The 56153-nt window shown below is 70.3% G+C and carries 53 protein-coding genes (1 of these 53 running past the window's edge); 20 read left to right on the top strand and 33 right to left on the bottom strand.

Annotated elements, in window-relative coordinates; translation table 11 throughout:
* From OG828_RS39725 to OG828_RS39710, 4 genes are all read right to left on the bottom strand, one after another.
* Positions 1-699: the 5' portion of a MetQ/NlpA family ABC transporter substrate-binding protein gene (locus OG828_RS39725; RefSeq protein WP_328368017.1), read on the bottom strand. It extends 132 nt beyond the left edge of the window; 699 of the gene's 831 nt are visible here — the first part of the coding sequence; its start codon is at positions 697-699; the stop codon falls past the left edge of the window.
* A gap of 54 nt (positions 700-753) precedes the next feature.
* Complete coding sequence (locus OG828_RS39720) at positions 754-1488, bottom strand: methionine ABC transporter permease (protein ID WP_210575016.1); 735 nt, start codon at positions 1486-1488, stop codon at positions 754-756.
* Positions 1488-2522 carry a methionine ABC transporter ATP-binding protein gene (locus OG828_RS39715; RefSeq protein ID WP_328503894.1) on the bottom strand — a complete coding sequence of 345 codons (1035 nt, stop codon included), beginning with the start codon at positions 2520-2522 and terminating at the stop codon, positions 1488-1490. Before OG828_RS39715 ends, OG828_RS39720 begins: the two co-directional genes overlap by 1 nt.
* Before the next feature lie 316 nt (positions 2523-2838).
* Positions 2839-3486, bottom strand: coding sequence for an HAD family hydrolase (locus tag OG828_RS39710; protein ID WP_328368009.1), 648 nt, complete (start codon positions 3484-3486; stop codon positions 2839-2841).
* Positions 3487-3555: 69 nt separating this feature from the next.
* Between OG828_RS39710 and OG828_RS39705 the strand changes: the two genes are divergently transcribed.
* On the top strand, positions 3556-3915 hold the full coding sequence (locus OG828_RS39705) for a hypothetical protein (RefSeq protein WP_328503893.1): 360 nt from the start codon (positions 3556-3558) through the stop codon (positions 3913-3915).
* Positions 3896-4336: a hypothetical protein gene (locus OG828_RS39700; protein WP_443062470.1), complete on the top strand. Its 441-nt coding sequence runs from the start codon at positions 3896-3898 to the stop codon at positions 4334-4336. The genes OG828_RS39705 and OG828_RS39700 overlap by 20 nt, the downstream gene beginning before the upstream one ends.
* Positions 4337-4440: 104 nt before the next feature.
* On the opposite strand, the gene OG828_RS39695 is transcribed toward OG828_RS39700, so the two are convergent.
* From OG828_RS39695 to OG828_RS39685, 3 genes are all read right to left on the bottom strand, one after another.
* Positions 4441-4938 (bottom strand): GNAT family N-acetyltransferase, encoded by a 498-nt coding sequence (locus OG828_RS39695; RefSeq protein ID WP_210575005.1) that lies wholly within the window; start codon positions 4936-4938, stop codon positions 4441-4443.
* Between the two features lie 44 nt (positions 4939-4982).
* Positions 4983-5489 (bottom strand): sigma-70 family RNA polymerase sigma factor, encoded by a 507-nt coding sequence (locus OG828_RS39690; RefSeq protein WP_328367999.1) that lies wholly within the window; start codon positions 5487-5489, stop codon positions 4983-4985.
* Positions 5490-5563: 74 nt separating this feature from the next.
* A complete protein-coding gene (locus tag OG828_RS39685) occupies positions 5564-6727 on the bottom strand; it encodes a glycerophosphodiester phosphodiesterase (RefSeq protein WP_328441520.1) in 1164 nt (387 codons plus the stop codon).
* Positions 6728-7115: 388 nt separating this feature from the next.
* On the opposite strand from OG828_RS39685, the gene OG828_RS39680 reads away from it, so the two are divergent.
* Positions 7116-7787, top strand: coding sequence for a lysophospholipid acyltransferase family protein (locus OG828_RS39680; RefSeq protein ID WP_210575058.1), 672 nt, complete (start codon positions 7116-7118; stop codon positions 7785-7787).
* A gap of 45 nt (positions 7788-7832) precedes the next feature.
* On the opposite strand, the gene OG828_RS39675 is transcribed toward OG828_RS39680, so the two are convergent.
* From OG828_RS39675 to OG828_RS39620, 12 genes are all read right to left on the bottom strand, one after another.
* Positions 7833-9056, bottom strand: a complete 1224-nt coding sequence (locus tag OG828_RS39675; RefSeq protein WP_328503891.1) for a sensor histidine kinase — start codon at positions 9054-9056, stop codon at positions 7833-7835.
* Entirely contained in the window at positions 9053-9721 is a 669-nt protein-coding gene (locus OG828_RS39670; RefSeq protein WP_328503890.1) for a response regulator transcription factor, read from the bottom strand. The genes OG828_RS39675 and OG828_RS39670 overlap by 4 nt, the downstream gene beginning before the upstream one ends.
* A gap of 10 nt (positions 9722-9731) precedes the next feature.
* The gene (locus tag OG828_RS39665) at positions 9732-10622 is read right to left on the bottom strand and encodes a S1C family serine protease (protein WP_328503889.1); all 891 of its coding nucleotides are present in this window, start codon (positions 10620-10622) and stop codon (positions 9732-9734) included.
* Positions 10623-10761: 139 nt separating this feature from the next.
* A complete protein-coding gene (locus OG828_RS39660) occupies positions 10762-11712 on the bottom strand; it encodes a VWA domain-containing protein (protein WP_210574995.1) in 951 nt (316 codons plus the stop codon).
* 10 nt (positions 11713-11722) lie between these two features.
* Entirely contained in the window at positions 11723-12640 is a 918-nt protein-coding gene (locus tag OG828_RS39655) for a DUF58 domain-containing protein (RefSeq protein WP_328367985.1), read from the bottom strand.
* Positions 12637-13623 carry an AAA family ATPase gene (locus OG828_RS39650; RefSeq protein WP_328441515.1) on the bottom strand — a complete coding sequence of 329 codons (987 nt, stop codon included), beginning with the start codon at positions 13621-13623 and terminating at the stop codon, positions 12637-12639. Before OG828_RS39650 ends, OG828_RS39655 begins: the two co-directional genes overlap by 4 nt.
* Positions 13620-13808: a hypothetical protein gene (locus OG828_RS39645; protein ID WP_328441514.1), complete on the bottom strand. Its 189-nt coding sequence runs from the start codon at positions 13806-13808 to the stop codon at positions 13620-13622. Before OG828_RS39645 ends, OG828_RS39650 begins: the two co-directional genes overlap by 4 nt.
* A 158-nt stretch (positions 13809-13966) precedes the next feature.
* On the bottom strand, positions 13967-15490 hold the full coding sequence (locus tag OG828_RS39640) for an MFS transporter (RefSeq protein ID WP_328503888.1): 1524 nt from the start codon (positions 15488-15490) through the stop codon (positions 13967-13969).
* Positions 15487-16038 (bottom strand): TetR/AcrR family transcriptional regulator, encoded by a 552-nt coding sequence (locus OG828_RS39635; RefSeq protein WP_328503887.1) that lies wholly within the window; start codon positions 16036-16038, stop codon positions 15487-15489. The genes OG828_RS39640 and OG828_RS39635 overlap by 4 nt, the downstream gene beginning before the upstream one ends.
* Before the next feature lie 81 nt (positions 16039-16119).
* Positions 16120-17091 carry an aldo/keto reductase gene (locus OG828_RS39630; RefSeq protein WP_328441511.1) on the bottom strand — a complete coding sequence of 324 codons (972 nt, stop codon included), beginning with the start codon at positions 17089-17091 and terminating at the stop codon, positions 16120-16122.
* A gap of 168 nt (positions 17092-17259) precedes the next feature.
* The gene (gene argH, locus OG828_RS39625; protein WP_328503886.1) at positions 17260-18693 is read right to left on the bottom strand and encodes an argininosuccinate lyase; all 1434 of its coding nucleotides are present in this window, start codon (positions 18691-18693) and stop codon (positions 17260-17262) included.
* A gap of 98 nt (positions 18694-18791) precedes the next feature.
* Positions 18792-19985, bottom strand: coding sequence for an argininosuccinate synthase (locus OG828_RS39620; protein ID WP_328367968.1), 1194 nt, complete (start codon positions 19983-19985; stop codon positions 18792-18794).
* 212 nt (positions 19986-20197) lie between these two features.
* On the opposite strand from OG828_RS39620, the gene OG828_RS39615 reads away from it, so the two are divergent.
* From OG828_RS39615 to OG828_RS39565, 11 genes are all read left to right on the top strand, one after another.
* Positions 20198-21103, top strand: coding sequence for a hypothetical protein (locus OG828_RS39615; RefSeq protein ID WP_328503885.1), 906 nt, complete (start codon positions 20198-20200; stop codon positions 21101-21103).
* Positions 21104-21256: 153 nt separating this feature from the next.
* Positions 21257-21844 carry a pyridoxamine 5'-phosphate oxidase family protein gene (locus OG828_RS39610; protein ID WP_328367963.1) on the top strand — a complete coding sequence of 196 codons (588 nt, stop codon included), beginning with the start codon at positions 21257-21259 and terminating at the stop codon, positions 21842-21844.
* A 3-nt stretch (positions 21845-21847) separates the two neighbouring features.
* The gene (locus OG828_RS39605; RefSeq protein ID WP_328503884.1) at positions 21848-22546 is read left to right on the top strand and encodes a L,D-transpeptidase family protein; all 699 of its coding nucleotides are present in this window, start codon (positions 21848-21850) and stop codon (positions 22544-22546) included.
* Positions 22547-22646: 100 nt separating this feature from the next.
* A complete protein-coding gene (locus OG828_RS39600) occupies positions 22647-27602 on the top strand; it encodes an HD domain-containing protein (protein WP_328503883.1) in 4956 nt (1651 codons plus the stop codon).
* Positions 27595-28002, top strand: coding sequence for a hypothetical protein (locus OG828_RS39595; RefSeq protein WP_328503882.1), 408 nt, complete (start codon positions 27595-27597; stop codon positions 28000-28002). The genes OG828_RS39600 and OG828_RS39595 overlap by 8 nt, the downstream gene beginning before the upstream one ends.
* Positions 27999-28619: a hypothetical protein gene (locus OG828_RS39590; protein WP_328503881.1), complete on the top strand. Its 621-nt coding sequence runs from the start codon at positions 27999-28001 to the stop codon at positions 28617-28619. Before OG828_RS39595 ends, OG828_RS39590 begins: the two co-directional genes overlap by 4 nt.
* A gap of 132 nt (positions 28620-28751) precedes the next feature.
* Positions 28752-30134 (top strand): ferredoxin reductase family protein, encoded by a 1383-nt coding sequence (locus OG828_RS39585; protein ID WP_328367949.1) that lies wholly within the window; start codon positions 28752-28754, stop codon positions 30132-30134.
* A gap of 73 nt (positions 30135-30207) precedes the next feature.
* The gene (locus OG828_RS39580) at positions 30208-31404 is read left to right on the top strand and encodes an FMN-binding protein (RefSeq protein ID WP_328503880.1); all 1197 of its coding nucleotides are present in this window, start codon (positions 30208-30210) and stop codon (positions 31402-31404) included.
* A 67-nt stretch (positions 31405-31471) separates the two neighbouring features.
* Positions 31472-32209, top strand: a complete 738-nt coding sequence (locus OG828_RS39575; RefSeq protein ID WP_443062529.1) for an FAD:protein FMN transferase — start codon at positions 31472-31474, stop codon at positions 32207-32209.
* A 253-nt stretch (positions 32210-32462) separates the two neighbouring features.
* Entirely contained in the window at positions 32463-32870 is a 408-nt protein-coding gene (locus OG828_RS39570) for a YciI family protein (protein WP_328367924.1), read from the top strand.
* Positions 32871-32878: 8 nt separating this feature from the next.
* A complete protein-coding gene (locus OG828_RS39565; RefSeq protein ID WP_328503878.1) occupies positions 32879-34018 on the top strand; it encodes an RNA polymerase sigma factor in 1140 nt (379 codons plus the stop codon).
* Between the two features lie 73 nt (positions 34019-34091).
* Here OG828_RS39565 and OG828_RS39560 read toward each other — a convergent pair whose 3' ends face one another.
* From OG828_RS39560 to argC, 5 genes are read right to left on the bottom strand one after another with little or no spacing between them, the layout of a single operon-like run.
* The gene (locus OG828_RS39560; RefSeq protein ID WP_328367919.1) at positions 34092-34631 is read right to left on the bottom strand and encodes an arginine repressor; all 540 of its coding nucleotides are present in this window, start codon (positions 34629-34631) and stop codon (positions 34092-34094) included.
* A gap of 7 nt (positions 34632-34638) precedes the next feature.
* Positions 34639-35841, bottom strand: coding sequence for an acetylornithine transaminase (locus OG828_RS39555; RefSeq protein ID WP_328503877.1), 1203 nt, complete (start codon positions 35839-35841; stop codon positions 34639-34641).
* The gene (gene argB, locus OG828_RS39550) at positions 35838-36746 is read right to left on the bottom strand and encodes an acetylglutamate kinase (RefSeq protein ID WP_210574959.1); all 909 of its coding nucleotides are present in this window, start codon (positions 36744-36746) and stop codon (positions 35838-35840) included. Before argB ends, OG828_RS39555 begins: the two co-directional genes overlap by 4 nt.
* The gene (gene argJ / locus OG828_RS39545; protein WP_328503876.1) at positions 36743-37894 is read right to left on the bottom strand and encodes a bifunctional glutamate N-acetyltransferase/amino-acid acetyltransferase ArgJ; all 1152 of its coding nucleotides are present in this window, start codon (positions 37892-37894) and stop codon (positions 36743-36745) included. Before argJ ends, argB begins: the two co-directional genes overlap by 4 nt.
* Entirely contained in the window at positions 37891-38919 is a 1029-nt protein-coding gene (gene argC / locus OG828_RS39540; RefSeq protein ID WP_328503875.1) for an N-acetyl-gamma-glutamyl-phosphate reductase, read from the bottom strand. Before argC ends, argJ begins: the two co-directional genes overlap by 4 nt.
* Before the next feature lie 147 nt (positions 38920-39066).
* Here argC and OG828_RS39535 point away from each other — a divergent pair, with 147 nt between their 5' ends.
* On the top strand, positions 39067-39576 hold the full coding sequence (locus OG828_RS39535) for an SRPBCC family protein (protein WP_328503874.1): 510 nt from the start codon (positions 39067-39069) through the stop codon (positions 39574-39576).
* An 89-nt stretch (positions 39577-39665) separates the two neighbouring features.
* On the opposite strand, the gene OG828_RS39530 is transcribed toward OG828_RS39535, so the two are convergent.
* Positions 39666-42143, bottom strand: coding sequence for an alpha-L-arabinofuranosidase C-terminal domain-containing protein (locus OG828_RS39530; RefSeq protein WP_328503873.1), 2478 nt, complete (start codon positions 42141-42143; stop codon positions 39666-39668).
* Positions 42144-42271: 128 nt separating this feature from the next.
* Between OG828_RS39530 and OG828_RS39525 the strand changes: the two genes are divergently transcribed.
* The gene (locus tag OG828_RS39525; RefSeq protein WP_328367897.1) at positions 42272-42715 is read left to right on the top strand and encodes a DUF6314 family protein; all 444 of its coding nucleotides are present in this window, start codon (positions 42272-42274) and stop codon (positions 42713-42715) included.
* Here the strand turns inward: OG828_RS39525 and OG828_RS39520 are convergent.
* A complete protein-coding gene (locus OG828_RS39520) occupies positions 42697-43290 on the bottom strand; it encodes a histidine phosphatase family protein (protein ID WP_328367894.1) in 594 nt (197 codons plus the stop codon). The genes OG828_RS39525 and OG828_RS39520 overlap by 19 nt on opposite strands.
* 132 nt (positions 43291-43422) lie before the next feature.
* Entirely contained in the window at positions 43423-44868 is a 1446-nt protein-coding gene (locus OG828_RS39515; protein WP_328503872.1) for an aminotransferase-like domain-containing protein, read from the bottom strand.
* On the opposite strand from OG828_RS39515, the gene OG828_RS39510 reads away from it, so the two are divergent.
* Both OG828_RS39510 and OG828_RS39505 read left to right on the top strand, forming a co-directional pair.
* Complete coding sequence (locus OG828_RS39510; protein WP_328503871.1) at positions 44867-45931, top strand: DMT family transporter; 1065 nt, start codon at positions 44867-44869, stop codon at positions 45929-45931. The two genes, OG828_RS39515 and OG828_RS39510, sit on opposite strands and share 2 nt — an antisense overlap.
* A 95-nt stretch (positions 45932-46026) precedes the next feature.
* Positions 46027-46221 (top strand): DUF1918 domain-containing protein, encoded by a 195-nt coding sequence (locus tag OG828_RS39505; protein WP_210574947.1) that lies wholly within the window; start codon positions 46027-46029, stop codon positions 46219-46221.
* A gap of 79 nt (positions 46222-46300) precedes the next feature.
* Here OG828_RS39505 and OG828_RS39500 read toward each other — a convergent pair whose 3' ends face one another.
* A complete protein-coding gene (locus tag OG828_RS39500) occupies positions 46301-47524 on the bottom strand; it encodes a glycoside hydrolase family 10 protein (RefSeq protein WP_328372535.1) in 1224 nt (407 codons plus the stop codon).
* 168 nt (positions 47525-47692) lie between these two features.
* Here OG828_RS39500 and OG828_RS39495 point away from each other — a divergent pair, with 168 nt between their 5' ends.
* Positions 47693-48553 (top strand): 3-hydroxybutyryl-CoA dehydrogenase, encoded by an 861-nt coding sequence (locus OG828_RS39495; protein ID WP_328367884.1) that lies wholly within the window; start codon positions 47693-47695, stop codon positions 48551-48553.
* A 192-nt stretch (positions 48554-48745) separates the two neighbouring features.
* Positions 48746-49003: a hypothetical protein gene (locus tag OG828_RS39490; protein ID WP_328367881.1), complete on the top strand. Its 258-nt coding sequence runs from the start codon at positions 48746-48748 to the stop codon at positions 49001-49003.
* A 14-nt stretch (positions 49004-49017) separates the two neighbouring features.
* Here the strand turns inward: OG828_RS39490 and OG828_RS39485 are convergent, their stop codons facing one another.
* The 5 genes from OG828_RS39485 to pheS form a co-directional block, all read right to left on the bottom strand.
* Positions 49018-49563: an NUDIX hydrolase gene (locus OG828_RS39485; protein ID WP_328367878.1), complete on the bottom strand. Its 546-nt coding sequence runs from the start codon at positions 49561-49563 to the stop codon at positions 49018-49020.
* A gap of 74 nt (positions 49564-49637) precedes the next feature.
* Positions 49638-50978, bottom strand: a complete 1341-nt coding sequence (locus tag OG828_RS39480) for a transcriptional regulator (RefSeq protein ID WP_328367875.1) — start codon at positions 50976-50978, stop codon at positions 49638-49640.
* 217 nt (positions 50979-51195) lie between these two features.
* Positions 51196-52266, bottom strand: a complete 1071-nt coding sequence (locus tag OG828_RS39475) for a PP2C family protein-serine/threonine phosphatase (protein ID WP_328503870.1) — start codon at positions 52264-52266, stop codon at positions 51196-51198.
* A 218-nt stretch (positions 52267-52484) separates the two neighbouring features.
* Positions 52485-55001 (bottom strand): phenylalanine--tRNA ligase subunit beta, encoded by a 2517-nt coding sequence (pheT, locus tag OG828_RS39470; RefSeq protein ID WP_328503869.1) that lies wholly within the window; start codon positions 54999-55001, stop codon positions 52485-52487.
* Complete coding sequence (gene pheS / locus OG828_RS39465) at positions 55001-56122, bottom strand: phenylalanine--tRNA ligase subunit alpha (protein ID WP_328367866.1); 1122 nt, start codon at positions 56120-56122, stop codon at positions 55001-55003. Before pheS ends, pheT begins: the two co-directional genes overlap by 1 nt.
* Between the last annotated feature and the right edge of the window lie 31 nt (positions 56123-56153).

Below are 56153 nucleotides of genomic sequence, written 5' to 3'. Positions count from 1 at the left end.
GCCGTACGGGTTGTCCTTGGGCGACTCGGCGACGAGGGCGTCCTCGGCCGGGCTGAGGTCGGCCTCCAGGGCGTAGTTGCCGTTGATCACGGCGGCGTCGACATCGCCTAGGGAGCGCGGCAGTTGGGCCGCTTCGAGCTCCTTGAACTGGAGGTTCTTGGGGTTCGAGGCGATGTCCTTGGGCGTCGCCTCGTAGCCGACGCCCGCCTTCAGCTTGATGACGCCGTTGGTCTCCAGCAGCTTCAGCGCGCGGGCCTCGTTGGTGGTGTCGTTCGGCAGGGCGATCGTGGCGCCCTTCGCCAGGTCCGTGAGCTTCTTGACGCCCTGGGAGTACACGCCGAGCGGCTCCAGGTGCACCGTGGCGTCGGGCACGGCCACGATGTCGGTGCCGTTCTCCTTGTTGAAGTCGTCCAGGTACGGCTGGTGCTGGAAGTAGTTGGCGTCGACCTCGCCCTGCTGGACGGCCGTGTCCGGAGTCACGTAGTCGGTGAACTCCCTGACCTCGAGCTCGAGACCGGCCTTCTTCGCCAGGTTGTCCTTGACGTAAGTGAGGATCTCGCCCTGCGGGGTGGGCGTGGCGGCGACCGTCAGCGGCGCGTCGGCGCCGGCGGTGTCGTTGTCCGAGCCGCAAGCTGTGAGCCCGAGGGTGAGGGCTCCGGCGGCGAGGACGGCGGTGGTGATCTTGGCGGTGTTACGCACGAAAAGTGCCTTTCCGATGGTGGTGCAACCCCGTGATGGGTGGACGGGGAGAACTCAGACGGTCTTGCTGGTGGCTGTGGACGCCTTCAGCAACCGAAGCTTGGGCGCGGGGCCCGAGGTGCCCCCGCGGCGGTGCAGGGAGCGGGCCGCGTAGTCGCCGGCGAACTGGATGAGGGAGATGACCACGGCCAGGATCGCGACGGTGAGCCACATCAGCTCGGTCTCGAAGCGCTGGTAGCCGTAGCGGATGGCGATGTCGCCGAGGCCGCCCGCGCCGACCGTGCCGGCCATCGCGGAGTAGCCGATGAGGGCGACGATCGTGGTCGTGGTGGAGGCGATCAGCGAGGGCAGCGACTCGGGTACGAGGACCTTGCGGACGATCGTCCAGGTGTTGCCGCCCATCGACTGCACGGCCTCGACGAGCCCGCCGTCCACTTCGCGGACAGCTGTCTCAACGAGGCGCGCGAAGAACGGAATCGCGCCGATGGCGAGCGGCACGATGGCGGCCTCGCGGCCGATGGTCGTGCCGGTGATCGAGCGCGTGAAGCCCATCAGCGCCACCATGAGGATGATGAACGGCATCGAGCGGGCGACGTTCACGATCTGCCCGATCACCTTGTTGGCGACGACGTTCTGGAGCAGTCCGCCCCGGTCGGTGAGGACGAGCAGGACGCCGAGCGGAAGGCCGCCGACGATCGCGATGAGCGTGGACCAGCCGACCATGTAGAGGGTGTCCCAACAGGCCTGCTCCAGCAGGGGCTGCTTCGCCGAAAAATCAGCCCAGGTCATTACTTCGCACCTTCCGTGAGCAGTACGGGCTCCTGGCCCAACACGTCGATCTGCAGGCCCTGTTCACGCAGGAAGCCGATCGGCACGACGTTGTCCTCGTAGCGGCCGGGCAGTTCGATGCGCATCCGGCCGACCTGGAGGCCGCCGACGGTGTCGATGGCGGCGCCGAGGATCGAGATGTCGATGTTGTAGGTGCGCGAGAGCTGGGAGATGACCGGCTGGGTGGCGGCCTCGCCCTGGAAGGTGACGTCGACGACGGTGCGGTCGTCGGCGGAGGCCTCGCCGCCCACCGGGAAGAGGGCGGCGGCCAGTTGGGAGCCGGGGGTCGCGAGCAGCTCGCTGACCGTGCCGGACTCGACGATGCGGCCCTTCTCCATGAGCGCGGCCGAGTCGCAGATCGACTTCACGACGTCCATCTCGTGGGTGATGAGCAGGACGGTCAGGCCCAGCTGGCGGTTCAGGTCGCGCAGCAGCTGGAGGATCGAGCGGGTGGTCTCCGGGTCGAGGGCGCTGGTGGCCTCGTCGGAGAGCAGCACCTTGGGGTCGCCGGCCAGGGCGCGGGCGATACCGACGCGCTGTTTCTGCCCGCCGGAGAGCTGGGAGGGGTAGGCCTTCGCCTTGTCCGCCAGCCCGACCAGGTCCAGCAGCTCAAGTGCCTTACGAGAGCGCTCCTTGCCGGACGTGCCGAGGATTTCGAGCGGCAGCTCGACGTTGTCCTGGACCGTCCGGGAGGACAGCAGGTTGAAGTGCTGGAACACCATGCCGATACGGCTGCGCGCCTGCCGCAGCTCCTTGCCGGCACGCGGTCCGCGCCCGGCGAGCGCGGTGAGGTCCTGGCCGGCGACGGTGACCGTGCCGGCGGTGGGGCGCTCCAGGAGGTTGACGCAGCGGATCAGCGAGGACTTGCCGGCGCCGGACTGGCCGATGACGCCGTACACCTCGCCTTCGCGGACATGCAGGTCGACGCCGTCGAGGGCGGTCACCTCACGTCCGCGGCCGCGGTAGACCTTTGTCAGGCCGGATGTGGTGATCACTGGGGTTTCCGTCACTGTCGAGTACGCGGGCGTGGGTGTGCCCTGGTACGGGAGAGAAGATGTGCGCGGGCAAGGGGGTCACGTACGGCGAACGGCGTACGGACATGCCACGGCGGCTCGCTTCGGGGCGCGAGACTCAGGGTGGTTCAGGGGCCCTCTAGAAGGCGCACATTCGACACAGACAACGAGCACCGGGCGTCATGGTCGCCTCGGTCGCAAGGGTGCGGCAGCTCGTCGTGGTCATGCGATCAGTAAACCAGACCTACGGTCCTTACCGAGCACCGCTGTCCGCATGCTGAACAGCGGTGGACAGGTGTCAGCGGCGGACGGAGATCTCCATTCCCCCGTCGGTGACCAGCGCGGACAGGGCCGACAGGTCGGCGACCACCAGATCGGCGTCCAGCTCGTGGGCCTGGTGGGTTGTGGCCAACGCCACGGTGGTCATCCCGGCGGCGCGGCCCGACTGGAGCCCGGCCGGGGCGTCCTCGAAGACGACGCAGTGGGCCGGGTCGACGCCCAGTTCGCGGGCGGCGAGGAGGTAGGGCTCGGGGTCGGGCTTGCCGCGTGTGATGTCGTCGGCGGTGACCATGGTCTTGGGGAGGATGCCGACGGCGTCGAGCCGGGCCTCGGCGAGCCGCCGGGTAGCGGAGGTGACGACCGCCCAGCGGTCGGCGGGCAGCGAGTCGAGGAAGTCCATCGTGCCGGGCAGCAGGTGCACGCCGCCGTTCGGTACGTCCTCCACCTCCAGCGTCTCGATCCGCGCGAGGGCCTCCGGCACCATCTGCGCGGGCAGCAGCTCCGCGACTATCTCGACGGCCGGGCGTCCGTGCAGCTCGACCCTGCCGAACTCCTCCGTGATGCCGTACTCCCCGGCCCAGCGCGCCCAGCAGCGGTCCACGGAGGCGAGGGAGGAGACGAGGGTGCCGTCGTTGTCGAACAGGAGGGCTTGTGCACGGATCTTCATGCCCTCGACCCTACGGTGCGCCCCGGGGGCCGCCGCAGCAGGCCTTTTGGGCCGTAATAGGCTCGCCGCATGTTTGATGCCCTGACGCTGGTGACCGGGGTCGCCGCGCTGTTGCTCGCCGCGTGGTGCGGGTGGGCGGCGTACCGAGATCAGCCGACCAAGGACTGGCACTTCATCGGCATGGCCGTGGTGACGGTACTGGCCCTGGCGCAGCTGGTGATCGGGATCGTGCGGTTGGCGCAGGGCGAGGAACCGGAGCAGGGTACGACGATTTTCGTCGCGTATCTGGTGGGTGCGTTCGCGTGTATTCCGGCGGCCGGGTTCATGTCGCTGGCCGAGCGGACGCGGTGGGGGTCCGTGACGGTGGCGGCCGGTGCTGTGGTGATGGCGGTTCTTGAGGTGCGGCTTTATGACATCTGGGGAGGCTGAGGTGACCGCCACGGAGAAGAAGCGGAGCCGGCTCATCAGTGGGCCGGGGATGCTGCTGGTCTGGCTGTACGGCGTGATGGTCGTCGGTGCGGTGTCGCGCTCTGTCGTCCAGATCGCGACGGAGTTCGACCATGCGCCGCTGGCGTACTCGCTGTCGGCGGTCGCGGGGCTGGTGTACGGCTTCATCACGTACTCGTTGGTGCGGGGTGGGGAAACGGCCCGCAAGGTGGCGTTGGTGTGCTGCGCGGCGGAGCTTTTGGGTGTGTTGACGGTCGGTACGTGGACGTTGGTGGATCCGTCGGCGTTTCCTGATGCGACCGTGTGGTCGGACTATGGCATGGGGTATTTGTTCATCCCTGTGCTGTTGCCCGTGTCTGCGATGTACTGGTTGTGGAGGGCGCGGAGCGAGCAGCCTGGCTGAGCTTCGGCGGCGGCTTTCCGTCGTACGTGGCTGGTCGCGCCCGCGCGGCGGAGCCGCATATCGATACAGCCCCGCGCCCCTGGGGACGTCAGTGTCGGCCCTCGTTAAGCAGTTGCCGCATATGAACCCGCTGCCTTCTCCAGGACGATCATCGGTACGCCGTCCTCGCCCTTCGACGTGCCCACCGTCTGGTAGCCCACCTTGCGGTAGAGGCGCAGGTTGCCCTCGCTGCGGTGGCCGGTGTGGAGGCGGAAGCGCTTGGCGCCGTGCTGTTCGGCGAGGGCGGATTCGGCTGCGCGCAGGAGTCGCGCGCCGATGCCGTGGCCCTGGAGGCGGGGGTGGACGCAGAGCTTGCCGATGGCGGCGGCGCCGTCGTCGGTGAGGGCGCCGCGGACCGAGCCGACCACCTCGTCGCCGAGGCGGGCGACGAAGACGCAGTCCTTGGCGACCTCCTCACGGACCGAGTCCAGGGGCTGGACGAGCGGGTCGATGCGGTAGTTGCCGTACAGCGCCGCCTCGCTCTGGAAGCAGAGGTACTGCAGCCGGAAGATCTGCTCGGCATCCTGCTCGGCCGCCACGGAGATGGTCACGCTCATGCCCATGTGTGCACGCCTCCCGCTCACCTGTCGCCTGTTGTTCCTCGTTCCTATCCCCGCGCTTCGCGGGCCGCAACCTCCGGCGTCAGCAATCGACGCAGACATCCCAGACATCTGGAACGTTCCGGACCGAGACTGCCCTGTGAGATACCCAACTCCCCCGCGATCTCCCGGTATGTGAGGTCCTTCGGCGAGAGGAGAGCTTCGAGGAGGCTGGGGCAGCGGCCGGGGAGGCGGCGCACGGCGTCGCGCAGGGCGCGGTGGCGGGCTGCGGTGAGGGCGAGGTGTTCCGGGCCGTGATCGCTGATGTCGGCGGGTTCGGTGTCGTACGGCCGTTCGTGTCGGGTCGTACGGCGGGTGCGGCGGACCTCGGAGCGGACGGCCTCGCGGAGCCAGCGCTGGGGGTCGCTCGGCGGGCCCACCGTGTCCAGGTGCTCCAGGAGGCGGAGCCAGACCGCCTGCTCCAGGTCACCGGGCTCGGTTCCGGAGGCATGTGCCTCCGCCGAGGCCTCGGCGGTGAGCAGCGGGCGCAGTGCGGTAACCAGGTCGTACGTCATATGCGACACGACGCGGCCGCCCGGGCTGCGGGTTGCCCGGACGGCCGGATGTCACCCCAACCGGGGTGGAGGGCTCAGCCGTTGACGAAGTCCTCGCGGGCCAGCAGACCGGTGTCCGGCTGGTCGGTGAAGACGCCGTCGATGCCGGTGGCGAAGTACGCCTTGTAGGCGCCGAAGACATCGCCGTACGCGTCGGCGTCGGTGCCCTTGCGGAAGTTCGCCGGCAGGAAGGGGTTCTCGTTGCGCAGCGTCCACGGGTGCAGGATCAGGCCCGCCGCGTGGGCGTCCTTGACCAGCGTGGTCGGCTTGGTGAGGTTGCCGTTCGCGTCCCTCGGGATGATCAGGTCGAGGGTGGGGCCGATGCCGTTGGCGTACGAGGCGATCCACTTCAGGCCCTCGGGCTTGACCAGGTCGGCGACCGTGCGCGGGTCACCGGCCTCGACGAAGTCCCAGGGGCGGGTGGTGGGGCCGGACAGCAGCACGGCGAGGGGGTTGCCGACGAGCTTGTTCAGGCGCTGGATACTGGTCGGCTCGAAGGACTGCAGGATGACCGGCGAATTCTTCCGGTCCTTGCCGTACTTGCGCAGCAGCTTGGCGACCCGCTCCTCCAGGCCGAGGCCCAGCTTGCGGAAGTAGGTGGGGTGCTTGGTCTCGGGGTAGATCCAGACCTGCTTGCCGCGCTTGCGGGTCTGCTCGTCCTGCCACCGGAGGACCTCTTCGAAGGTGGGGATCTCCCAGCGGCCGTTGTAGAGGGTGTTGTGGGGGCGGTTGGCCGGGATGCGCTCGATCGCGCGCAGGGTCTTCAGCTCGGCGAGCGTGAAGTCCTCGGTGAACCAGCCGGTGGTGGAGACGCCGTCCAGGACCTTGGTGGTCTTGCGGCTCGCGAACTCGGGGTGGTCGGCGACGTCGGTCGTGCCGCCGATCTCGGGCTCGTGGCGGCAGACGATGTGGCCGTCCTTGGTGGGCACCAGGTCGCCGGCCTCGACGACATGGGCACCCATGTCGAGGGCCAGCTCGTACGCGCCGAAGGTGTGCTCCGGCCGGTAGCCGCTGGCACCCCGGTGGCCGATGATCGTCGGTACGGGCAGGCTCCTCACACCGCCACCCCCGTGACGTGCGTCGGCTCTCGCCGTACCGGGCAGCCCGAGCACCGCTCCGCCCGCGCCCAGCACCGCCGCGCCGAGCACGGCCCGTCGTCCGGTCCCGCGCGCCTGCTCGTCCGACTCCTGCGTCCCCATGAGCGCCCTCCCTCGTTCTGCCCGTTGATGCGGGCCGATCGTAGGGGCGTGCGCATGACGAGCGGGAGACCGGGGGCGGAACACGGGGGTGACGCCTGATGTCGCGTGGGCTCGGGCTTCTGACGGTTCGTCGGCATCGAGTACATGGTTCCGGGTAGGCGATGGTTGACATGGTTGAGGCGCCGTGGCCCCGGCGGGCGCGACCTCCGTCACATCGTTCCGGTCGGATTACCGGCGCGCGTCGGGACGCCACCGCAGGTAAACCTGGGTCAACAGTGCGTAAGACCTCGGTGAACCCGTCCTTCCCGATGTGCGCTACCCCCGGGGCCGCGAGTATCGTCCTCACCTGCACAGACTTATACCGAATCCCTTGACACCGGAGGGCCCGTTGTCCCGCTTCGCGCTCATCAAGGCAGTGCTCGGACCGATCATGCGCTTGATGTTCCGCCCACGGGTGGAGGGCGCGGAGCACATCCCCGGCGACGGTCCGGTCATCCTGGCCGGCAACCACCTCACGTTCATCGACTCGATCGTGCTGCCGCTGGTCTGCGACCGGCAGGTCCTCTTCATCGGCAAGGACGAGTACGTCACCGGCAAGGGCTTCAAGGGCCGGGTGATGGCCTGGTTCTTCACCGGCGTCGGCATGATCCCGGTGGACCGGGACGGTGCGAGCGGGGGTGTGGCCGCGCTGATGACCGGGCGCCGGATCCTGGAGGAGGGCAAGGTCTTCGGCATCTACCCGGAGGGCACGCGTTCGCCCGACGGGCGGCTGTACCGGGGGCGTACGGGGATCGCCCGGCTGACTCTGATGACCGGGGCGCCGGTTGTGCCGTTCGCGATGATCGGCACGGATAAATTGCAGCCGGGGGGTGCGGGGATTCCTCGGCCGGGTCGGGTCACCGTTCGTTTTGGTGAGGCGATGGAGTTTTCGCGGTACGAGGGGATGGACCGGGATCGGTATGTGCTGCGGGCTGTGACCGACTCTGTGATGGCTGAGGTCATGCGGTTGTCTGGGCAGGAGTACGTGGATATGTACGCCACGAAGGCCAAGGCTGCGTAGTCGTCTGCCGGTCTGTGGGGGCTGGTCGCGCAGTTCCCCGCGCCCCTAAAGGGGCGCCACACTCCCGTCGGGTGGTCCACCAACCCTGTTCCCCTCGCCCGGTGCCGGGAACCACAGTACGAACGTAGAACCCTCCCCCACCTGCGAGAACAACCGGATCTGGCCGCCGTGTGACTCCACTATCTGGCGGACTATCGCGAGGCCCAGGCCTGCGTGTCGGTCGCGGTTGCCGCCGTTGCCCTTCGCTCGCCAGAAGCGGTCGAAGACGCGGGACTGGTCGTCGTCGATGATGCCGGGGCCCTCGTCTCGCACGGCGACCCAGAGCCAGCCCTCGGTGCGGCCCGCGGCGACGGTGATGAAGGTGCCGGGTGGGGAGAGTCGTACGGCGTTGGAGAGCAGGTTGCCGACGGCGCGGCGGAGGGCGTCGTGGTCGCCGATGACGGTGAGGCCGGTGGCGAGGCGGCGGTGGAGGGTGAGGCCGCGTTCGGCGGCGAGGGGGGTGAAGTCCTCGCAGGCCTCGGATGCCGCGGTGGCCAGGTCGACGTCGGCGTCGGCGAGGGCGGGCGCGCTGCGGCGGGCGGTGGCGAGGAGGTCCTCGACGAGGCGGGTCATCCGGGTGGTGGCGCGGTCGACGCTGCGGGCGGCGATGCGCCGCTCCTCCTCGTCGGACTCCTCGGCCGTGAGGACGGCGTCCACATTCGCGCGGATGATGGCGAGCGGGCTGCGCAGTTCGTGGGAGGCGTCGTCGATCAGCTGGCGCTGGGCGCGGAACGCCTCGTCGAGCCGGTCGAGCATGGAGTCGACGGTGTCGGCGAGGTCCCGCAGCTCGTCCTTGGGGCCGCCCAGCCGGATGCGTTGGGAGAGGTCGGTGGCCTGGATGTCGGCGGCCGTACGGGAGATGGCGCGTACGGGGCGCAGCGCGCGGCCGGAGAGGATCCAGCCGATGGCGAGGCTGGCGACGGCGAGGCCGCCGAGCAGGGCGAGGGAGAAGCGGCGGAGGTTGGCGAGCGTCTCGTAGTTGACGGCCGCCTCGACCTGCTCGACCTTGACGGCGTCGAACTCCCCGACCTCCTCGCCGTTCACGATCTTCGTGACCGAGAACTGCTTGGTGACGGGTTTGGCCTCGCCGCTGCGCTCGACGGCGAGATAGGTGCCGAGCAGGACAAGCGCGGTGAGGACGAAGAGGAGGCCGGAGTAGAGGACGGTGAGGCGGAAGCGGATGGTGTGGGTGAACGCCGGAAGCCGCAGACGCCGTAGGACGGACTTCATGACGTCTCCTTCAGCCGGTAGCCCTGCCGTATCACCGTCTCGATGAGCGGATCCTCGTCACCGGTGATCTTCCGGCGCAGCGAGCCGACCGTGACCCGCACGGTGTTGGTGAACGGGTCCGCGTGCTCGTCCCAGACGTGCTCCAGCAGTTCCTCAGTGGGTACGACGCGTCCGGGGCGGGTCATCAGATAGTGCAGGACGCCGAACTCCTTGGGCGTGAGCTGGAGTTGGCGCGCGCCGCGGAACGCCTCGAAGCGGGCCGTGTCCAGGCGCAGTTCGCCGACCTCGACGACCGAGGTGCCGCCGTCCTCGCGGCGGAGCAACGCCCTGATGCGGGCGAGGAGTTCGGGCAGGGCGAAGGGCTTGACCAGGTAGTCGTCGGCGCCCTCGTCGAGGCCGCGTACCCGGTCGGCGAGCCGGTCGCGGGCGGTCAGCATCAGGATGCGGGGGCCTCCGGGGGTGGTGCGGATGGCGCGGCACACCGCGAAGCCGTCGCCGTCGGGCAGGTTCAGGTCCAGCAGGACGAGGTCGTAGTCGTTGACGGCGAGCTTCTCGGTCGCGGTGTCCACGTCCGGGGCGACGTCGACCGCGTAGCCCGCCCTGACCAGCCCGACCTTGAGGGCGACGACCAGGTCCTCCTCGTCCTCGACCACGAGCAGTCTCATGTACGACCACCTACCCACCGTCGATGATGGTCTCCGCGGCGTCCGCGGCGTCGGCCACGGGGATCGCGAAGCCGATGCCTATGGAGCCGCCCCTTTGCCGGTCCAACGTCGCGATGGCCGTATTGATGCCGATGACCCGTCCGTCGGCGTCGACCAGCGGCCCGCCGGAGTTGCCGGGGTTGATCGAGGCGTCGGTCTGCAGCGCACGCTGCTGCCGTCCGCCGCCCGTGCCTTCGCCCAGTGTGACGGGTCGGTCGAGGGCGCTGACGATGCCTGAGGTGACGGTGCCGCTGAGGCCGAGCGGGGAGCCGATGGCGAGGACCGTGTCCCCGACGGCCGGGCGTCCGGCGGTGGCGAGCTCGGCGGCCCGCAGCCCGCGCGCGGTCTCCGGCTCCAGTACGGCCACGTCGTGCGCGGGGTCGTCGCCGATCACCTGGGCGCTGAGCCGGCGCCCGTCCTGCAACTCGACGGACACGCGCGAACTCCCGCTCACGACATGCGCGTTGGTGAGGATCCGCCCCCGCTCGTCGAACACGAACCCCGACCCCTGCCCGGACGCGGTCACCACGGAGACCACGCTGGGCAGGACCCGGGCGGCCACGGCTTCGAGGTCACCGGAGGCGACGGTGGCGGTCGGGGCTGCGGGGTCGCTGTCCCCGAAGGCTCCGGCCACGTATCCGGCGCACCCGCCCGCGAGGACGGCGGCGAGGATCGCGGCGGTGAGGGGGCGGCGGGTACTGGTGGTGCGGGGAGGGGACGGGGGCGGCGATTGAGGGGTGATGTGGGGGGTGGGAGTGACGGGAGAGGTGTGTGCGTACGGGTCGAGGGGCGCCGGGGGCCGCCCGGGCACAAAGGCGGGGCCGCGCGGGTGGCCGAGACCGATGTGCGGAACGTCGGGCACGGGTGCCTCCCCCGGTGTCCGCGGCCCGCTCGGGTCCGTGCGACCCGGCGGGCGGGTCGGCACCGCCGGGCCCGGTGAGCCGGGAGGGCCGGTGTGCGACTGGTCGGGCATCATTCCTCCAACGTCGGTGAATGGGCCGTCAGGGCAGCCGGGAGAACCAGAGCAGCGAGGTCGCCGCGGCGGCCAGGGCGGTGATGAGGCCCGCGGCGACGAACCACTGCCAGACCTCGCGTTCCTCGGTGCGGTAGCCGACTGAGCTGCCGATGTCCTCGTACACGGCCTGGAGTTCCTCGCCGGACGCGGCCTCGTGGAAGTCGCCGCCCGTGCGCTCGGCGAGGCCCTCCAGTGCGGGGCCGTCGACGGGGACCTGCAGGACACGGCCGTCCGGGAACTCGATGACCCCGTCCTCGGTGCCGTACGCGATCGTCGAGACCGGGATGCGGTCGGCGGCGATCTCCGCGGCGGCCGACTCCACCGAGCGTCCCGCGGTGTTGGCGCCGTCGGACAGCAGCACGACATGCGCGGGCGGCGGCTCGGTCTCGGCCTCCTTGTCGAGGGTCCGGATGGCATCCCGCGAAGCCATCACGGCGTCGCCGATCGCCGTGGCCTGACCCGGGGTGAGCTGTTCGATGGCCCGGCGCAGCACCACGCGGTCGGTGGTCGGCGGGACCGCGACGGTGGTGGTACCGCTGAACGGCACCAGTCCGACGTTGAACCGCTCAGGCAGCCGGTCGACGAAGGTGACGGCGGCGCGCTTGGCCGCGTCCATGCGGGTGGGCTCGACGTCGGTGGCCTCCATGGAGCCGGAGACATCGAAGGCGATCATGATGGTGGCCCGCTCGCGCGGTACCTGCACATCCGCGGTGGGGCGCGCGAACCCGACGACCAGCAGCCCGAGCGTGGCGCAGAAGGCGGCGGCGGGGACGTGCCGCCGCCATCCGGGCCGGCTGGGCGCGACCTTGTCGAGCAGATCGAGGTTGGTGAACCGGACGGCGTACCGGCGCCGGCGCCGCTGCACCAACAGATACGCGCCGATCAGTCCGGCGAGCGGCACCAGGAGCAGCAGCCAGCCGGGTGAACGCAGACTCATCGGACCTCCTTCATGCGGCGCCGCCGCCCGCTCGGCGCCGCTGGTCCTCGACGTACCGGACGACGTCCTTCACCCAGTCCCGGTCGGTGCGGAGCCTGAGGTGGGCGGCGCCCGCGCGGCGTATGGACTGCTTGATGACGGCCCGCTGCTCCAGCGCGGCCGCGGCATACCGTTCGCGCACCCTCCGCGCGTGGGTGGGGATGTCGCGCCTGCGGCCGGTCTCCGGGTCGACGACGGTGAGCAGTCCGACGTCGGGCAGCTCCAGCTCGCGCGGGTCGACGGTCTCGATGGCGAGGACCTGGTGGCGGCGGGTGGCGACGCGCAACGGCTGCTCCCAGCCGGTCTCCAGGAAGTCGGAGACGATGGCGACGAGCCCGCGTGCGGGCAGCGCGCGCAGGGCCACCAGGGCGTCGGCGAGGGTGTGTTCGGGGGCGCCTTCGTTCACCCGGGGGCGTTCGAGGGCGGCGCGCAGGATGGTGAGCATGTGGTGGCGTCCGGTGCGCGGCGGGATCCGCTGGATTCCGTGCGGCCCGGTGATCTGCGCGCCGAGCCGGTTGCCGGCCCGTTCGGTGAGGAAGGCGACGGCCGCCGCCGCGCCCACCGCGAGGTCCCGTTTCTCCATACGGGCGGTGCCGAAGTCCATGCTCGCGGAGGCGTCGAGGACGATCCAGGTGGTCAGTTCGCGGTCGGCGAGGGTGAGGCGGACGTGGGGGACGGTGGTGCGGGCGGTGGCGTTCCAGTCCATCCGGCGTACGTCGTCGCCGATGACGTACGGCCGGGTCTCCGAGACCTCGCTGCCGGGACCGGGCAGCAGAGAGGCGTGGTCGCCCTGGAGGAGTCCGTCCGGGCGCCGGGTGAAGATCAACTCCAGGTGTTTCAGGGCCTGTTCGGGGGTGAGTTCGTGGAGCGTCGGGGTGCTGCCGTTCATGCCGCTTCCTCCTCGGCGGCCTGACGGGGGCTGATACGGGGCTGCTCGACCGCCGCCAGGACCTCGTCGACGATCGCTCCGGGGGCGATGCCGTCGGCGAGCGCGTCGAAGGACAGGACGAGACGGTGTGCGATGACCTCGTGCGCCAGGTCGCTGACGTCGGTCGGCAGGACGTATCCACGGCCCCGCAGCAGGGCCAGGGCACGGGCGGCGGCGACCAGGCCGAGCGTGGCCCGCGGTCCCGCGCCGTGCGCCAGCCTCCGCTCCGGGCCCGCCTGTTCGCGGGTCGCGCAGACCAGTCGTACGGCGTACTCGGCGACCGCGTGGTGCACGAACACCTGGTCCGCGGTGCGCTGAAGCGCGATCAGCCGCTCCGGGGTGAGGATGCGGCGCGGGCTCGGCGGGTCGACGCTCATCCGGTAGAGGATGGCGAGTTCCTCGGACTCGCTGGGCGCGGGAACCTCCACCTTGAGCAGGAAGCGGTCGCGCTGGGCCTCGGGGAGGCGGTAGACGCCCTCGGACTCGATCGGGTTCTGGGTGGCGAGGACGAGGAACGGTTCGGGGACGGGGATCGTGGTGCCGCCGATGGAGACCTGGTGCTCGCCCATGACCTCCAGGAGCGCGGACTGCACCTTGGCGGGGGCGCGGTTGATCTCGTCGGCGAGGACGACGTTGGCGATCACCGGGCCGGGTTCAATGTCGAACGCCTCCCGGGACGGGCGGTAGATCCGCGTGCCGGTGATGTCGGAGGGGACGAGGTCGGGGGTGAACTGCAGCCGGGCGAACTCGCCTCCGGCCACATGGGCCAGGGTTTTCGCGGCCAGGGTCTTGGCGACTCCGGGCACGCCCTCCAGCAGACAGTGGCCGCGGGCCAGGATCGCGGTGAACATGCGTTCCACCATGCGGTCCTGGCCGACGATGACCCTCTTGACCTCGAACAGCGCGTGTTCGAGGAGCTTGTCCTGCGGGGGTTCGGCGGTCACAGCGCCGCGCCGCCGTTCGCTGCGGTGTTCTTCTCCGGGCAGTCGTCGTGATCCGTGACGACGAACCTCACGTTCTCGCGGGGCGCCTCGTCTCCGTCGGCTGCGAGTGCGATGCCGCCTCCGGCGAGGGTGACGGTTGCCAGTGCGGCGCCGGTGACGAGGAGTTTGCGTGTACGTCGTGTCATGGTCTGTGGCTCCTTCGGCCGTGGGGAACGACGTCGGGTACGGAGCCAAGACCATCAGGCCGGGGCGAAAAAGGGCTTAAAGCCTAGTGTGGGGGCTGGCTGGGGATGGGGGGCGAGTGCGGGTCTGTGGGGGCTGGTCGCGCAGTTCCCCGCGCCCCTTAAGGGCGATTTTCCAGCCGTTGGTTTCGGAGCATGAACCATGCTGCTACTGCCGCTGCGAGTAGGACTGCCGCACCTGCGCCTGCCGCCAGGGCCAGGCCGTCTACGAAGGATTGCCGGGCCGCGTCCAGCATTGCCGCAGACGTTTGTGCGGGCATCCCCGCTGCCGCCTCCACCGCGCCGCCGAGGGATTCGTGGGCCGCTTCCGGTGTGCCCGTCGGGCCTGCGAAGTCCCGGTACACGCCCGTCACGATCGAGCCCAGCAGAGCGATTCCCAGGGCCGCGCCGAGTTCGTATGCCGTTTCGGAGACCGCCGATGCCGCGCCTGCCTCCTCCTTCGGCACGCTGGAGAGGATGACGTCTGCGGTGACGGTGAAGGCGAAACCCGCGCCGATGCCTACGACGAGCAGGGCGGCGCCGAGGAGGGGGTAGCCGGTGGACTGGTCGATGACCGTGAGGGCGGCCAGGGCGAGGCCGACTGCCGCGAGGCCCCCGGAGACGACGGTGCGTACGGAGAATCGGCGGGCCGCGCGGCCGGCGATCAGGCCGGCGGCCACCGCGCCGATGGCGGCGGGCAGTTCGGCCAAACCTGCCTCGAACGGGCGTCGGCCCTGGACGAGTTGCAGGTACTGCGAGAGGAAGAACACCAGGCCGGACAGGCCGAAGATGGTCAGCAGGTCGGCCAGGACGGCCCCGCTGAAGCCGCGGTTGCGGAAGAGCCGCATGTCCAGCAGAGGTGTGGGCAGGGTGAGTTGGCGCCGTACGAAGCCGTACAGCGACGCCAGGCCCAGCACGGCGGCGGCGACCGTCTCCCAGGTGAGGCCGTGGCTCGCGGCTTCCTTCACGGCGTACACGAGCGCGACCATGCCGACGAGCGACAGCACGACGCTGAGCAGGTCCCAGGGACCGGGGTTCGGATTGCGTGACTCCGGCAGCATCTTGATGCCGACGAGGACCAGGACCGCCATCACGGGCAGGTTGATCAGGAAGACCGAGCCCCACCAGAAGTGTTCGAGCAGGAAGCCGCCCACGATCGGGCCGATCGCGGTGCCCGCGGAAGCGGTGGCGCCCCATATGCCGACGGCGAGGCTGCGTTCGCGCGGGTCGTGGAAGAGGTTGCGGATCAGGGCGAGTGTGGCGGGCATCAGCGTCGCGCCCGCGACACCGAGCAGCGCCCGGGCCGCGATCATCAGCTCCGGGGTCGTCGCGTAGGCGTTGAGCACGGATATCGCGCCGAACGCCGTGGCGCCGATGAGCAGGATGCGCTTGCGGCCGATGCGGTCGCCGAGGCTGCCCATGGAGACGAGCAGACCGGCGATCACGAACGAGTAGACGTCACCGATCCACAGGAGCTGGTTGCCCGTGGGCTTCAGATCCTCACTGATGTAGGGGGTCGCCAGGCCGAGGACGGTCGCGTCGACGGCCACCAGCAGCACGGCGAGCACGAGGACGGCCAGCGCGAGCCAACGGCCGGGGCGCTTCACCGCCTCGGTCGGGTTCGCCGGCTGCAGGGTGCTGGTCATGATTCCTCTCTCCGTAGTGCGCCGCCGAGCAGCAGCTCGACGATCATGAAGGTGAAGTCGTTGGTGGCCACGCGGCCTTCGGACACCGCCCAGGCGCCGGAGGCCAGCAGGCCGTAGAGCGCCTCGGTGAGCCAGGCCGGCGTGAGGTCGATACGGAACTCGCCGGCCGCCTGACCGCGTCGGAACAGGGCCGCCACACGGTCGTCGATCCGGGTCCAGCCCTCGTTCTGCTGCCCGCCCTCGAACAGCTGGTTCTCGCTGTAGAGGAAGGCCAGCAGAGCGGCGGCCGGTTCTATCTCGCGGACGAGCCGTCTTACGGCATCGCTCGCGCCGCCTTCGTCCAGGCGGGCCCTGTCCAGCGCGGCCTCGCACTCCGCGATGCCGAGCGACTCGAGCGCCCGGACGAGCACGTCGCGCCCGGCGAACTGGCGGTGCAGCGTGGCCCTGCTGATCCCGGCGGCCTTGGCGACCTCGTCCATGGTCGCGGTGGATTTACGGGTGAGCAGGGCGGCTGCGGTGCGCAGCACGTGGTCACGGTCGACTGCCATGAGACAACCATAACGCATGTGAGACATTCTTGTCTCATGCGGGGCATGGCCGTCTCACGGGGCTTGTCCCCTCGCGGTTTCTCAGTGCCAGGGCAGCTGCCCGCGCCGCTCCCAGTACGCGGACGGGTCCTCGACCAGCGCGGCCAGCCGGGACAGCTGAGCGTCGTCGAGGTCGACGACCGCTGCATGCAGGTTGGAGGCCAGTTGGACGACGGTCGCGGCGCCCGAGAGGACGACCCCGGCCCACGGCTGCCGCAGGATCAGGGCGAGGGCGACGGCATCGCACCCCAGAGACGTTTCTTCGGCTACGGCCTTCAGCGCGTCCGGCGCGTGCGGTTCCGCGAGCCGTCCGTTGGCCATGGCCTCCTTGACGATCACCGTGAGTCCGGCGTCGTGGGCCTCGGCGAGGGCGGGGCCGGCGGATGTCTCCAACGCGTTGTAGGTCGACTGGACGGTACGGAAGAGGGGCTCGCCGTCGACCGTCACGGCGAGGGCGGCACGGATGGTGTCGGCCTGGGCGGGGCCGCTGGTGGAGAAGCCGATGGTGAGGCCCTGGGCGGCGGCCTCGGCGAGCCTCGCGTGGAGTTCCTTGTCGGTGAGGGCCGGGCTGTCCGGGGTCAGCGAGTGGATCTGGTAGAGGTCGAGCCGGTCGCCGAGCAGGGCGTCGGTCTCGGCGCGCTGGCGCTCGTACGTCGTGACGCTGTGGTCCTTGACCTCGTGCTGCTCGGCGTCGGTGGACCAGCCGGCGGTGTAGGTGTAGCCCCATTTGCTGCCGATGACCACGTCGTCGACGTCGGGGTGGGCGTTCAGCCAGTCGGCGAGGAACTCCTCGGAACGGCCGTAGGAGCGGGCCGCGTCGAAGTAGCGGACGCCTTGCGCGTAGGCGGCGTCGAGGAGTTCGTTGGTGCGGGTGCGGAGGGTGTCGACGCTGCGGTTCTCTCCGAGGTCCTGGTCTCGGCCGAGGTTGATGTAGCCGGGGCGCCCGACGGCGGCGAGGCCTAGGCCGATGTGGCAGGTGGGGGTCGTTGCTGTTGCCAGTCGGGCGAAGGGCATCGCGGGCTCCGTGGGGTCGGCTCCGTTCGGCTTCCCCAAAACGTAACCCGTGATGACCTTCGCGTCAGAGCTCGGGTCGTGCGGCTCGTTGGCGGGTGCGCGTCCGTCGTGGCTTGTCGCGCAGTTCCCCGCGCCCCTGAAAAAGCGGCTTCGCCGCTTTCAGGGGGCCTAACTCTGCTTCTTGGCAGTCGCCCACGCGTGCTGCTGCGCCACGTCTGCCTTAATCTCCGCCAGTTGCACCGCCACCGCGCTCGGGGCCGTACCGCCCCGTCCGTTGCGCGAGGCCAACGCGCCCGGCACGTTCAGGACCGAGCGGACCTCCGGGGTCAGGTGGGCGCTGATCTTTGCGAACTGGTCGTCCGTCAAGTCGTTCAGTTCCTTGCCCTCGGTCTCGGCGGCCTTGACGCACTCGCCGGCGACCTCGTGGGCGACGCGGAAGGGGACGCCCTGTTTGACCAGCCACTCGGCGATGTCGGTGGCGAGGGAGAAGCCGGCTGGGGCCAGTTCTTCCATGCGGTCGCGGTGGACGGTGAGGGTGGCCATCATGCCGGTGAAGGCGGGGAGCAGGACCTCCAGTTGGTCGCAGGAGTCGAAGACCGGCTCCTTGTCCTCCTGGAGGTCGCGGTTGTACGCCAGCGGGAGCGCCTTGAGCGTGGCCATGAGGCCCGTCAGGTTGCCGATCAGGCGGCCGGACTTGCCGCGGGCCAGCTCCGCGATGTCCGGGTTTTTCTTCTGCGGCATGATCGACGAGCCCGTGGAGAACGCGTCGTGCAGGGTCACGAAGGAGAACTCCTTCGTGTTCCAGATGATGACCTCCTCGGCGATCCGGGAGAGGTTCACGCCGATCATCGCGGTGATGAAGGCGAACTCGGCGACGAAGTCACGGGACGCGGTGCCGTCGATGGAGTTGGCGGCCGACCCGTGCTCGAAGCCGAGGTCCTTCGCCACCGCCTCCGGGTCCAGGCCGAGGGAGGAGCCCGCCAGGGCGCCCGAGCCGTACGGGGAGACGGCCGTGCGCTCGTCCCACTGACGCAGGCGCTCGGCGTCCCGGGACAGGGACTGGACGTGGGCGAGGACGTGGTGGGCGAAGAGGACCGGCTGGGCATGCTGGAGGTGGGTGCGGCCGGGCATGGCCACGTCCGGGTGGGCCTCGGCGAGGCCGATCAGCGCGTCCTGGAGGTCGGCGATCAGGCCGCCGATGATGCGGGCGTGGTCCCGCAGGTACATGCGGAAGAGGGTCGCGACCTGGTCGTTGCGGGAGCGGCCCGCGCGCAGCTTGCCGCCGAGGTCGGGGCCGAGGCGCTCCAGCAGGCCGCGCTCCAGGGCGGTGTGCACGTCCTCGTCGGCGATCGTGCCGACGAACGAGCCGTCCGCCACATCCGCTTCCAGCTGGTCGAGCCCGGCCAGCATCCGCGTCAGCTCTTCCTCGGTGAGCAGCCCCGCCTTGTGCAGCACGCGCGCGTGCGCACGCGAACCGGCGATGTCGTAGGGCGCGAGCCGCCAGTCGAAGTGGACGGACGCGGACAGCTTCGCCAGGGCCTCGGCGGGACCGTCGGCGAAACGGCCGCCCCAGAGCCGTACGTCACCGCTGTTGCTGCTCACTTGCGTTGCTCCTAGAGAGATACGGATGTGCCACCGCCTCCCCACCGGTGGGTGAGGAGGCGGCAATCACGCTACTGCTTGAGAGGGGTCCCGACTGCTTAAGAAAGGTCCCGCTTCGCCGCGATCTTCGACGACAGGCTGTAGATGTCGATGAAGCCCTTGGCCGCGGCCTGGTCGAAGGTGTCGCCGGTGTCGTACGTGGCGAGGTTGAAGTCGTACAGCGAGGTCTCGGAGCGCCGGCCCGTGACGACCGCGCGGCCGCCGTGCAGGGTCATCCGGATGTCGCCGTTGACGTGCTGGCTGGCCTCGTCGATGAAGCCTTCCAGGGCGCGCTTGAGCGGGGAGAACCACTGGCCGTCGTAGACCAGTTCGCCCCAGCGCTGCTCGACCTGCCGCTTGTAGCGGGCGAGTTCGCGCTCGACGGTGACGTTCTCCAGCTCCTGGTGGGCGGTGATCAGGGCGATCGCGCCCGGCGCCTCGTACACCTCACGGGACTTGATGCCCACGAGGCGGTCCTCGACCATGTCGATCCGGCCGACGCCCTGGGCTCCGGCGCGCTCGTTGAGCTGCTGGATGGCCTGCAGAACGGTGACGGGCTTGCCGTCGATGGCGACCGGGACGCCCGCCTTGAAGGAGATGATCACTTCGTCGGCGTCGCGCGGGGTGGCCGGGTTCTGGGTGTACTCGTAGATGTCCTCGATCGGGGCGTTCCAGATGTCCTCGAGGAAGCCGGTCTCGACGGCACGGCCGAAGACGTTCTGGTCGATGGAGTACGGGGACTTCTTGGTCGTCGCGATCGGGAGGCTCTTCTCCTCGCAGAACGCGATCGCCTTGTCCCGGGTCATCGCGTAGTCGCGGACCGGGGCGATGCACTTGAGGTCCGGGGCGAGGGCGACGATGCCCGCCTCGAAGCGGACCTGGTCGTTGCCCTTGCCGGTGCAGCCGTGGGCGACCGTGGTGGCGCCGTGCTTCTGGGCGGCGGCGACGAGGTGCTTGACGATCGTCGGCCGGGAGAGGGCCGAGACCAGCGGATAGCGGTCCATGTAGAGGGCGTTGGCCTTGATCGCCGGGAGGCAGTACTCCTCGGCGAACTCGTCCTTGGCGTCCGCGACCTCGGCCTCGACGGCACCGCACGCGAGGGCGCGCTTGCGGATCACGTCCAGGTCCTCGCCGCCCTGGCCGACGTCGACCGCAACGGCGATGACCTCGGCGCCCGTCTCCTCGGCGATCCAGCCGATGGCGACGGAGGTGTCCAGTCCGCCTGAGTAGGCGAGTACGACGCGCTCGGTCACGGGTTTCTCCTCACAGTGTTCGCTGACATGCATGAGTATGCAGGAGTCTGCATGGTTCGTCAATCTCGGGGGCCCGGGAGGTGAATCGCGGATGGAGTTGAACGCGGGAAATCGCTTTCCCGTATCTCTCGCCGGACGCAGGCGCCGCGTTTGTAAACAACCGAGTCGTTCGGAACCCACCGAATCGACCCTGACCCGAGTGAGGCATCCGCATGTCCAGGGCTCTTCCGAAGTACAACAAGCGACGCGTCGCGTTCATCGGCGGCGCCGCCGCGGTCGTGCTGACCGGCGCGGTGATCGCCCAGTCCGCCCTCGCCGGGGAGACGTCCAAGAGCGGCGACGGCGTCCGGACCCTCGCGGGTCCCGGCACGATCAGCTGCCCGGACGTCACCTCCGAGCTGCCCGCGATCCCCGCCTCCGCCCAGGCCGAGGTCGACAGCAACCTGGCCCAGCTGCAGACCCAGATCGACGAAGCCAACAAGCGGCTCGTCGACACCGTCGGACAGGGCGGACCCAACTTCGTGCAGAACGCCATCCTCGGTCCGCTCGAGGACAAGCGCGTCGCCGCCCTCAACCGCATCGAGACCGCCATCGGCCGCGCGGCGGCGAAGCCGGAAGGGCTGGAGGCGTTCGCCGCCTGCACCCTGAACGCGGACGGCGGTGCGGGTGCGGGCGAGGAAGCCGGCGGCGGTGCGGAAGCGGGCGCCGGTGAAGAGGCCGGCGCCGGTGAAGAAGCCGGTGCCGGCGAGGAGGTCGAGTCCACGCCGAGCGCCCCGGCCACCGGGGGAGCCGGGGACGCCGGCGACGAGGCCGGGAACACCGGAGCCGGCGCGATCAGCTGCCCGGACGTCGAGTCCGAGCTGCCCGCGATCCCGGCCTCCGCCCAGGCCGAGGTCGACCGCAACCTGGCGCTGCTCGACACCCAGATCGCGGAAGCCAACCAGCGGCTGGTCGACACCGTCGGCCAGGGCGGACCCAACTTCGTGCAGAACGCCATCCTCGGCCCGCTCGAGGACAAGCGCATCGCCACCGTCAACCGCATCGCCACCGCCATCGGCCGTACCGCCGAGAAGCCCCAGGGCCTGGACTCCCTGGCCGCCTGCACGCTCACCCAGTGACGTGACAGGCGCTGTGGCCGCCCCGTGTGAGCGCCGGCCGGGGCGGCCACGGTCCCGGCAGCCGGTTGCGCGGACTTCCGCGCAACCGGATCGCACAACCGGATCGGGAGATTCATTAGACAGGCGAACTAACTACGCTCATAATCGTTAGCCATGGGAAAGACTTATGAGCGCATAGACGGCCGGCTCCGCACGTTCATCGAGGAGCAGCCCCTCTTCTTCACCGCGACCGCCCCGCTCTCCGGCGACGGCACGGTCAACCTCTCCCCCAAGGGCCTCAAAGGTTCCTTCGCGGTGCTGGACGACCACACCGTGGCCTACCTCGACTTCGCCGGATCCAACGCGGAGACCGTCGCTCATCTGCGAGAGAACGGCCGGATCACTCTCATGTGGTGCGCCTTCCAGGGCCCGCCCAACATCGTCCGGGTGCATGGCCGGGGCGAGCCGGTCTTCCGCGACGACCCCCGCTTCGGGGAACTCCTCTCCCACTTCCCGGACATCGACCCGACGCCGCATGGGCTGCGCGCGATCATCGTCGTGACGGCCGAACTCGTCCGCGACACCTGCGGTTACGCGGTGCCCTTCATGACGTACGACACGGACCGCGACCTGCACGCCAAGCGCTTCGCGCGCGAGGACGACGCCTCGCTCAGCGCCTATTTCCAGAAGAAGGATCACATCGGGACCAGCCTGGATGGCCTACCCGGGCTGCCGTTGCCGCTGCCCCCGTCTACGGTCTGAGGCATGCGCCCCGGTGTCGTCGTCGCCCTCGCCGCCTCGCCCCTCCTCCTGCTCGGTGCCGCGCCCGAGGGCGCCCCGCCGCTGCCCGCGCGGATGGCGGACACCGGCGGCGGCACCCAGCTGATCACGGCCGTGGCACCCCGGACCGGCTCCACGACCGGCACGGTCACCTGGTGGGACCTGAGCGACGGCCGCTGGGTCAAGGCGGGTTCCGCCGCCGCCCGCTTCGGCGCGAACGGCCTGGTCGAGGGCGCCACGCGCAAGCAGGGCACGAACACCACGCCCACCGGGCTGTACGGCATGCCGTACGCCTTCGGCATCAAAGCGGCGCCGCGCGGGACGACGTACACCTACCGCCTTGTGCGCCGGAACTCCTGGTGGTGCCAGGACAACGACTCGCGCTCCTACAACCGCTGGACCGAGCCCCTGGCGGCCGACTGCCGGGCCGCCGAGTCGGAGCGGCTGATCTCGTACACCACGCAGTACGACCACGCGCTCGTCGTCGACTTCAACTACCACAAGCCCGTCCGCCACCGCGGAGCCGGGATCTTCCTGCATGTCAACGGGCGCGGGGCGACGGCCGGTTGTGTGTCGGTGCCGGCGGACGCGATGCGGCGGATCCTCCAGTGGGCCGACCCCGGCCGCAGACCGCACCTCGCGATCGGGACGACGAGCGGGCGGACGGCGATCACGCGGTACTGACCCTCCGCTCCGCTGCTGAACCGTCGTCAGGTTCCTTGTATCCCCTTCGCGTTGCTTGTCCGCGGTGCCATCATGTTGACGCCGAAACGGGGGGACTGACATGGGGCGTTCAGCACGCAGGGCACTGCTGATCGGGGTCGGGGACACACCCGCGGCACCATCGGGCGCCGAATCGCTCGACGCGGCCGTGGCGGCCGATCTCACCCGGATGAAGACGGTGCTCCACGACTCGCACTACGAGGTGCGGACGCTGCACAACGCGGATGCGGGCCGCTCCCGTATCAGGGCGACCATCAGCGAGGTGGCCCGGGGCATACCTGAGGGCGGCACACTGCTGCTCTATTTCACCGGCCACGGCATCCGTGTCGGCACGGAGGACTTCCTCGTCCCGTGGGACGTGACCCCGCCCGAGGACGGGAACTGGGAGGAGCCGTACATCGACTCGCTCCTGCCGGCGAAGATCAGTCCCCTGCTCAAGAGCTGTAAGGCGGCAACAGTTCTCTGGCTCATCGACGCCTGCCGTACCGAGATGCCCGACGACGGCGTGCCCTTCGGCAACAGCATCGACAACGGCCCGCCGCACGGGGGATTCGCCGTGATGACCGGCTGCTCGCCCGGGGAACTCAGTGACTTCACCCCCCGGGGCAGTTTCTTCACCGGAGGGCTCGTCGAGGCCCTGGACTCGATGACATCCGCGCGCACCGTCCAGAGCGTCTTCACGATGGCCCAGCAGGCGGCTCAGGCCGAGGCGGACCGGCATCAGGTACGACAGCTGGCAGCCATCCGGTACGGCACCAACCTGGAGGCGGAGACCCGGGTCGCGGAGATCTGCGAGGGTCAGGAACTTCTGGAGGCCTGGCGCGACGCCGTACGGGGCTGCCCGCTGTGGAAGCGCGTCGAGCAGAGCCAGCAGGCCTGCGTGCCCGGTCTGCTGCAGTCCTTGGAGACGTGGGTGAAGGGCTGCGCGGACACGCTCCACACGGCCCGTAAGCGCATGCCCGAGCCGGATCCATGGGTCGACGACCTGTTCCCCATCCGTCTGCTGGGCGATCGGCTGCCGCGGCTGCTGCCGGACACCGCCACGCTCTCGGCCGTGGAGGCGGCGGTCCTGGTGGCCGCCCCCTTTCTCCACGAGGCCGCCTGGGCGGACCGGCTGAGCCGTGCGGCCGAGGCCGATCCCCTGACCCTCGATCCGCAGATCCTGCCCAACGACGATCGCAGGCACTACGAGCAGGTCATCGACCAGTACGCGCGCGTGGCCCGCAAAGTGGCCGACTGCCGCGCTCGTCACCGCGCGCAGGACGCGACCACCGTGACCATGTGGCTGGTGCACCGCTGGATCGCCGAGCGCTTCGAGACGGACAGCGCCCCGGTGCCCGCCGGTCCGGCCGACGATCTCGCCTCGCTGCTGCTCGGACAGGACAGGGCGGACGGCCGGGTCAAGGAGTTGTCCGAGCTGCTGTGCTCTGCTGCCGCCGCCATCGGGCTGCCCGAACCACGCGAGGACGCGCACCTGCACGCCCGCGGCAAGGTGCTCCTCCATGGCAACCACCAGACACTGCGGATCCAGCCGCTGACCGCGCTGCTGCGCCTCGCGGCCGTACTCGCCGTGGACGTGCGCACCTTCCCCGAGATCGTGGCCGAGCACCTGGCCGTGAGCGACCCGGTGCAGGCGCACCAAGTCATCGGGCTCGTCCGCCACTTGGCCTGGGAGGAGGACCGTGACGCGCTGCATCTCGACGCACTCTGCCAGCATCAGGCCCTGCATGCCGCTCTCACCGAGGTGGCCGAGCGGGCGGACCAGATCGCTGAGGAGGTCCTGACGCTGGCCGACACGCGGCCGGCCGCGGAGGCGGCACTGCTGGCAGCGGTGCCGAGGAAGATCACTCCGCGAGGGGTGGGCCCTGCCCAGGTCGGCAACGTCCCGGCGTACGAGACGCCCCTGCTGCGCTTCCGCCTGGCTCAGACCGAGGTCCGCGAGCTGCTGATGGGCGAGCAGCTCTACTCCGGAGAACCCCATCTCGCCCTGCGCGAGTTGTACCAGAACGCCATGGACGCGTGCCGTTACCGTGCGATGCGCTGGAAGTACCTGACCAGCATGGGCATGAACCCGGACGCCTGGTCCGGCCACATCACCATCAGTCAGGGCGAGGACGACCGCGGCCGCTATGTGGAGTGCCGGGACAACGGCGTCGGCATGAGCGCCGAGCAGTTGAAGTACACGTTCACCCGGGCCGGTAGTCGCTTCGAGCAGTCGAAAGCCTTCCGCCGCGAGCAGTCGCGCTGGCTGCGCCACGACCCCGGACTACGGCTCTATCCCAACAGCCGTTTCGGCATCGGTGTGTTCAGCTACTTCATGCTCGACGACGAGATGACCATCGTGACTCGTCAGGTCAACCAGAAGGGCATTCCCGACGATCACGCGCTCCAAGTCGACATTCCGAGCAGCGGCAGTCTTTTCCGCATCAAGCGTCACGACGGGACGGGGGACAGTCTCTCCGGCGGCGGCACTCTCGTCCGCCTGTACCTGCGCGAGGGCCCCGTGACCGACGGACTGTCGTGTGTGAAGACGCTGCGCGAGCTGGTCCGGGTCAGCGAGTTCGAACTGCACGTGTGTGACGCGCCCGGTCTCGATCGCCCATGGGCCCCTGGCGTGCTGCACCAGGACGCCGGCGCGGTCGCCGAGGCGCTCGAAGCCGTCCCGGGCGTGCTGTGGTGGGTGCCCGGGCAGGGCGCGGTACTGTGCGACGGCATCGCCACTGATCAGCAGCCCTTCGGCTACGTACTCAACCTGACCGGTCCGCACGCGGGGCGACTCAGTGTGAACCGGAAGGAGCTCCAGGACTACGACCGTTCCTGGGCCGAGCAGAACTGGCGCGCGGGCGCCGCCGCCCTCGCAGGGTGGCCGGAGCTCACCATGGAGTGGCTCTGGGAGTTGGAAACCGACCAATTGGCCGCCGCCACCATCCTGCACAGCGAGTGGCGCGGCAAGGGGCTGACGGTGCGCAGGGGCGTGTCGGACGTACATTCTCTCGACGCGCAGGGCTGGTTCCCTCTGGATCAGACGCTTGGCGACAGGTGGCAGGCATCCAAGCGTTTTGGAGCGGACACGGATCTCCAGTACACCGCGCCCTGGAGAGCCGCCGTCCTCGCTCTGGCGCAGGGCTCGGACGCTCCGGCGCAGCCTTTGAGCCTGGAGGGATATCCGGTTCCAGAACCCGGGGACGCCGACATCTGGGGGATCCCCAACACCTGGTGGGGAGTGGTCGCGTACGCCGGACGCCATGGCCTGCCAGTGGATGAGGTGATCAAGCGGAGGCGGCGATTTCGCCCGGTCCACAAGCGGAGAGGAGCGTCGCCGGTCTCCGGAGAGGTTCCGTCCCTGGTTCCGGACCAGGATGACCGCGCCATCGTCGACGCATTCTCCAACCCGCGAAGTATCGCCGCCGACGGTTCGGAAGGGCTCTACGACCTCGGCGGCGCGGTGCTGGCGTCCGAGCGACTGGCGATGCCGCTCGGAGAGGTGGTCCGACGGTGCGCCCGCTACGCCGTCCTGGGCCGCGAGAAGCCTTGGCCTGCCGTCCCGGCGCATCACGAGGACTACGTGTGCACGGCCGACGACATCGACAGGCTGACACTGCCCAGTGATGACGTGTACAGCTCCAACCTGCTCCGAGTGAGCACCCCGGAGCAGATCCACACGACCAGCCGGAACCTGGGGCTGCCGGCCTCCGAGATCCTGGCCACGCTCTCCCGCTTCGAGTGGCTCGGCTGGACCGCTCCCCCGGCTGAACAGGTCACCGCTTGGGCGGAACTCGATGCCGATGTCCAGACCGTCCTCAAGAATCGCGTCCACGTCGACAGCGACGGGCACGACGCTCTGCCCTGGACCGCGACGTTCGACCTGGCGTCCGGTCGGGGAATCAGCCTCGCCGAGGCCGAGGAGTGCCTGGCCCACGCGGCTGCCCGTCTCGGCCTGATCCACGAGCGCCACTATGCCCACGACTCGCTCGCGTCGCAGGTCGTCCCCACCCCCGTCGTCGTCGCACTCATCAACGACTGCATCGGAGACAGTCACCGGCTGGAGGACGGCGTGGGGCTCGAGCAGTTGGGGCGACTGGCACGGCCATGGACCGGCGTCGAGGAGGGATTCCTCCACGCCGTCGAGCAGCTGCGCACCGCGGGCCTCGATGTCCCGGACGACCTCACTCCCCTCCTGGCCTGGCGGGATCTCCCCTTGCGCACGCGCTTCGTCCTGTCGGGGAAGGAGGTCTCCAACGAGTCGGAGAACTGGCCCACGGACCGGCTGACCACGGCCTCCCTCTTCCAGTCCGCCGGATTCCTGCACGAATCCCTGCGCGAGGTGTGGGGGATCGCCGAGCGCGAGGCGCCCCGTTTCGGCCTGACGGTGCCGGTACTCCCCGAGGACCTCGCCGATCACCGTCCGTCTGCCAAAGAGTGCAGCGCCCTGACCGAACAGCCCCGGGAAAACAACTACTACCTGCCGAGCGTATGGAAGCCGCTCACGCCCCATTGGCTGGCCGATATCGCGGCGGAACTCAAGATCGGCACCGCTGCGGCCTATGCACGGCTGGCGGCGCTGCGTCCCCTCGGCGCCCTGGTGCCGGATCTGTCCCGGGCCGCGTCCGCGGCGCTGCCCGACTCACCCCCCACCCGGCACGACCTGACCGCGCTCGACCCGGATCATTGGGTGAGCGACCACGACCAGCCGCCCTCGCCCCTGGACCTGGTCAGCGTCGCCGCCCGGCTCGGCGAACCGCTCCCGGACACGGCCCGGCGCATCGAGCCCTACCTTCCCCTGTGGCCGGTCCCGGTCACACTGCCGTCCGTGCCCGGCGTAGTCCCCTTGTGGCAGGACCTCGCCCTGCTGAGCAGACATTTCGACGGCGTACTGCCCGCTGTGGAGGGCCTGGTGACGACACGGCACATCACGCTCGCAGCGCAGGCCACCGGAGAGACCGAGGACTGGATCAGAGGGCGGCTGCGCCTGTACGCCGCCATGTTCGACCTGCGTCTGGAGGGGGACGATGCCTGAACAACCGCCCCGCAGCCACGACTTCGACGCCGAGTACGCCGCCACCGACGTCGGCCGTACCACGTCCCCCTTCACCTGGCGCGACGCGGATGACGGCCTCGGTGTCGTCGTCGAGGGCAACTGCCCCCGCTGCCATGGCAGAACACGGCGCGAGATCCGGCGCATCGTGCCCGGCACGGGGACCAAGGGGGCGCCATCCGTGCCCTCGTGGCTCCGGTTGCGCAGGAACCCCGAAGCCGCGACGGACCAGGCGATGGACCAAGAGGTGCTGCGGGCCGAGCGGTACTTCTGTGCCTGTGGGCACCCCCATCCGAACCGGCCGTCCGATGGTCACGCGGGCCGAGTGGGCTGCGGTGCCAGCTGGGTACTCGGCGCCCTCGCGAGGATCGGGGCCCGGTGAGCCTGGAGTCCGACGAGCGGTGGGACCTGCTCGCCGATGAACTGGAGTTCACGCAGCTCGGTGAGTTGCGCAGACAGGCCGAGGGCTGGCGCTCCGGTCTCACCGGCCTGGCCGCTCTGCTCACTGTCCTGGTGGTGCTCAAGGGCAGGGACGATCTGGCCCAGCTCCCGACAGCGGCGGGGAACGCCGCCTCCGGGCTGATCGCTCTGGCGTTCCTGCTCCTGGTCGCCGGTTCCGTCCTGGCGACCCGTGCCGCGCACGGCCGGATGGATGAGAGATCCAGGCTGATGGGCGGTCAGGCGCTACGCCGCTGGACCACGCGCGAGATCGGCCGGGTCACGCGATCTCTGCGCCTGGCCGCTCTGTGCTGCTGTGCCGGGATCGTGCTCGCGGCCGCGGCGATCGCCGTCGCCTGGTCGACGACCGAGTCGGCTCCGGATCATCTGGTCCGGGTCGGAACGACCACCGGTGACCGGTGCGGAGCCTTCCTGGCCTCGGGGCCCGACGCCGTCGTACTCGGCATCGAGGGGAAGGGCGGCGACCGCGAGCGGATCACCCTGCCCGACACCGTCGTGACGTCGGTGACACCCGTCTCCTCCTGCCCCGCGCAGGGGTAGGGCGCCGCGCGGGACCGGCGACGGTTACTGCGAGTCGCTTCCGGCACACGGGACTCGGCAAGCGGCTGAACACACTGCCGTCGCGGCACGTATCTGTGGGCCAAGGCCACAGCCCGTTCGCACGGAGGAACCGTGACCACCACGCTCGCAAGCGGCCGCGCCGCCCGCCGCCAGACGATGCGCCGCATTCGTCCGCGCCGCTCCCCGGCGACCCTCTTGCTGCTCGCCGTGTGGGCGGGCGCGGCCGGAGTGATCTGGCTGTGGTGGAGCAACACCCCGTCCATCGGCGACACCACCGGCAAGATCATCGCCGCGGGCCGGATCACCGGTCTGCTCGCCGGCTACCTGATGGCGCTGGTCGTGCTGCAGATGGCCCGGGTGCCCGCGCTGGAGCGTCGGGTCGGCTCGGACCGGGTGGCGCGCTGGCATGCGATGAGCGGCCGCTACACGCTCAGCCTGACCGTCGCCCATGTCTTCCTGATCATGTGGGGCTACGCCCGCCAGGCCGGCAAGGACCTCGGCTACATCGCCCAGCAGACGATCGACTCCGTCAACCAGCTGCCGGACATGGGCAAGGCCGCCATCGGCACCGGTCTGCTGTTCTTCATCGGGATCATCTCCATCGGCGGGATCCGCCGGTTGATTCCGTACGACACCTGGTACCACGTCCATCTGCTGACGTACGCGGCGGTGTTCCTCACCTTCTGGCACCAGCTCAGCACCGGCAACGAGTTCGCCGTCGAGCCCCTCGCGAAGACCGCCTGGTACGGGCTGTACGGCACGGTGACGGCGCTGGTGATCTGGTACCGGATCCTCACCCCGATCCGGCTGAACATGCGCCACCGCTTGCGGGTCGAGGCGGTCATCGAGGAGACGCCCGGGATCGTGTCCGTGCTGATCGGCGGCCGGAAGCTGCACCGGATGGGCGCGGAGGCGGGCCAGTTCTTCCGCTGGCGGTTCCTGGCGCCGGGCATGCGGTTCAGCTCGCACCCGTACTCGCTGTCGGCGGCGCCGCGGCCGGACATGCTGCGGATCACGGTGAAGGCGATCGGCGACCACAGCGAACGCCTGCGGGAGCTGACGCCCGGCACGCGCGTGTGGGCCGAGGGCCCGTACGGCGCGCTGACCGCCCAGCGCCGCAGCCGCGGCAAGGTGCTGCTGGTCGCCGGCGGGGTCGGCATCACGCCGATGCGGGCGCTGTTCGAGACACTGCCGGGCGCCTCCGGTGACATCACGCTGCTCTACCGGGCCAACAGCACCCAGGACCTGGCCCTCTGGGACGAGCTGGCCGCCATCGCCGACGAGCGGGGCGCCCGGCTGATGTACGCCGTCAACTCCCCGGACGGGGAACGCCCGGACATCTCGGCGGAGCGGTTGCGCCAGAAGCTGCCGGACATCGACGAGCACGACGTGTTCCTGTGCGGGCCGCCCGGCTTCGCGCAGGGCGTGTACGAGGCACTGCGCGGCGCGGGGGTCCCCGCCCGCCGTATCCATCACGAGTCGTTCGAGATGTGACGACGGGAAACATCACAACCTTCGGGGTCTTCAGGACCTTCGGGAATCTTCGGGAATCAGGAGTTCAGGAGCGATGAGGAAGACCCATCCCCTTCGGCGTGTCGTGCTGGCCGGCGCCGCCACCGTGTCCGGGATCGTACTGCTGCTGTCGCTGAAACCGGGGTCGGATTCCGGCTCCGAGGCGGTGGGCGGCGCGGCACCGGGCCAGTCGATCGGCGCACAGGAATCCGCCCAGGGCGGCGCCCAGGCGATCGGCACCGGAAGCTTCACCGGTGACGCGGCCGACACGCAGTACGGGCCCGTGCAGGTCCGGCTGACCGTGAACGGCGGGAAGATCACCAAGGCCGAGGCGGTAAAGAACCCCACCGGCGGCCAGAGCACCCAGATCAACAACAACGCGATCCCCAAGCTCAACCAGGCCGCGGTGGCCGCCGGGACGGCGGACATCGACGCGGTCTCCGGGGCGACCTACACCAGCGAGGGCTACAAGAAGTCCCTGCAGTCGGCGCTCGACAAGGCCGCGGCGCAGGGCGGCGGCTCGGGTCAGGGTGCGGGGGGTGGCGGGGCCGCGCAGGCTCAGACCGTCACCGGTGACGTGGCCGATACGCAGTACGGGCCCGTGCAGGTCCGGATCACCGTCAACGGCGGGAAGATCACCAAGGCCGAGGCGGTACAGACACCGACCGGCGGCCAGAGCACGCAGATCACCGGCAACGCGGTGCCCAAGCTCAACCAGGCCGCGGTGGCCGCCGGGACGGCGGACATCGACGCGGTCTCCGGGGCGACCTACACCAGCGCCGGGTACAAGAAGTCCCTCCAGTCGGCGCTCGACAAGGTGAAGCCCGCCGGCGGTGGCGCGGAGTCGGGGAGCGGGGCGGAGGCCGGCGCGGGCGCCAGCCCCAGCGCGCCTGCTGCCGGCGGCGATGCCGGTGCCGAGGCCGGTGCTGGTGCCGGTGCCGGTGCTGGGCAGGACGCCGGCGGCGGTGTCAGCAATGGGACCGGGACCGTCACCGGCGCGGTCGCGCAGACCGAGTACGGGCCGGTGCAGGTCCGGATCACGATGCGCGACGGCAAGATCGTCCAGGCCGCGGTGGTGCAGGCGCCCAGTGGCGGGAAGAGCACCCAGGTCTCCAACAACGCGGTGCCCAAGCTCAACCAGCAGACGGTGGCCGCGGGCAGCGCGGACATCGACGCGGTGTCCGGGGCGACGTACACCAGCGCCGGGTACAAGAAGTCCCTGCAGTCGGCGTTGGACCAGGCCGGTGTCTGAGTCGGTGGCCGAGCACGCCGAATCGGCAGCAGGAGCTCCCGCCGCGGTGCGTCATGTGGAGGAGGTCATGGGGACCGTCTTCTCCTTCGACGTCCGCGGCGGGGATCCCGGTGCGGTCAAGGCGGCGCTGGAGGAGGCGGTCGCCGGGCTGCACCAGGTGAACGAGGTGTTCAGCACCTACCGGGAGGACAGCCAGGTGTCGCGGCTGGCCCGGGGTGAGCTGACCGTCGGTGACTGTGATCCCGAGGTCGCCGAGGTGCTGGAGCTGGCCGCGGAGGCGGAGCGGCTGAGTGAGGGTTGGTTCAGCACGTCGTACGAGGGGCGGCTCGATCCGACCGGGATCGTCAAGGGCTGGGCCGTCGAACGGGCGGCGCGGTCGCTGGCGGCGGTCGGGGCGAGCGGGGTGAGCGTGAACGGCGGGGGTGACGTCCAGCTGCTCGGCAGCCCCGGGCCGCAGCGGCCGTGGCGGGTCGGGGTGGCGGATCCCTTGCGGCCGGGGGGACTTGCGGCGGTCGTGTCGGCTGCGGGGGTGGAGGAGCTGGCCGTCGCCACGTCCGGGACGGCCGAGCGCGGCGCGCACATCGTCGATCCGCGGACCGGGCGGTCCGCCGTGACCGACCTGGTGGCGGTGACCGTGGTGGGGCCTTCACTGACGTGGGCGGACTGCTGGGCCACCGCCGCGTTTGCGATGGGTTCGCGGGCGGGGTTGCGGTGGCTGGAGTCGCTGCCGGATGTGGAGGCGTTGCTGGTGACGGCGGGGGATGAGGTGCGGTGCACCGGGGGGTTGGCGGCGCGGTTGGGGTGACGGGGCGCGGTGGCTGAGGCGGGGTGGGTCGCGCAGCCCGGCGCTGACGGGGTGCCGCCTGCGCCCACCCGTGCCGCCCCAGGCGGCACGACTGCCCGCAGCTACAGCGGAGGCCTGGGAGCTGGGCGGCTCGCACACCCGGAGCTCGGCCGGTAGAAAAAAGTTCGCTCGGCGATGTCGAGGATCCGTGGTCGGCTCCGTCCCTGGGGTGAACGCGGCCACAATGGGTCGCAGCACACCGAGGAGAATCACGATGGCCAAGTACCTGCTGCTCAAGCACTACCGCGGCGCGCCGGCGGCGGTCAACGACGTGCCCATGGATCAGTGGACGCCGGAGGAGATCACGGCGCACGTGCAGTACATGCGGGACTTCGCGGAGCGGCTCGAGAAGACCGGTGAGTTCGTCGGCGAGGTGGCACTCGCCCCAGAGGGGACGTGGGTCCGGTACGACGGTGAGGGGCGCCCGCCGGTCACCGACGGACCGTTCGCCGAGACCAAGGACCTCATCGCCGGCTGGATGGTGATCGACGTCGACAGCTACGAGCGCGCCGTCGAGCTGGCCGGGGAACTGTCCGCCGCGCCCGGGGCGGGCGGCAAGACGATCCACGAGTGGCTGGAACTGCGCCCGTTCTACGGCGTGCGGCCCACCGTCACGGAGTGACCCCATCCATGGACGAGGCCTTGCTCCGCAGCCTCACACCGAGCGTGCTCACCGTCCTCGTCCGCCGCGGAGCAGATTTCGCGGCGGCCGAGGACGCCGTCCAGGACGCGCTCGTCGAGGCGGTCCGCGTCTGGCCGGCCGACCCGCCGCGGGATGCGAAGGGCTGGCTGGTCACCGTGGCCTGGCGCAAGTTCCTCGACGCGACCCGCGCGGACACCGCCCGACGCCGACGCGAGGACCGCGTGGAGGAGGAGCCGGTACGAGGCTCCGCGCCCGCGGTGGACGACACCCTCCAGCTCTACTTCCTCTGCGCCCACCCCTCCCTGACCCCCTCGTCCGCCGTCGCCCTCACCCTGCGCGCCGTCGGCGGCCTCACCACCCGGCAGATCGCCCAGGCCTACCTCGTGCCCGAGGCGACCATGGCGCAGCGCATCAGCCGGGCCAAGCGGACCGTGTCCGGCGTGCGGTTCGACCAGCCCGGCGATGTCGCCACCGTGCTGCGCGTCCTCTACCTGGTCTTCAACGAGGGCTACTCCGGCGACATCGACCTCGCCGCCGAGGCCATCCGGCTCACCCGGCAGCTCGCGGCGGCGATCGACCACCCCGAGGTGGCCGGGCTGCTCGCCCTCATGCTGCTCCACCACGCCCGGCGCGCGGCCCGGACCGCGCCCGACGGCAGCCTGGTGCCGCTCGCCGAGCAGGACCGCGGCCTGTGGGACACCAAGTCGATCGCCGAGGGCGTCGAGATCCTGCAGTCGGCCCTCGCCCGCGACCGGCTCGGCGAGTTCCAGGCCCAGGCCGCCATCGCCGCCCTCCACGCGGACGCGCCCCGCACCGAGGAGACCGACTGGGTCCAGATCGTCGAGTGGTACGACGAGCTGACCCGCCTCACCGACAGCCCCGTAGTCCGCCTCAACCGCGCGGTCGCCGTAGGAGAGGCAGACGGACCGCGCGCAGGCCTGGCGGCACTAGCGGAACTGGACGACTCACTCCCCCGCTACACCGCCGTAGCCGCCTACTTCCACGAACGCGACGGCGACCTGGACACGGCGGCACACCTGTACTCCGAGGCAGCCCAAAAGGCCCCCACCCTCGAGGAACGCAACCACCTAACGCGCCAGGCGGCCCGCCTCAATACAAAACGGTGACGCCAACGCCCCGTCAGGGGCGCGGGGAACTGCGCGACAAGCCCCCACGAACCCGCACCCGACACACAACCCTTCAGTGCCCGTTCTGAGCCAACCGCAGCAAATGATCCGCCAGCGCCTGCCCACCCGTAGGATCCCGGCTGATCAACAGCAACGTGTCGTCACCAGCGATCGTCCCCAGAATGTCGTGCAGCTCAGCCTGGTCGATCGCCGAGGCGAGAAACTGCGCCGCACCCGGCGGCGTACGAAGCACCACGAGGTTCGCCGAAGCCTCCGCGGAGATCAGCAGCTCCGCGGAGAGCCGCCGCATCCGCTCCTCCTTCGCCGACCCCCCCAGCGGAGCACGCGGCGTACGGAAACCCCCCTCACTCGGCACCGCATAGATCAGATCGCCGTCGGTGTTGCGGATCTTCACCGCGTTCAGCTCGTCCAGGTCCCGGGAGAGCGTCGCCTGCGTGACGGTCAGCCCGTCGTCGGCGAGCAGCTTCGCCAACTGGCTCTGCGACCGCACGGGTTGCCGGTTGAGGATGTCCACGATCCGGCGGTGACGCGCGGTGCGGGTCTGCGGCACGGCAGGCCCGCTCGGCTGCTCCTGATCCTGCGCCTGGCTCATCGTCGTCTCATTCTCCGGAATGTCCGTCCCCTTCGGTCACCGCGTCCAGGACACCGGGCAGCGCCCGGAGGAAGGCGTCCACCGCGTCGTCGCCCAGGTTGAGGGGCGGCATCAGTCGTACGACATCGGGGGCGGGCGCGTTCACCAGGAAACCGGCGTCCTGGGCCGCGTGCTGCACCTGTGGCGCAAGCGGCTCGGTGAGCACGATACCCAGCAGGAGCCCCGCACCCCGGACGTGGGAGATCAACGAGTGGTTCAGTGACTCGATTCCGTGGCGCAAGCTCTCGCTCTGCCGCTTGACGTTCTCCAGCAACCCGTCGTTCGCGATGGTGTCGAGGACGGCGAGTCCGGCCGCGCAGGCGACGGGGTTGCCGCCGAAGGTCGTGCCGTGGTGTCCGGGCTGGAGGAGTTCGGCCGCCCGTCCGAAGGCCACGGTCGCGCCCAACGGCAGCCCGCCGCCGAGGCCCTTGGCGAGCGTGACGACGTCCGGCAGCACGCCGTCGTGCGCCATGTACTCGAACCAGTGCCCGGTGCGCCCGATCCCGGTCTGCACTTCGTCCAGCACCAGCAGGCTGCCCGTGGCGGCGGTGATCGCGCGGGCCGCCTTCAGATAGCCCGTCGGCGGGACCACGACCCCGTTCTCGCCCTGGATCGGCTCGATGATGACGAGGGCCGTCTCCTCGGTGACCGCGGCGGCCAGCGCCTGCGCGTCGCCGTACGGCACGTGCGTGACATCGCCGGGCAGCGGCAGGAAGGGGGTCTGCTTGCCGGGCTGTCCGGTGAGGGCGAGGGCGCCCATGGTGCGGCCGTGGAAGCCGCCGTCGGTGGCGACCATGTGCGACCGCCCGGTCAGCCGCCCGATCTTGAACGCCCCTTCGACCGCCTCGGCCCCGGAGTTGCAGAAGAAGACCCTGCCGTCCCGCCCGAAGAGCTGCAGCAGCCGTTCGGCAAGCGCGACCGGCGGCTCGGCGACGAACAGGTTCGACACATGCCCCAGCGAGGCGATCTGCCGGCTCACCGCCTCGACGATCGCCGGGTGGGCGTGGCCGAGCGCGTTGACCGCGATACCGCCGACGAAGTCGACGTACTCCTTGCCGTCGGCGTCCCAGAGCTTCGCGCCCTCCCCGCGCACGAGCGGCAGTCGCGGAGTGCCGTAGTTGTTCATGAGCGCGCCCTGCCACCGCGTGGTCAGGTCCTGATTGGCGGTCATACGGCGTCCCCCTCTTGCTCGTCCGGCACGACCATCGTGCCGATGCCCTCGTCGGTGAAGATCTCCAGCAGGATGGAGTGCTGGACGCGGCCGTCGATGACCCGGGCGGTGGTCACCCCGTTGCGCACGGCGTGCAGACAGCCCTCCATCTTCGGCACCATTCCGGACGACAACTCCGGCAGCAGCTTCTCCAGTTGGGAAGCGGTGAGGCGGCTGATCACCTCGTCGCTGTTCGGCCAGTCCTCGTAGAGGCCCTCGACGTCCGTGAGGACCATGAGGGTTTCGGCGTCCAGCGCAGCAGCGAGTGCCGCAGCCGCCGTATCAGCATTGACGTTGTAGACATGTCCGTCGTCCTGGGAGCGGGCGATCGAGGAGACGACCGGGATACGGCCGTCGGCGAGCAGTGCCTCGATCGCGCCCGTGTCGATCTCGGTGATCTCGCCCACCCGCCCGATGTCGACCAACTCACCGTCGATCTCGGGCTGGTGCTTGATGGCGGTGATGGTGTGCGCGTCCTCGCCGGTCAGACCGATGGCGAGCGGCCCGTGCTGGTTGAGCAGCCCGACGAGCTCGCGCTGCACCTGTCCGGCGAGGACCATGCGTACGACGTCCATGGCGTCCTCGGTGGTGACCCTGAGGCCCGCCTTGAACTCGCTGACGATGCCGTGCTTGTCGAGGGCGGCGCTGATCTGCGGGCCGCCGCCGTGCACGACGACCGGCTTGAGGCCGGCGTGGTGCAGGAACACGACGTCCTGGGCGAAGGCGGCCTTCAGTTCCTCGTCGACCATGGCGTTGCCGCCGAACTTGATGACGACGGTCTTGCCGTTGTGCCGGACCAGCCAGGGCAGCGCCTCGATGAGGATCTGGGCCTTGGGCAGGGCGGTGTGCTTACGAGTAGAGCTCATGACGAATACGCGCTGTTCTCGTGGACGTAGTCCGCGGTGAGGTCGTTGGTCCAGATGGTGGCCGTCTCCGAGCCCGCGGCCAGGTCGGCGACGATGTGCACCTCGCGGTAGCGCATGTCGACCTTGTCGCGATCCTCGCCGACGCCGCCGTTCTTGCACACCCAGACGCCGTTGATGGCCACGTTCAGCCGGTCGGGCTCGAAGGCCGCCGACGTCGTACCGATGGCGGACAACACCCGCCCCCAGTTGGGGTCTTCGCCGTGGATCGCGCACTTGAGCAGGTTGTTGCGGGCGATGGAGCGGCCCACCTCGACGGCGTCGTCCTCGGTCGCGGCGTTGATCACCTCGACCTTGATGTCCTTGCTGGCGCCCTCGGCGTCCCGGATGAGCTGCTGGCCGAGGTCGTCGCAGACGGTCCGTACGGCCTCGGCGAACTCCTCGTACGCGGGGGTGGCCCCCGAGGCGCCGGACGCGAGCAGCAGCACGGTGTCGTTGGTGGACATGCAGCCGTCGGAGTCGACGCGGTCGAAGGTGACCTTCGTGGCCGCCAGCAGGGCCTGGTCCAGTTCGCCGCTCTCGACGTCGGCGTCCGTGGTGAGGACGACGAGCATGGTGGCGAGGCCGGGGGCGAGCATGCCCGCGCCCTTGGCCATGCCGCCGACGGTCCAGCCGTCCTTGGTCACGACGGACGTCTTGTGGACGGAGTCGGTGGTCTTGATCGCGATGGCGGCCTTCTCACCGCCGTGCTCGCTCAGCGCCTCCGCGGCGGTCTCGACGCCGGGAAGCAGCTTGTCCATGGGGAGCAGGATTCCGATGAGTCCGGTGGACGCGACCGCGACCTCGGCGGCGTTCAGCCCCAGCGTGCCGGCGACCTTCTCGGCGGTCGCGTGCGTGTCCTGGAAGCCCTTCGGCCCCGTACAGGCGTTGGCGCCACCGGAGTTGAGGACGACGGCGGAGACCTGCCCGCCCTTCAGGACCTGCTCGGACCACAGCACCGGCGCGGCCTTGACGCGGTTGGAGGTGAAGACGCCCGCGGCGGCGAGGCGGGGCCCGTTGTTGACCACGAGGGCCAGGTCCGGGTTGCCGTTCTCCTTGATCCCGGCGGCGATGCCCGCCGCCGTGAATCCCTTTGCTGCCGTGACACTCACGGTGCGACTCCGATCGTGGAAAGCCCGGTGGTCTCGTCGAGCCCGAGGGCGAGGTTCATGCTCTGGACGGCACCGCCCGCGGTGCCCTTGGTCAGGTTGTCGATCGCGCTGATCGCGATGATGCGGCCCACGGCCTCGTCGAATGCGACCTGCACCTGAACGGCGTTGGAACCGTGGACGGACGCCGTGGCGGGCCACTGTCCCTCGGGCAGCAGATGAACGAACGGCTCGTCGGCGAAGGCCTTCTCATAGGCGGCGCGCAGGGAGTCGCCGGTGACGCCGGGCTTCGCCTGCGCACTGCAGGTGGCGAGGATCCCGCGCGGCATGGGGGCGAGCGTCGGCGTGAACGAGACGGCGACCGGTTCACCGGCGGCGGCGCTGAGGTTCTGGATCATCTCGGGGGTGTGCCGGTGGCCGCCGCCCACGCCGTACGGCGACATGGACCCCATGACCTCGCTGCCCAGCAGATGCGGCTTGGGCGTCTTGCCGGCGCCTGAGGTGCCGGACGCGGCGACGATCACGGTCTCGGCCTGGGCGAGGCCTGCCGTGTACGCCGGGAAGAGGGCCAGCGAGACGGCGGTCGGGTAGCAACCGGGCACCGCGATGCGCTTGGACCCCTCCAGCGCAGCGCGGGCGCCCGGCAGTTCAGGGAGGCCGTACGGCCAGGTCCCGGCGTGCGCGGAACCGTAGAACTTCTCCCAGTCCCCCGGGTCCCGCAGCCGGAAGTCGGCCCCCATGTCGACCACCAGCACATCGGGGCCGAGTTGCCCGGCGACGGCCGCGGACTGTCCGTGCGGCAACGCGAGAAAGACGACATCGTGCCCGGCGAGGACGTCCGCCGTGGTCTCCTGGAGCACCCGGTCGGCCAGCGGCAGCAGGTGCGGCTGGAGCGCGCCGAGCCGCTGACCGGCGTTGGAGTTCCCGGTCAGGGCGCCGATCTCGACCTCGGGGTGCACCAGCAGCAGACGCAGCAGCTCACCGCCCGCGTACCCACTCGCTCCGGCCACTGCCGCACGTACCGCCATGACATCCTCCTCCTGGAGGGCATGACTATACGTTTCGCTGCACGTTTATGCAATCCCGTGCCCAGGCTGGGCCGCCACGCCCACGGCGGGATACGTTCATGCTGTCAGGCACAGGAGGCCCACGGCAGGCCGACAGGAGGACACGGCATGACTCCCGAGCCCACCGGTCGGCTCGTCCGCACCTCAGCGGGGTTCGACCTGATCCTCACCCGCAGCTACCGCGCCCCCGTCGACGACGTCTGGGCGAGCGTCACCGAGTCGGAGCGCACCGCCCGCTGGTTCGGGCCGTGGCGCGGCGAGGCGGCTCCCGGGCGCACCGTCGAGGTGCAGATGGTGTTCGAGGAGGAGGCGCCCTGGAGCCCGCTCCTGATCGAGGCTTGCGAGCCGCCTCACCGGCTCGCGGTGTCGGCGGAGGACGAGGCAGGTTCCTGGTCGCTGGAGCTGCTGCTCGCCGAGGCGGAGGGGGAGGCGGAGACCACCGGTACCACCGAGCTCCGGCTGGTCCACCACGTCACCTCCACGGAACACCTCGGCTCGACCGGCCCCGGCTGGGAGTACTACCTCGACATGCTCACCGCCGCACGCACAGGCGGCCCCCGCCCCGACTTCGCCGACTACTACCCCGCGCAGAAGGCGTACTTCGAGTCCCTGAGCTGAGCCGCGGGAGTCAGAGGACGACCATCCTGCACCCCAACCGGTGCGGGCGGCTCAGGCGCGCTTCGGTGTCGCCTGAGCCGCCGTGGGTGTTACCGCTGCTTGATCCGCAGGAAGGTGATCGAGTTCGCCGGGAAGGTGTACGTGAACTTCTTGGCGACTCCCTGGAAGGTGGACGTCGCCGGGGTCACCGGCGTGTCCGTCTCGGTGTTCACCTCGTCGGGGCCGGCGGCCAGGGTGGTCACGCGGGCCTTGGACGCGACCTTGGAGGTGCCGAGGTCGATCGCCGTACGAGCCTCGGCGGACTGCGCGTTGACGACCTTGACGATCAGGTCACCGGTCTTCGCGTCCTTGGTGACGACCTGGCGGAACGGCTCGGCCGGCTTGTCGTCGGCGAAGCTGCCCCACTCCTGGCCGTCCAGATAGAGGGTCACCTGACGGCCCCGCACCTTGATGTCGATGTCATAGGCACGGCCCGTCTCGATCGACCCGGCCTTGGACATCAGCGTCGACTTGCCGCCGTCCACGGCCTGTTCGATCGCGGACTGGGTGTTGTTCCAGCCGCCCAGGTTCCACCAGTAGTAGTTGCCGGTGTCCTTGACCCCGAAGGCGACGAGGAAGCCCTCCTTGCCGGACTTCTTGGTGGCCTTCACGTGCAGGTCGTAGTTCTTCCAGGCGGGATCGCCAGCCGTGACCAGCGTGTTCTCGGCGGCGGCATCCGTCTGGACGTACTGCCCGTCCTGGATGCTCCAGCTGCCGGCACCGCCCGGCGTCCACTTCGACGCGTCACCGGAGAAGTCGTCGCCGAACAGCGTGGAGCCGTCCTCGCCGGTGACCTTGACATCGTCGTACGCCGCACTGGTCGCCCAGGTCGACAGGCCGATGGCGCCGGTGATCGGGCCGCTCACGTTCGGGGTGCCGGTCGCGGTGGACGGGACGACACGATCGCCGACGTTGGTCATGAACAGCTTCTGGACCTCGTAGTTGGCCGAGTTCCAGGAGGCGTGGTTGTTGAACCAGATCAGGTCCGGGCGCCACTGCACATAGTCCTCGTTGGCGAGCAGCGGAGCGTAGGAGGCGAGCTTGACGATGTCGGCGTTGCGCTCCAGGCCGGTCATGTACGCGGCTTCGGACAGCGCGTTCTTGAAGGCGTTGCCCTGGGAGGCGTACTCGCCGAGGAAGACCTTCGGGCCGCCGCGGTCGTAGCTGTCGTAGCGCTCGTTGTTCTGCAGGAACCACTGCGGGCTGTTGTAGTAGTGCTCGTCGACCATGTCGACCTTGCCCTCGCGGTTGAGCTGCCAGGCGGTGTCGAAGGTCGCGCCGGCGTCGTCCGGGCCGGAGTTGGAGATGATCGTGATGTCCGGGTACTTGGCCTCGATCGCGGCGCGGAACTTCTGGAAGCGGGCGAAGAACTCGTTCGGCAGGTTCTCCTCGTTGCCGACGGCGAGATGCGTGAGGCGGAAGGGCTTGGGGTGGCCCATCTCGGCACGCTTCTTGCCCCACTTGCTCGTCACAGGGCCGTTGGCGAACTCGATGAGATCCAGGGTGTCCTGGATGTGCCGCTGGAGCAGCGCCTCGTCGTCGGTGGCCCGGTTCTGGCCGCACCCGGTGACGAGGGCCGGCACGACGGGCAGCGGCATCGCGCCGATGTCCTCGGAGAAGCGGAAGTATTCGTAGTAGCCGAGGCCGTAACTCTGGTTGTAGCCCCAGAAGTTGGAGTTCGTGGCGCGCTGCTCGACCGGGCCGATGGTGTCCTTCCACTGGTACGAGCGCTTGCGCTGCCAGCCGGAGGCCTCGCTGTAGTCCTCCATGGAGCCGGTGTTGACCAGGCAGCCGCCCGGGAAGCGGACGAAGCCGGGGTCCAGGGCCTCGATCTTCTCGGCGAGGTCCTTGCGCAGGCCGTTCGGCTGGTGCTTGTAGGTGTCGCGCGGGAAGAGGGAGACCTCGTCGAGCGAGGCGGCGCCCGATGAGGCGACGGTGAGGCGGCCGCGGTTGCTGGTGCGGGTCGCGGTGAAGGTGGCCGTGTACTTCGCCCAGCCGCCCTTCGCGGCGACCTGGCGGGTGGTCGCCAGCGTGCCCGGCGCGTCCTTCAGGGTGACGCTGAGCGTGGTGCCGCTCTGGGCGCGCGCCCACACGGAGAAGTCGTACTTCTTGCCCTGCTCGACGCGGATGCCGGTGTTGTATCCGGCGTTCGTGACCGACGAACCGGCGCCCAGGGAGAGGTAGTTCCGGTTGCGCTCATTGAGGCGCCCGGCGTCGTTCACGACCTCGGCCGACCCCGCGACCGTCCAGGAGGTCAGCGGCGTGTACGAGCTGTTGTCGGCGGTGGAGTACTCGAAGGACCGGTTCTGCACCAGCTCGGCGTACAGTCCGCCGTCGGCGGCGCGGTTGATGTCCTCGAAGAAGACGCCGTACATCGTGTCGTCGATCTTCGCGCCCTGGGAGGCGGGGTCGACGGTGATCGCGTAGTCGGTGATGTCCTCGGCGTGCGCGGGGGCGGCCAGGGCGACGGCCGCCATCAGGAGGGCGGTGGCGGTGACGCCTAGTCTCCGGCGGGTGGTGCGTGACATGGATACTCCGCGGCTCTAGCTGTTCGAAATATCGGACTATGGTCAGCACTTCGAACGGCAAGATAGGGAGGGGGCACAGTCGCGTCAATGGGTCGCGCAGCAGCACATGTGACGGGAAGCGATACGGAATGGGCGAGTTCTGGCCAGTGCCGGACGTACTGGCCTATCTGGCCGGGCAGTGGCGGGTCGAGCGATCGGTGCGCGACCTCGCCGGCGACGAGCGGGGCGAGTTCCGCGGGACCACCGCGTTCCGTCCGCTCGAAGGCGGCGGACTGCTGCACCAGGAGTCCGGCACGTTCGTCTGGCAGGGCGTTCCCCGGCCCGCCGAGCGGACCCTGCGTTTCCTGCCGTCCCGGGAGCCGGGTGCGGCGGACGTACGGTTCGCGGACGGCCGCCCGTTCCACGACCTGGACCTGACCTCCGGACGGCACACGGCCGACCATCCGTGCTCGGCCGACCTCTACCGGGGCGAGTTCACCGTCACCGACGCCGACCACTGGCGGACGGTGTGGCGCGTGCGCGGCCCGGCGAAGGACCTGGTCCTCACGACCGACTACGCGCGCGTGGGCTGAGCCGAGACCCCCTCGAAGCGCAGATTCCAGCGCCCCGCCCGACCCGTGACCGTGGTCGTCGACAAGGGGCGGACGTCGATGTTCCAGTACGTCGACGGCGGCGCCTTCAGCGCGTACACCAGGGCCGCGCGGATCACCGACGGCTCGGCCACGGCGACGATCCGGCCTCCGTCGTCGACCGGCCGGGTGTCGAGCCAGCCGCCGACCCGGGTGATGAAGGCGAGCAGCGACTCACCGCCGTGCGGCGTGCCGCGCGGGTCGGCCAGCCAGGCGTCCACCGCCTCCGGCTCACGCGCCATCGCCTCCCCCAGCGTGAGCCCGCGCCAGCGGCCCATGTCGCAGTCCCGCAGCGCGAGTTGCACCAGCGGTGCATAGCCGAGGGCGTCACCGGTGGCCCGGCTGCGCGGCGTCGGCGAGCAGTAGCGCAGCTCGGCCGCCGCCAGCGGAATGAGATCCTGCGCGGCCCGCTGCACCTCGTCCCAGCCCGCCTGATCCAGCGGCCGGTCGTCCTCGAACCGCTCCGCCAGCAGCGGCGTGCTGCGCGCGGCGGCGACGAACGTGAGGCGAAGTTGCATACGGGGATCGTGAGTCGCGGAAAGGTGCAGGTCAAGAGGGTTTACTCGGGAGTTACCCAGGGTGCGCGAAGCCTTACTTCACGGTCAGGACCGAAGGGGCAATTCGCTCGAAAATACCGACTGGCTTGCCTGTCATTTTCGACCGGCCCCCTCGTCGAAGGCCGTACGCAGCCGCCGCACCCCTTCCGTGATCTCGCTCGTCCCCGCCACGGCCGCGAAGCTCAGCCGCACGTGTCCGGCCGGGGGTTCGGCGCTGAAGTAGGGGCGGCCGGGGGTGAGTGCGACGCCCGCGCGCAGGGCGGCGGCGGTGAGGAGGGCCTCGTCGGTGCCGTCGGGCAGGCGCAGCCACAGGTGGTAGCCGCCGGAGGGGATGTGCGGCAGGGCGAGTTCGGGGAGGTCGGCCCGCAACGCAGCCGTCATTGCGTCCCGGCGGGTCTTCAACTCCGCCGAGATCGACCGGAGATGGCGTGGCCAGGCGGGCGAGCCGGCGAGTTCGAGCGCGGCCTCCTGGAGGGGCCGGGGCACGAAGAAGGTGTCGACGATCTGGATGGCGCGCAGGCGTTCCAGCGCCGGGCCGCGCGCGGCGATCGCGCTCACCCGGAAGCTGGGCGAGGTGGCCTTGGTGAGCGAGCTGACGTGGACGACGACTCCGTCGGGGTCGTCGGCGACCAGCGGACGCGGCAGCGGGCCCGCGTCCTCGTGCACCAGCCGTCGTACGAAGTCGTCCTCGATCACGAACGCGCCCGCCGCCCGTGCGATGGCGACCACCTCCGCGCGGCGGTTCGCGGCGAGCACCGCCCCGGTCGGGTTCTGGAACAGCGGCTGGCACACGAAGAGCCGGGCCCCGGTCGCCCGGAACGCGTCGGCGAGCAGGGCGGGGCGCACGCCGTCCGGGTCGACCGGCACCGGGACCGGCCGCAGCCCGGCCGCACGGGCGATGGCCAGCATGCCGGGGTAGGTCGGCGACTCGACCAGGACGGGCGCGCCGGGTGGCGCCAGCGCGCGGAACGCTGTGGTCAGCGCCGCCTGGCCGCCCCCGCCGACCAGCACCTCGGCAGCGGTGACGGTGCCGCCGATCTCACGGGCGAACCACTCACGCAGCTCCGGCAGTCCGTCCAACGGCGGCCGGCCCCACGCTCCGGGCCGGCGTCCCGCACGGGCCAGCGCGGCGGTCAGCGCACGCTCGGGCTGGAGCGTGGGGTGCAGATAGCCGCCGGTGAACTCGATCACTCCGGTCGGCGGAGCGGCGAGCGAGACCACGACTCCGGACGCGTCCACCGAGCGCGGTACGACGTCGGAGGCGCCGTCCGCGCTGAGCGCGACCTCCTGCCAGGAGGTGTCCCCGGCGGGCGCGGCTGTCGTACGGGGCCGCCGGGCGCGGAAGGCACCGGCGCCGGGGCGGGTCACCACCAGTCCCTCGGCGGCCAGCTGCGCCAGGGCGCGCGAGACGGTCACCGGGCTGACCCGGTACCGCTCGACGAGGGCCCGGCTCGACGGGAGCTTTCCGCCCGGTGAGTAGCGGTCTAGTTCCCGTCGTAGCCGATTCGCCAGTTCACCGACGCTGCTACGCTCTTGCATGAGAGCACAGAGTAGCGCTATCACCCCGACCGGGATAGCGGTCAGCGGTCGGTCCGGTACCTCGATCGGCACTCTTCAGGCCGTCCTGGGAGTCATCGCCTTCTCCCTCACCTTCCCCGCGACCGCATGGGGACTGGAGGGCTTCGGGCCGTGGTCCCTGGTCGCCGTGCGCAGCGTGCTCGCGGCGCTGATCGCGGGCGGCTGTCTGCTGGCGCTGCGTGTGCCGCTGCCCGGACGAGCGCACTGGCCGGGACTCGCCGTGGTCGCCGCCGGAGTCGTCGTCGGCTTCCCGCTGCTGACGACCCTCGCCCTGCGGACCTCGACCACCGCACACGCCGCCGTCGTGGTCGGCCTGCTCCCGCTGACCACCGCACTCTGCTCCGCCCTGCGGGTCGGCACGAAGCGCTCCGCGGGACGTGCCAAAATCGGCCGTCGAGCATCTGCGGGGCCGTCGTGGCTGGTCGCGCCCACGCGGCGGAGCCGCATATGTCACAGCCCCGCGCCCCTTCGGGGCGCTGCCGACCCGCAGCCGACTTCGCCAAACCCGCTCAGCCCCTCGCGCACCTTTTGGACGGCCGCGCTCGTGGGCGCCGCTGCCGTGGTCGCCTTCACCGTGCAGCAGAGCGGCGGGGCGCTGACCACCGCCGACCTGTATCTCTTCGGGGCGCTGCTGGTGTGCGCGGCCGGATACACCGAGGGCGGCCGGCTGGCCCGCGTCATGCCGGGCTGGCAGGTCGTCGGCTGGGCGCTGGTGCTGTGTCTGCCGATCGGGGTGCCCGCCGCGGTGCTCGCCCTGTCGTACGAGCCGGTGCAGTTGACCGCGCACAGCGTGACGGGGCTGCTGTGGGTCGCGGCCGGCTCGCAGTTCCTCGGCCTCGTCGTCTGGTACCGCGGCATGGCGGCGATCGGCATCCCGAAGGCCAGCCAGTTGCAGTTGGCCCAGCCGCTGCTCACACTGGTGTGGTCGGTGCTGCTGCTGGGCGAGCACCTGACAGTGGCCGCCCCGCTCACGGCGGCGGCGGTGCTCGTATGCATCGCCGTCACACAGAGGGCGCGCGGCTGAGGAGGCCGTACGGCACCGTCCCAACCGGCGCCCCGCGCCGTAAAATCAAGGCCGAAGGACCGCTGCTCCCGCACGAGGTGAGGAGGCCCTACAAGATGCGTGCAACCGTGGGCGACCAGCTTGTCCAGCACGGCAGGGTGGTCGGACAGCACGACAAGGTCGGCGAGATCGTCGAAGTGATGGGACGCGAGGGGAACCCCCCGTATCGCGTCAGGTTCGAGGACGGGCACGAGGGCGTGTGCTCACCGGGGCCCGACACGGAGATCCGCCACAAGGAAACCCGACACTAGCGCTCCGCGTTCTGCGGTTCGTTGACTGCGGGCCGGTGGGGGCTGGTCGCGCAGTTCCCCGCGCCCCTTACGGGGCGCTCTAGCGCGGCGGCCTCACCGGCTGCCTGTAGTGGTCGGCGACCACCCGTGCCAGCGCGCCGATCCGGTCCGTCGTCGCGTCCTTCGCGGCGAAGAAGACGTGGCCGCGCGTCTCCGGAAAGTTCTTGGCGAGTGTGAGATGCCGGGACAGTTCGTCGGCGTTCTGCCAGGCGGCGGGCTGGGCCGGGTCGCCCGCCTTGTAGAGCGCCTCGCCGACGTACAGCCGTGTGCCGCTGCCGCGCACGGCCGAGGCCCACCAGGGCAGGATCTTGGCGTAGTCGGCCGCGGCGAGGCCGATGTTCCAGTAGAGCTGCGGGCAGATGTAGTCGATCCAGTTCTCGCGGACCCACCTGCGGGTGTCGGCGTACAGGTCGTCGTACGTCTGCACCCCCGCCCGGGTGTCGGAGCCGAGAGGGTCCGTGGCGGCGTTGCGCCACACCCCGAAGGGGCTGATCCCGAACTGTGTGCCTGGCCTGAGCGACTTGATCCGGGCCGCCATCTCGCCCACCAGCCGGTTGATGTTGTCCCGCCGCCAGTCGGCCCGGTTCCCGAAGCCGCCGCCGTAGAGATCGAAGGCGGCGGCGTCGTCGAAGGTCTGGCCCGCCACCGGATACGGGTAGAAGTAGTCGTCGAAGTGCACGGCGTCGACTGGGTACTTGCGCACCGCGTCGAGCATGGCCTCCTGGACGAAGGCGCGGACCTGGGGCAGCCCCGGGTTGTAGTAGAGCTTCCCGCCGTACGTCACCACCCAGTCCGGGTGCTTGCGCGCGGGGTGCGAGGCGGCGAGCCGCTGCGGGTCGGTGTGATTGGCGATACGGAACGGGTTGAACCAGGCGTGCAGTTCCAGGCCCCGGGCATGCGCCTCGGCCACGGCCGAGCCGAGCGGGTCCCAGCCCGGGTCCTTGCCCTGGGTGCCGGTGAGGTACTGCGACCAGGGCTCGTACGGCGAGGGCCACAGCGCGTCGGCCGTCGGGCGGACCTGGAAGATCACGGTGTTGAGGCGGTTGCGGACCGCGGTGTCGAGATGGGTGATCAGTTCCGCCCGCTGCTGGGCCGGGCTCAGGCCGGCCCGGGAGGGCCAGTCGCGATTGGCCACGGTCGCCAGCCACATGCCGCGCATCTCGGTCGCGGCCCGCGGATTCCGCGGTACGCCCGCCGCACTCGACGCCGGCGTGAGGGCCGCCAGCGCGGCCAGCGCGAACGCCCGACGTGACAACCGTCCCATCTGCACACCCCATACGCTGCGGACCCGCTCGGTCACGGATCGTCTCCGCGCCCCAGAATGCCCGTACCCCGGCGATCGATCATCGATACTTACGGGTAACGTGCACGATCGGAGCAGGCTCCACACAAATGGCGGCCTGTCGCAGGCGTCGATCAGTAAGGGGACGATGTGACCGACATCCAACGCGTCGGAGTCGTGGGCTGCGGACAGATGGGAGCGGGCATCGCCGAGGTGTGCGCCCGCGCCGGACTGGACGTGATGGTCGCCGAGACCACCGGCGAGTCCCTGGAGATCGGCCGCACCCGGCTGCTCAACTCCCTGTCCAAGGCGGCCGAGCGCGGCAAGATCACGGCGGAGGAGCTGGAGGCGACGCAGGCGCGGCTCGGCTTCACCACCGACCTCGGCGAGTTCGCCGACCGCGACCTGGTGATCGAGGCCGTCGTCGAGAACGAGCAGGTGAAGACCGAGATCTTCCAGGTGCTCGACCAGATCGTGACGCGCCCGGACGCGATCCTCGCCTCCAACACCTCCTCCATCCCGCTGGTGAAGCTCGCGGTCGCCACCTCGCGGCCCGACCACGTCATCGGCATCCACTTCTTCAACCCGGCCCCGGTGCAGAAGCTGGTCGAGCTGATCCCGGCGCTCACCACCTCCGAGGGCACGCTCAGCCGGGCGCAGGGGTTCGCCGAGAAGCTGCTCGGCAAGCACGCCATCCGCGCCCAGGACCGCTCCGGCTTCGTGGTCAACGCCCTGCTGATCCCGTATCTGCTCTCCGCGATCCGGATGTTCGAGTCGGGCATCGCCAGCCGCGAGGACATCGACAACGGCATGGAACTCGGCTGCGCCCACCCGATGGGCCCGCTGAAGCTGTCCGACCTGATCGGCCTGGACACGGTCGCCTCGGTGGCGTATTCGATGTACGAGGAATACAAGGAGCCGCTGTACGCCGCTCCCCCGCTGCTGCAGCGCATGGTGGACGCGGGCCGGCTGGGCCGGAAGTCGGGGTCGGGCTTCTACACCTACGGCTGATTACAGACGGTCAGATTCCGGCCAAGTACACGGGCCCGGCACCGAAGAGGTGCCGGGCCCGCGTCATTCACACACCGTGTGCGCACCGGGCTCGCATATGCCCCTCGCACACTCTCCCCACACGCCCACCAGGCGAGTTCACTTTGTCTGCGCATGCCAGGGATGGAAACGACTACGGAAAGGAGCGGACTCGTGACCGCCGATCCCGAGCATCCGGTCGTAACCGGTGAACTCGCAGAGTTACGACGTCGTCTCGACGTCGCCTACGCCCGCGTGGAGGGCGACCTGGCTCTGCTCACGCACCGTACCGAGGAGTCCGCCAAGGAACTCGACGAGCTGAACACCCGGATCTACACACTGGAACACGCGCGCTGGCCGCTGCCCGCGGTCGCCGCCCTCACCGCCGTGGGTGCTCTCGTCGTGGCGATCTGGCAGGCGGTAGGGCATTGATCAGGGACGTCGCATCAGGGCAAGGCGTCCTGCCCCAGCCTGAGGTGGTGCAGCATCAGTAACGCGGCCGCCATGTTGGCGGCCGGGACCTCCCCACGGGCGATCATGTCGGGGACGAGTTTGAGGGGGACCCACTCCCGGCGGTCCGACTCGAAGTCGTCCACGGGGTGGCCGATGTACTCGCCCTCGTCGGCCCAGTAGACGTGGTGCCGGGCGTCGGTGAGCCCGTTGGACGGCTCCACGCTCATCAAGTGGCGCAGCGGTCCCGGCCGCCATCCGGTCTCCTCCTCGAGTTCCCTGGCGGCCGCGCAGGCGATGTCCTCGCCGTCCTCGACGACGCCCGCCGCGAGTTCCCACCCCCAGCTGTCGGTGATGAAGCGGTGGCGCCACAGGAGGAGCACTTCATTGGCCTCGTTGACCACTGTGGCCACGGCGACCGGCCGCAGCCGTATGAGGAAGTGGTCCAGGTGCCGGCCGTCGGGCAGCTCCACGTCTGCCAGGTTGACGGTGAACCAGCGGTTTTCATACACAGTTTGTTCGTTCTGTTTCGTCCACTGCACGGTTCTGCCACCTTCCGTCGAGTAAGTGGCAATATCGCAGCAGGGACTATGAGTGTCGGTGTTCCAGCGCCCGATTACAGCGGTACGCGCAGTGCCCCGTCGATGAGTTCGGCGGCCTCGGCCGTGCCCGCGCAGCCGCTGCGCATCAAGTGCTCGCGTACCGCCCGGAGTCTGTCGCGCAGCCGCTGGGACTCCATCCCCCGGGCCTGTTCGGCCATCTGCACCGCGGTGGCCACCGCCTTGTCCGCGTTGCCCTGCCGCAGCTCGATCGTGCTGAGCATGGCGAGCCGGTGCACCCGCCCGCGATCGTGGGCCGGGTTACCGACAGCGGCCGCGGCATGCTCCCCCGCCGCCGCCAGTTCACCGAGGCTGAGAAGCGCCTCAGCCACCTGGACGTTGACGAGTCCCGGCTGGACATAGCCCGTCTCGTCGGGCTCGTATCCGCGCCGGATGCGTTCGGCGGCCGTCTCGGCACGCCGGATGCAGGACAGGGCGCTCGTGCCGTCGCCCAGGTGCGCGTACGCCTTCGCCTGCATCGCGTACAGGTCGGAGGCGAGAGCCGGGGTGATGTGCTTGCCCGCCGCCCGCAGCGCGGCCTCCGCGAAGGCCACGGCCTGGCGGTGCTCCCGCATGAACAGGGCCTGGTTGACGAGGAGCGCGATGATGTACGCCCCGAGTCCCCGGTCCCCGCTGGCCTTCGCCAGCCTCAGCGCCTGGTGGAAGTAGCGCTGGGCGAGCCCGTGGGCGTCGGAGTCGTACGCGCAGATCCCGGCGATCGCCACCAACCCGCCGGTGGCCCGGTGCACTTGGCGGCCCGTGGCGTCGGTGTAGCTGCCGCGCAGCAGCGGCGCGGCCTCGGAGTTGAGGAAGCCGACGATCCGGGTGCGGGTCGCTATACCGCCGGCCTTGCGGTACATCTGCTCGTAGTGCGTACGGGCGGCGCGCAGCATCTCCAGGTCGGAGGGGGTGACCCGGTGCCGGCCGCCGCGGGAGACGTCGACGTCCTCCGGCGGGTTCTCCCACTCCCAGACCGGCATCACGGCGGGCGTGCCGGTGACGGCGGGGGCGCCCAGGATGTGCGGGCGTTGCTGTTCGTCGGAGCGCCACAGCGCGGTGGCCCGCTCGACGAAGCCGGACAGCGAGGTGCCGTGCGGGGCGGACGGCTCGCCGGGCACGCCGAGGCCGATGTCGTCGAGTGTGACGGGGCGTTGCAGCCGGGCGGCGAGTACCTCGCAGATCAGGTCGGGGACTTGGCCGCGGGGGCGCTGGCCCTTCAACCACCGTGCCACGGCGGTGTGTTCGTACCTGAGGGCGAGGCCGCGGGCCCGTCCCGCCTGATTCACATGTGCGGCCAGTCCCGCGTGCGAGATGCCCGCCTCGTCCAGGATCGCGTCGAGCAGAGTGTTGGGCTGCATGGGTTGCCCCCCGGGTGGCTCGGTGGCGTCAGATTAGTGGTTCCGTCTTCACACGGGGTGTGAACCGAGTGCGCGAATCCGCACCGTGCGTGCGCTGTTGCGGAGAGTTGCCGACCGGTTGACTGAAATGCCTCGTCAGAGGCCGGCCGGGCCGCCGGCTCCCCCTCGTACAGTGCGGCGGCCCTGCCGGGGGCTTGGCGGTGCGACTAAGCGCCGTTCAGTGGAGGTTGTTTGTCGGCAGCCGGTGCGTGGGGGCTGGTCGCGCAGTTCCCCGCGCCCCTGACGGGGCGCTGCACTCAACCCGAGTTCGGTCGTTCTGTAGGACCAGCAATGCCACGTCGTCCGTCAGTCTTCCTGCCGTGTGGCGCAGGAGTTGGGTGAAGACTGTGCCGAGGAGGGGCTGGGGGGTGTTCACGCCGTCGCTCAGGGCCTCTGTGAGTACGGTCGGCAGTGGGAAGAACCGGCCATGGGCGTCTCGGGCGTCCTCGGCGCCGTCGGTGTAGAGGAACAGCGCCTCTTCGGGCTTCAGTTGGCCGCAGGGTACGGCGGGCAGGTCGGGTGGGAGTGGGAAAGGGCCCAGCGGGGGCAGGGGGTCGGCGTGGGTGAGGGGTTCCACGTGGGTGCCGGTGAGGCGGTACGGCCAGGGGTGGCCGCAGTTGAGGGCGTGCGTCTCGCCGTCCGGACCGATCTCCAGCAGCAGCACCGTGATGAACTCCTCGGCCACCGGGCTGTCGGGGGCGGCGCGGGCGCGCTCGCGCAGATGCCGGGCCAGGGCCCGCTCCAGCCTGCGCAGCACACCACCGAGGTCGGGCTCGTCGTGCACGGCCTCACGGAAGCTGCCGAGGACGGCGGCGACGGTGCCGATGGCGGCGAGACCGTGTCCGCGTACGTCGCCCATCACGGCCCGTACGCCGTGCTCGGTGGCGATGACCTCGTACAGGTCGCCGCCGATGACCGCGCCGCGCTCCGCGGACAGTTGGGCGGCGGCGACATGCAGCCCGTCGATACGGGGCGGCAACTGCCGTAGCAGCACACTCTGGGCGGCGCCCGCGACCCGGCGCACCTGCCGCAGCTCACGCAGCAGCGCCTGCCGGACATGGACGACCAGCCCCGTGCCCACGGCGAAGAAGACGGCGCTGGTGACGATGCGCGCCCCGAGCCCGTTCTGCTGGGCGAGCGGACAGGCCATCTTGTACGTGATCGCTATGGCACCCCACACCGTCGGCAGCCCGATTGCGAGCACCCGGCGCCCCGCCCTGCGGGGAACCCCAGCCTTGATGCGGTTCATGCCGATGGCCCCCCAATAGGCCCTGACAGCACAGAATCGGACCGGCCCCGAAAGGCCGGTCCGATTCTGTCGACCACATGGCCCGGAAAGACCAGATCACCCCAAAAGGTCACCCCATCGAGTGAGGTGACTGCAGCGCCCCGACAGGGGCGCGGGCAACTGCGCGACAAGCCACGACGAGACCCGCACCAGGCAAACCACACAGTCCCCCACGGCGCCTAGCCCCTCAGAACAGCCCCCACACGCTCGCCCGCCAGGGCAACCGCCGCATCCCGAGCAGCAGACGCCTCATCCACGGTCAGCGTCCGGTCCCCCGCCCGGAACCGCAGCGCATACGCCAGCGACTTGCGGCCCTCCCCCAGCTGGTCCTCGTTCTCATAGACGTCGAACAGCCGGATCGCCTCGAGGAGTTCACCCGCGCCCTCACGCAACGCGGCCTCCACATCGGCCTGCGGCACGAACTTGTCGACGACCAGCGCCACATCCTGCGTGGCCACCGGGAACGTGGAGATGCTCGGCGCCTGCGGGACACCGTCGCTCACCTGCTCCAGGGCATCCAGGTCCAGCTCCATCGCACAGGTACGCGCGGGCAGGCCCAGGGCCTTGAGCACACGGGGGTGCAACTCGCCCGCATGGCCCACGACCGTCTCGGTGCCGTCGAGGACGACCGCGAACTCGGCGCAACGGCCCGGGTGCCACGGACCGTACTGACCGCTGCGGACGATCAGGTCGGCCCCGGCTTCCCGCGCGGCGACGCGCCCCGCGTCCACCGCATCGGCCCACCCCGCCGGACGGCCCTCGCCCCACCAGCCGGCCTGCTCGCGCGCGCCCGCGAGGACGACCGCGACATGCCGGGGCTGCTCCGGCAGCACGGCGTTCAGCGCGGCGATCTCCTCGTCCGTGGGACGCCGGTCGACCGGCAGATGGGGGGCGGCGACCCGCTGCTGTTCGCGCGGCTGGAAGACCAGCCCGGTCTCGAACAGGGCGAGGTCGTGCGAGCCGCGGCCGTCGTTGCGCCGCAGGGCGCCCAGCAGGCCCGGCAGCAGCGACGTACGGAGCGCGGGCTCCTCGTCGTTGAGCGGGTTGACGAGCTTGACGACGCGGCGGGCCGGGTCGTCCGCGTCCAGGCCGAGCTGGTCGAAGACCTGCTCGCTGACGAACGGGTAGTTCGGCGCCTCGACGTATCCGGCGCCGGCCAGCGCCCGGCCGACGCGGCGGTGCAGCCGCTGGCGGTGCGTCAGGCCCCGGCCGGACGGCGGCTTGGGCAGCGTGGAGGGCAGGTTCTCGTAGCCCTCCAGGCGGATGACCTCTTCGGCGAGGTCGTTCTTCTCCATGAGGTCGGGCCGCCAGGACGGCACGGTGACGATCAGCTCGTCCTGCCCGTACACATCACAGCCGACCTGCTGGAGGCGGCGTACGACGGTCTCGCGGCCGTAGTCGACGCCGGCGACCTTGTCCGGGTGGTCGGCCGGGACGGTGATGGTGTGCGGCGCGGACGGGGCGATGACCTCGGTGACCCCGGCCTCGGCGGTGCCGCCGGCGAGCAGGACCAGCAGGTCGACCGTGCGCTGGGCGGCAGCGGCGGCGGCCTGCGGGTCGACGCCGCGCTCGAAGCGGCGGGACGCCTCAGAGGACAGCTTGTGGCGGCGGGCGGTGCGGGCGATCGCGACCTGGTCGAAGTGCGCGGCCTCGATCACCACGTCGGTCGTCGCGTTGTCGACGTCCTCGTGGTCGGCGATCTCGGTGTTGGCGCCGCCCATGACACCGGCGAGCCCGATCGGGCCGCGGTCGTCGGTGATCACCAGATCCTCGGCGTGCAGCTTCCGCTCGACGCCGTCGAGGGTGACGATCTTCTCGCCCTCGGCGGCCCGGCGGACACCGATCGTGCCCTGGACGAGGGAGCGGTCGTAGGCGTGCAGGGGCTGGCCGAGTTCCATCATCACGTAGTTGGTGACGTCGACGGCGAGCGAGATCGGGCGCATGCCGACCTTCTGCAGGCGGCGCCGCAGCCAGATCGGGGAGCGCGCCTCGGAGCTGAGGCCGGTGACCGTACGGGCAGTGAAGCGGTCGCAGCCGAGCGGGTCGGAGACCTTCACCGGGTAGCCGAAGGCGTTCGGGCCGGGGACGTCGAGGAGGGCCGGGTCGCGCAGCGGGAGGCCGTAGGCGATGGCGGTCTCGCGGGCGACGCCGCGGATGGACAGACAGTCGCCGCGGTTGGCGGTGACGGCGATGTCCAGTACCTCGTCGACGAGTTCGAGCAGATCGATGGCGTCCTTGCCGATCTCGGACTCCGGCGGCAGCACGATGATGCCCTTGGTGCCGTCGTCGCCCATGCCCAGCTCGTCGCTGGAGCAGATCATGCCGTGGGACGTCTTGCCGTAGGTCTTGCGGGCGCTGATCGCGAAGCCGCCGGGCAGGACCGCGCCCGGGAGCACGACCACGACCTTGTCGCCGACGGCGAAGTTGCGGGCGCCGCAGACGATCTCCTGGGGCTCACCGGTGCCGTTGGCGGTGCCGACGTCGACGGTGCAGAAGCGGATCGGCTTCTTGAAGCCCTCCAGCTCCTCGATGGTCAGCACCTGGCCGACGGCCAGGGGCCCCTTGAGGCCGTCGCCGAGCTGCTCGACGGTCTCGACCTCCAGACCGGCCGAAATGAGCTTGGCCTGCACGTCACGGCCGGTCTGCGTCTCCGGCAGGTCGACGTACTCCCGCAGCCAAGAAAGCGGGACCCGCATCAGATCTCCATCCCGAACGGCCGGGTGAACCGGACGTCACCCTCGACCATGTCTCGCATGTCCTCGACGTTGTGGCGGAACATCAGCATCCGCTCGATGCCGAACCCGAAGGCGAAGCCGCTGTACTTCTCCGGGTCGACGCCGCAGGCGGTGAGCACCCGCGGGTTGACCATGCCGCAGCCGCCCAGCTCGATCCAGCCTTCGCTGGAGCAGGTGCGGCAGGGCCGGTCGGGGTTGCCGACGGACTCGCCGCGGCAGACGTAGCAGACCATGTCCATCTCGGCGGACGGCTCGGTGAACGGGAAGAAGTTCGGCCGCAGCCGCGTCTTCATGCCCTCGCCGAACAGGGACTGGACCATGTGGTCCAGGGTGCCCTTGAGGTCCGCCATGGTCAGACCCTCGTCGATCGCGAGCAGCTCGACCTGGTGGAAGACCGGGGTGTGCGTGGCGTCCAGCTCGTCCGTGCGGTACACGCGGCCGGGGCAGATCACGTACACGGGCAGCTCACGGTCGAGCAGCGAGCGGATCTGCACGGGCGAGGTGTGCGTGCGCAGGACCACGCCGGAGTCGGCGGAGCCGTCTGCGCCCTCGATGAAGAACGTGTCCGCCTCACCGCGGGCCGGGTGGTCCGGGCCGATGTTGAGCGCGTCGAAGTTGAACCACTCCGCCTCGACCTGCGGGCCCTCGGCGACCTCGTAGCCCATGGCCACGAAGACGTCCTCGATGCGCTCGGACAGGGTGGTGAGCGGGTGGCGGGCGCCGGCCGGTACGCGGTCGTACGGCAACGTGACGTCCACCGCCTCCTCGACCAGCACCCGGGCGTCACGCTCGGCCTCCAGTTCTGCCTGGCGGGCGGTGAGCGCCTTGTTCACGGCGCCGCGGGCCATGCCGACACGCTTGCCGGCCTCGGCCTTGGCGTGTGGGGGCAGGGCCCCGATCTCGCGGTTGGCGAGGGCCAGCGGGGAGGTACCGCCGGTGTGCGCGACCTTGGCCTCCTGGAGCGCGTCGAGGGAGTCCGCGGCGGCGAAGGCGGCGAGCGCCTCGTCCCGCATACGCTCGATCTCTTCCGGTTTCAACGCCTCGACCTCGACAGGGTCGTACGACTTATTCGGTGCCGACATCTCTTCCCGTGCTTCCGATTGGCTGGCTGAA

This window comes from Streptomyces sp. NBC_00457 (genome assembly GCF_036014015.1).
GTDB lineage: Bacteria > Actinomycetota > Actinomycetes > Streptomycetales > Streptomycetaceae > Streptomyces.
The sequence above is the reverse complement of the archived record's forward strand: the minus strand, read 5'-3'. Positions and strand labels throughout refer to the sequence as shown.

What these genes read in the sequence shown, in the direction of transcription:
- OG828_RS39630 (WP_328441511.1), bottom strand. Translation starts at nt 17,091, where the DNA reads ATGCCCTTCGCCCGACTGGCAACAGCAACGACCCCCACCTGCCACATC.
- OG828_RS39615 (WP_328503885.1), top strand. Translation starts at nt 20,198, where the DNA reads ATGTCCAGGGCTCTTCCGAAGTACAACAAGCGACGCGTCGCGTTCATC.
- OG828_RS39475 (WP_328503870.1), bottom strand. Translation starts at nt 52,266, where the DNA reads ATGAACCGCATCAAGGCTGGGGTTCCCCGCAGGGCGGGGCGCCGGGTG.
- argC (WP_328503875.1), bottom strand. Translation starts at nt 38,919, where the DNA reads ATGGCGGTACGTGCGGCAGTGGCCGGAGCGAGTGGGTACGCGGGCGGT.
- OG828_RS39600 (WP_328503883.1), top strand. Translation starts at nt 22,647, where the DNA reads ATGGGGCGTTCAGCACGCAGGGCACTGCTGATCGGGGTCGGGGACACA.
- OG828_RS39595 (WP_328503882.1), top strand. Translation starts at nt 27,595, where the DNA reads ATGCCTGAACAACCGCCCCGCAGCCACGACTTCGACGCCGAGTACGCC.
- OG828_RS39640 (WP_328503888.1), bottom strand. Translation starts at nt 15,490, where the DNA reads ATGACCAGCACCCTGCAGCCGGCGAACCCGACCGAGGCGGTGAAGCGC.
- OG828_RS39690 (WP_328367999.1), bottom strand. Translation starts at nt 5,489, where the DNA reads ATGACGTACGACCTGGTTACCGCACTGCGCCCGCTGCTCACCGCCGAG.
- OG828_RS39685 (WP_328441520.1), bottom strand. Translation starts at nt 6,727, where the DNA reads ATGGGGACGCAGGAGTCGGACGAGCAGGCGCGCGGGACCGGACGACGG.
- OG828_RS39505 (WP_210574947.1), top strand. Translation starts at nt 46,027, where the DNA reads ATGCGTGCAACCGTGGGCGACCAGCTTGTCCAGCACGGCAGGGTGGTC.
- pheS (WP_328367866.1), bottom strand. Translation starts at nt 56,122, where the DNA reads ATGTCGGCACCGAATAAGTCGTACGACCCTGTCGAGGTCGAGGCGTTG.
- OG828_RS39560 (WP_328367919.1), bottom strand. Translation starts at nt 34,631, where the DNA reads ATGAGCCAGGCGCAGGATCAGGAGCAGCCGAGCGGGCCTGCCGTGCCG.
- OG828_RS39700 (WP_443062470.1), top strand. Translation starts at nt 3,896, where the DNA reads ATGACATCTGGGGAGGCTGAGGTGACCGCCACGGAGAAGAAGCGGAGC.
- OG828_RS39720 (WP_210575016.1), bottom strand. Translation starts at nt 1,488, where the DNA reads ATGACCTGGGCTGATTTTTCGGCGAAGCAGCCCCTGCTGGAGCAGGCC.
- OG828_RS39525 (WP_328367897.1), top strand. Translation starts at nt 42,272, where the DNA reads ATGGGCGAGTTCTGGCCAGTGCCGGACGTACTGGCCTATCTGGCCGGG.
- pheT (WP_328503869.1), bottom strand. Translation starts at nt 55,001, where the DNA reads ATGCGGGTCCCGCTTTCTTGGCTGCGGGAGTACGTCGACCTGCCGGAG.
- OG828_RS39580 (WP_328503880.1), top strand. Translation starts at nt 30,208, where the DNA reads ATGAGGAAGACCCATCCCCTTCGGCGTGTCGTGCTGGCCGGCGCCGCC.
- OG828_RS39535 (WP_328503874.1), top strand. Translation starts at nt 39,067, where the DNA reads ATGACTCCCGAGCCCACCGGTCGGCTCGTCCGCACCTCAGCGGGGTTC.
- OG828_RS39575 (WP_443062529.1), top strand. Translation starts at nt 31,472, where the DNA reads ATGGGGACCGTCTTCTCCTTCGACGTCCGCGGCGGGGATCCCGGTGCG.
- OG828_RS39675 (WP_328503891.1), bottom strand. Translation starts at nt 9,056, where the DNA reads ATGAAGTCCGTCCTACGGCGTCTGCGGCTTCCGGCGTTCACCCACACC.
- argB (WP_210574959.1), bottom strand. Translation starts at nt 36,746, where the DNA reads ATGAGCTCTACTCGTAAGCACACCGCCCTGCCCAAGGCCCAGATCCTC.
- OG828_RS39565 (WP_328503878.1), top strand. Translation starts at nt 32,879, where the DNA reads ATGGACGAGGCCTTGCTCCGCAGCCTCACACCGAGCGTGCTCACCGTC.
- OG828_RS39515 (WP_328503872.1), bottom strand. Translation starts at nt 44,868, where the DNA reads ATGCAAGAGCGTAGCAGCGTCGGTGAACTGGCGAATCGGCTACGACGG.
- OG828_RS39670 (WP_328503890.1), bottom strand. Translation starts at nt 9,721, where the DNA reads ATGAGACTGCTCGTGGTCGAGGACGAGGAGGACCTGGTCGTCGCCCTC.
- OG828_RS39500 (WP_328372535.1), bottom strand. Translation starts at nt 47,524, where the DNA reads ATGGGACGGTTGTCACGTCGGGCGTTCGCGCTGGCCGCGCTGGCGGCC.
- OG828_RS39520 (WP_328367894.1), bottom strand. Translation starts at nt 43,290, where the DNA reads ATGCAACTTCGCCTCACGTTCGTCGCCGCCGCGCGCAGCACGCCGCTG.
- OG828_RS39555 (WP_328503877.1), bottom strand. Translation starts at nt 35,841, where the DNA reads ATGACCGCCAATCAGGACCTGACCACGCGGTGGCAGGGCGCGCTCATG.
- OG828_RS39705 (WP_328503893.1), top strand. Translation starts at nt 3,556, where the DNA reads ATGTTTGATGCCCTGACGCTGGTGACCGGGGTCGCCGCGCTGTTGCTC.
- OG828_RS39510 (WP_328503871.1), top strand. Translation starts at nt 44,867, where the DNA reads ATGAGAGCACAGAGTAGCGCTATCACCCCGACCGGGATAGCGGTCAGC.
- OG828_RS39695 (WP_210575005.1), bottom strand. Translation starts at nt 4,938, where the DNA reads ATGGGCATGAGCGTGACCATCTCCGTGGCGGCCGAGCAGGATGCCGAG.
- OG828_RS39570 (WP_328367924.1), top strand. Translation starts at nt 32,463, where the DNA reads ATGGCCAAGTACCTGCTGCTCAAGCACTACCGCGGCGCGCCGGCGGCG.
- OG828_RS39660 (WP_210574995.1), bottom strand. Translation starts at nt 11,712, where the DNA reads ATGAGTCTGCGTTCACCCGGCTGGCTGCTGCTCCTGGTGCCGCTCGCC.
- OG828_RS39605 (WP_328503884.1), top strand. Translation starts at nt 21,848, where the DNA reads ATGCGCCCCGGTGTCGTCGTCGCCCTCGCCGCCTCGCCCCTCCTCCTG.
- OG828_RS39645 (WP_328441514.1), bottom strand. Translation starts at nt 13,808, where the DNA reads ATGACACGACGTACACGCAAACTCCTCGTCACCGGCGCCGCACTGGCA.
- OG828_RS39530 (WP_328503873.1), bottom strand. Translation starts at nt 42,143, where the DNA reads ATGTCACGCACCACCCGCCGGAGACTAGGCGTCACCGCCACCGCCCTC.
- OG828_RS39710 (WP_328368009.1), bottom strand. Translation starts at nt 3,486, where the DNA reads ATGAAGATCCGTGCACAAGCCCTCCTGTTCGACAACGACGGCACCCTC.
- OG828_RS39480 (WP_328367875.1), bottom strand. Translation starts at nt 50,978, where the DNA reads ATGCAGCCCAACACTCTGCTCGACGCGATCCTGGACGAGGCGGGCATC.
- OG828_RS39610 (WP_328367963.1), top strand. Translation starts at nt 21,257, where the DNA reads ATGGGAAAGACTTATGAGCGCATAGACGGCCGGCTCCGCACGTTCATC.
- OG828_RS39655 (WP_328367985.1), bottom strand. Translation starts at nt 12,640, where the DNA reads ATGAACGGCAGCACCCCGACGCTCCACGAACTCACCCCCGAACAGGCC.
- OG828_RS39635 (WP_328503887.1), bottom strand. Translation starts at nt 16,038, where the DNA reads ATGGCAGTCGACCGTGACCACGTGCTGCGCACCGCAGCCGCCCTGCTC.